Here is a 56,216-nt window from a genome sequence, read left to right on the forward strand (position 1 = left end):
CGCGCCGGTGGTGCGCGAGGTCGCCATCGGCGACTCGATCACCGTGGCCGACCTGGCGCAGAAGCTGGCCATGAAGGGCGGCGACGTGGTCAAGGCGCTGTTCAAGATGGGCGTGATGGCCACCATCAACCAGTCCATCGACCACGACACCGCGGTGCTGGTCACCGAAGAGCTGGGCCACAAGGCCGTGCGCGCCGAGACCGACGACGCCGAGAGCGAGCTGCTGGCGCAGGTCGAGCGCGCCCAGGGCGAGCCGGCGCCGCGTCCGCCGGTGGTCACCATCATGGGCCACGTCGACCACGGCAAGACCTCGCTGCTGGACTACATCCGCCGCACCAAGGTCGCCTCGGGCGAGGCCGGCGGCATCACCCAGCACATCGGCGCCTACCACGTCGAAACGCCCAAGGGCGTGATCAGCTTCCTGGATACCCCGGGCCACGCCGCGTTCACCTCGATGCGCGCGCGCGGCGCCAAGATCACCGACATCGTGGTCCTGGTGGTCGCGGCCGACGACGGCGTCATGCCGCAGACCAAGGAGGCGATCCAGCACGCGAAGGCGGCCGGCGTGCCGCTGATCGTGGCGATCAACAAGATCGACAAGTCCACGGCCGACCCGATGCGGGTCAAGAACGAACTGCTCAACGAGCAGGTCGTGGCCGAGGACTTCGGTGGCGACACCCAGATGGTGGAGCTGTCGGCCAAGACCGGCATGGGCGTGGACGACCTGCTCGACGCCATCTCGCTGCAGGCCGAACTGCTGGAGCTGAAGGCGGTGCCGGACGGCAACGCCAGCGGCGTGGTCATCGAGTCGGCGCTGGACAAGGGCCGCGGCCCGGTCGCCACCGTGCTGGTCCAGCAGGGCCAGCTGAAGAAGGGCGACTACCTGGTGTGCGGCGTGCACTACGGCCGCGTCCGCGCCCTGTTCGACGAGACCGGCGGCCAGCCGAACTCGGCCGGCCCGTCGATCCCGGTGCAGGTCCTGGGCCTGTCCGGCGTGCCGGACGCCGGCGACGACTTCGTGGTGGTCAAGGACGAGCGCCTGGCCAAGGACGTGGCGCAGCAGCGCGACGCCAAGCGCCGCGAATCGCGCCTGGTCCAGGCCGCGGGCAACCGCATGGAAGACATCATGGCGCAGATGGGCAAGGGCGAGGGCCAGCAGGTCCTCAACCTGCTGGTCAAGGCCGATGTCCAGGGCTCGGTGGAGGCGCTCAAGCAGTCGCTCACCGCGCTGTCCAACGACGAGATCCGGATCAACGTGATCAGCTCTGGCGTGGGCGGCATCACCGAGTCCGACGCCAACATCGCCGTGACCACCAAGGCCACCGTGATCGGCTTCAACGTCCGCGCCGACGCCTCGGCCCGCAAGATCATCGAGGCCAACGGCGTGGACCTGCGCTACTTCTCGATCATCTACGACGTGATCGACCAGGTGAAGCAGGTGGCTTCGGGCCTGCTGGGCGTGGAGATCCGCGAGGAGATCATCGGCATCGCCGAGGTGCGCGAGGTCTTCCGCAGCTCCAAGTTCGGCGCGGTCGCCGGCTGCATGGTCGTGGAGGGCGTGGTCAAGCGGAACAAGCCGATCCGCGTGCTGCGCGACAACACGGTCATCTTCGAGGGCGAGCTGGAATCGCTGCGCCGCTTCAAGGAGAACGTGGACGAGGTGCGCAGCGGCACCGAGTGCGGCATCGGCGTGAAGGAGTACAACGACGTCAAGCCGGGCGACCAGATCGAGTGCTTCGAGCGCATCGAGGTCCAGCGCACGCTGTGACCTGCGCGGCGCCGGCGGCCATGGAGGCCGTGCCGGCGCCCGCGACGACGGGACGGCCCTCGCGGCCGTCCCGCCGTTTCCGGGCCGCCACCTGGCGGCCTGCAGTGGCGGGCCGCCGGCCCGCAGGCAAGACCGGGCGCCGCGCCCGGCAAGGAGTCCGCAGATGCCGACCAAATCCTTCCATCGAACCGACCGCGTCTCGGCGCAGCTGCGCCGCGAACTGGGCACCCTGGTGCACGAGGCCGTGCGCGAGCACGGGCTGCCGTCGGTGAGCGTGTCCGACGTGGAAGTCACCCGCGACCTGGCCCATGCCAAGGTGTTCGTCACCGCGCTGCTGCCGGACCGTTCGGCCGAGGCGGTCAAGGCGCTCAAGGAGATGGCGCGCGAGCTGCGCATGGAGCTGGCCCGCCGGGTCAAGCTGCGCCACGTGCCGGAGCTGCACTTCCATTACGACGATTCGGTCGACCGCGGCGAGCGCATCGAGATCCTGCTGAAGGAAAATCCGCCGGCCCCGGCCGACGAGTAAGCATCCACGCCGTCCCGGCCGGCGCCGGCCTCCCGGGCCGGCCACCCGGCCGCCAGGACGTTCCCCGATGACCCGCACCAAGACCAAGTTCCGTCCGCTCGACGGCATCCTGCTGCTGGACAAGCCCGCGGGGATGAGTTCCAACGCCGCCCTGCAGGCGGCCCGCCGCCTGTTCCGTGCCGAGAAGGGCGGCCATACCGGCAGCCTCGACCCGCTGGCCACCGGCCTGCTGCCGCTGTGCTTCGGCGAGGCCACCAAGCTGGCCGGCCTGCTGCTGGGCTCGGACAAGGCCTACGAGGCCGGGATCGTGCTCGGCACCACCACCGACACCGACGATGCCGACGGCCAGGTGCTGCGCCAGCGGCCGGTCCCCGGGCTGGACCATGCCGCGGTCGTGGGCGCGCTGGCCGGCTTCGTCGGCACCCTGCAGCAGCGCGCCCCGGTGTACTCGGCGCTCAAGCAGGGCGGCGAGCCGCTGTACGCCCGCGCCCGCCGCGGCGAGGTGATCGAGGCCCCGGTGCGCCAGGTGCAGGTCCACGCCATCGAGCTGCTGGAGATGCAGCCGGCCTTCCTGCGCCTGCGCGTGACCTGCGGCACGGGCACCTACATCCGCAGCCTGGCCCGCGACCTGGGCGAGGTCCTGGGCTGCGGCGCGCACATCGCCAGCCTGCGCCGGCTGTGGGTGGAGCCCTTCACCGCGCCGGCCATGTTCACCCTGGAGCAGCTGCAGCAGCTCGCGGAGGAGGGCGGCGAAGCCGCGCTCGAGGCCTGCCTGCTGCCGCTGGAGGCGGGCCTGGCGGGCTTCCCGCGGGTCGACCTGGATGCCGCCCAGGCCGCGCGCCTGGGCCAGGGCCAGCGCCTGCGCGGGCCCTGGGCCGCGGCCGACCCGGTGGCGGTCCACGGCCCCGACGGCAAGGCGCTGGGGCTGGGACGGGTGGAGCCGGGCGGGCTGCTGGCGCCGCAACGGCTGTTCAGGAACACCGCCGGGGCCTGAGGCGGCCGCCCGACGGCACCGGTTTTGCCTTGTTCGGCCCCCGGCGGGGGGTTACAATTCGCGCGCCTTTTTTCCCGGGCAATCATTCCCGCCGGTTCCAAGGGCGGCCTTCAAGCAAGCGGCGGGCCAGGCGGTGCGCACCAGCGCGTTCCTGCCAGCCTCGCATCCAAGAGAGAAACCATGTCCATCGACACCCAGAAGATCATCGCCGACAACGCGCGCGGCGCCAACGACACCGGCTCCCCGGAAGTCCAGGTCGCCCTGCTGACCGCCCGCATCGAGCAGCTGACCGAGCACTTCAAGATCCACAAGAAGGACCACCACAGCCGCCGTGGCCTGCTGCAGCTGGTCAACCGCCGCCGCAGCCTGCTCGACTACCTCAAGCGCAAGGACAACGAGCGCTACAAGGCCCTGATCGAGAAGCTCGGCCTGCGTCGCTGACGTACCTTCCCGCCGCGGCGCAGAGATGCGCCGCGGTTTGCATTTGGGCGCCGGCAAAGCACCGCGGGCGCCCGTCCCCGGGACCACCGGGGCGCAACACCCGCAAGCGGCCGGGCTTCTCCGGCCACCCGTTGCCGGCAAGGGCCGTCACCGGTCAATCGCAAGCAGATTCCCCAAGGAACCGACGTGGCAAAAATCACCAAAACCTTCCAGTACGGCAAACACACCGTGACCCTGGAAACGGGCGAGGTCGCCCGCCAGGCCAGTGGCGCCGTCATCGTCAAGATGGACGACACCGTACTGCTGGTCACCGCCGTCGCCGCCAAGAGCGCGCGTGAAGGCCAGGACTTCTTCCCGCTCACCGTTGACTACCAGGAGAAGTTCTACGCCGGCGGCCGCATCCCCGGCGGCTTCTTCAAGCGCGAAGGCCGTCCGACCGAGAAGGAAACGCTGGTTTCGCGCCTGATCGACCGCCCGATCCGCCCGCTGTTCCCCGAGGAATACAAGAACGAGGTCCAGATCATCGCCACGGTGATGTCGCTGAACCCGGAGATCGACGGCGACATCCCGGCCCTGATCGGCGCCTCCGCGGCGCTGTCGCTGGCCGGCACCCCGTTCAAGGGCCCGATCGGCGCCGCCAAGGTCGGCTACAAGGACGGCCAGTACATCCTCAACCCGACCACCTCCGAGCTGGCCGAGTCCAAGCTGGAGCTGGTCGTCGCCGGCACCGCCAACGCCGTGCTGATGGTCGAGTCCGAGGCCCAGCTGCTGAGCGAGGAAGTGATGCTCGGCGCGGTCACCTTCGGCCACCGCGAGATGCAGAAGGTCATCAACGCGATCAACGAGCTGGTCGCCGAGGCCGGCGTCAAGCCCAGCGACTGGGTGCCGCCGGCGAAGAACGAGGCGCTGGTCGCCGCGCTGAAGCAGGCCGTCGGCAACCGCCTGGCCGAGGCCTTCAAGATCCGCGACAAGCTGGAGCGCCGCGACGCCATCGCCGCGATCAAGAAGGATGTCAGCGAGCAGCTGGCCGAGCGCGTGGCGGCCGAGGGCTGGGACCCGGCCGAGGTGGCCAAGGAGTTCGGCGAGCTGGAGTACCGCACCATGCGCGACGCGGTCCTGGAGACCAAGGTCCGCATCGACGGCCGCGCCCTGGACACCGTGCGCCCGATCACCGTGAAGACCGGCGTGCTGCCGCGTACCCACGGCTCGGCCATGTTCACCCGCGGCGAGACCCAGGCCATCGTGGTCACCACCCTGGGCACCGCCCGCGACGGCCAGATCATCGACGCCGTCAGCGGCGAGTACCGCGAGAACTTCCTGTTCCACTACAACTTCCCGCCGTACTCGGTGGGCGAGTGCGGCCGCTTCGGCGCGCCCAAGCGCCGCGAGATCGGCCACGGCCGCCTGGCCAAGCGCGGCGTGCTGGCGGTGATGCCGACCCTTGAGGAGTTCCCGTACACCGTGCGCGTGGTCTCGGAGATCACCGAGTCCAACGGTTCCTCGTCCATGGCCTCGGTCTGCGGCAGCTCGCTGGCGCTGATGGACGCCGGCGTGCCGGTGAAGGCCCCGGTGGCGGGCATCGCCATGGGCCTGGTGAAGGAAGGCGACCGCTTCGTGGTGCTGTCGGACATCCTCGGCGACGAGGACCACCTGGGCGACATGGACTTCAAGGTCGCCGGCACCGCCGACGGCGTGTCCGCCCTGCAGATGGACATCAAGATCGAGGGCATCACCGAGGAGATCATGAAGCAGGCCCTGGAGCAGGCCAAGGCCGGCCGCCTGCACATCCTCGGCGAGATGGCCAAGGCCATCACCGCGCCGCGCGCCGAGCTGTCGGAGTTCGCGCCGCGCCTGCTGACCATCAAGATCCACCCGGACAAGATCCGCGAGGTGATCGGCAAGGGTGGCGCCACCATCCAGGGCATCACCAAGGAGACCGGCACCCAGATCGACATCCAGGACGACGGCACCATCGTCATCGCCTCGGTCAACGCCGCCGCCGCCCAGGCCGCCAAGGCCCGCATCGAGCAGATCACCTCGGACGTGGAGCCGGGCCGGATCTACGAGGGCAAGGTCGCCAAGATCATGGACTTCGGCGCGTTCGTGACCATCCTGCCGGGCAAGGACGGCCTGGTGCACGTCTCGCAGATCTCCAGCGAGCGCGTGGAGAAGGTCTCCGACAAGCTCAAGGAAGGCGACGTGGTCAAGGTCAAGGTGCTGGAAGTCGACAAGCAGGGCCGCATCCGCCTGTCGATCAAGGCCGTCGAGGAAGGCGAGGGCGTGGCGCAGTAAGCGCCGCCACATCGCCGGATACGCGCAAGGAGCGGGCTACCGCCCGCTCTTTGCGTTTGCGGTCACGCCATCGGCCCTAGACTGCCGGAATTCCGGGAGCGAGGGACCGCCGTTGGCCGTGACCGCCGATCCAGCCGCAACCGACGACCAGGACGCCCGCGTCCGGCGCGAGCGCTGGCTGGACGGACTGGGCGACGCCGCTCGCGGCGCGCGGCGGCTGGCGGTGGCCTGCACCGTGGCCGGCGGCTGGCTGCTGTTGCCGCAGGCCTGGGCGATCGCCGTGCTGCTGGATGCGGTGCTGGCGCGGGGCCGGGGCCTGGACGGGACGCTGCCGCTGTTCCTGCTGCTGGGGGGCTGCCTGGCTACGCGCGCGGTGCTGGCCTGGCGCGCCGGCATTGCCGCCGGCGACCTGGCCGAAGGCGTGCGCCAGGAACTGCGCCGGTGCGCATGGGCGGCGCTGCATGCGCGCGGCCCGCGCTGGTTGCGCCGCCAGCGCAGCGGGGCGCTGGCCGAACTGGTGCTGTCGCATGCCGAGGCGGCCGGCGACTACCACGCCGGGTACCGCCTGGCACGCGCCGAGGTCGCGTGGGTGCCGCCGGTCCTGCTGCTGGCGGTGGCCGCCGCCGACCTCGTGCCGGGCCTGCTGCTGCTGTTCGCCGCGCCGCTGCTGCCGGTCTCGATGGCGCTGGTCGGGTGGGGCGCCGAATCCGCCAGCCGCGCGCAGCTGGCCGAGCTGGCACGGATGGGCGGGCATTTCGCCGACCGCCTGCGCGGGCTGGGCCTGATCCGGCTGTACGGCCGCGGCGAGGCGGAACTGGCCGGAATCGCCGCCGCGGCGGAGGGCCTGCGCGAGCGCAGCATGCGCGTGCTGCGCATCGTCTTCCTGTCCTCGGCGGTGCTGGAATTCTTCGCCTCGCTGAGCGTGGCGATCGTGGCGCTGTATTTCGGCCTCGGCTACCTGGGCATGTTGCCGCTGGAGCTGGCCCCGGACCTGCGCACCGGCCTGTTCTGCCTGCTGCTGGCGCCGGATTTCTTCGCCCCGATGCGCCGGCTGGGCACGCATTACCACGATCGCGCCGCCGCCCTGGCCGCGGCGGCGGAAGTGGAGGACGTGCTTGGCCGGTTGCCGGGCGTGGCCGCCCCTGCGCACGCGCCGGAACCGGCGCCGGAGCCTCCAGCGACCGGCCCCCGGCCAGCGCCGCTGTTGCGGGTGCATGCGTTGGCCCTGGCACCCGAGCCCGGGGCCGCGCCGCTGTTCGAGGGTCTGGAATTCGAGCTGCGGCCCGGCGAACGGCTGGCCCTCGCCGGGCCCAGCGGCTGCGGCAAGAGCCTGCTGCTGGAGGCCATCGTCGGCTGGGTCGCGCCGCTGGAGGGCCGCATCGCGATCGCCGGGGGCGTGCGTTGCGGCCATGCCGGGCAGCGACCCTGGCTGTTCCAGGACAGCCTGGCCGGCAACCTGCGCCTGGCCGCTGCGCAGGATGCGGGCGACCTGCACGCCGCGGCCAAGGCTGCCCAGGTGCTGCGCTTTGCCCGGCAGTTGCCGCGCGGGCTGGACACGCCGGTCGGCGAGCGCGGCTACGGCCTGTCCGGCGGCGAGGCGCGGCGCGTGGCCCTGGCGCGGGCGCTGCTGCGGCGGCCGCAACTGCTGTTGCTGGACGAGCCGACCGCGTTCCTCGACCCGGGCACCGAAGCGGCCCTGCTGGAAGCGCTGGCGCGCCATGCGCCCGGCTGCGCGGTGCTGGTGGCCACCCATAGCCCGCGGGTGATGCGCTGGGCCGGGCGCGTGCTGGATCTGCCGTCCGGGCGCATCCGCCCGGCGCTGGGGGTGGCGCCATGAGCCGGCACGAGGACCCGCTGCAGCCGTTCCCACCGGGGCGGCGGGCGCGCATGGCCGCGGTGGTCGCCGTGCTGCTGGCGACCATGCTGGCCGGCACCGCGCTGCTGGGCCTGGCCGGCGGCTTCATCACCGCCTGCGCGCTGGCCGCGGGGGCCGCCAGCGGCTTCAACTTCTTCTCGCCCTCGGCCGGGATCCGCGCGCTGACCTTCGCCCGCATCGCCTCGCGCTACTTCGAGAAGCTGCTCGGCCACGACGCCATGCTGCGCCTGGCGCGCGACCTGCGCGGCTGGTTCTTCCGCCGCGCCCTGCCGCTGGCCCCTGCGCGGCTGGGACGGATGCGTACCGGCGCGCTGATGGCGCGGTTGCTGGACGACATCGCGCAGGTGGAAGGGCGGCTGGTACGCGCGCTGGGGCCGCTGCTGGCAATGCTCGGCCTCGGCCTGGCGGCGGTCGCCTGGGCGGCCTGGATCCTGCCGGAAGCCGGCCTGGTGCTGGCCGCGGCGATGCTGCTGCTGGGGCCGGCTTCGGCCCTGCCGGTGGCCTGGGACGGGTTGCGCCGCGAGGCGCGCGACGTGCGCCTGCAGGAGCGCCTGCGGGTGCGGGTGCACGAGGGCATCGAGGGGGCCGCGGACCTGGCTGCGATGGGCGCCACCCGGGCCTGGGCGGCGCGGGTGGACGCGGCGGCCGCGCGCCTGGCACGGGCCGGACGCCAGCGCCAGCGTCGCGTTTCCGCCGCCGCAATGGGCATGTCGCTGGTTGGCGCGGCCACCTTGCTGGCGATGCTCGCGCTGTCGCTGCAGGCCGCGCACGCGGGGCGGATCGGGGCGGTCGAGGCGGCCGCCCTGGGCTTCGCCACCCTGGCCCTGCTGGAAACCTGGGCCGGTGCCGGCCTGGCCTGGCAGGCGTTGCTGGCCGGGCAGGCCTCGGCGCGCCGCCTGCACGCGCTGGTCGCGCAGCCGCCGGCGGTGGGCGATCCGCCGCGGCCGGTGCCAGTGCCGGAGCGCGGCGCGCTGCACCTGGAAGAGGTGTGTTTCGCCCATCCGGACGGGCGCGCCCTGCTGGACGGGCTGGACCTGCGCCTGCGCCCCGGGGAGCGGGTGGTGGTGGCCGGCGACAGCGGCAGCGGCAAGAGCACCCTGCTGGCCCTGGTATTGCGCGTACTCGAGCCGCAGGCCGGGCGTATCGCCTGGGCCGGGATCGACCTGCGCCGGTTCCACCAGGCCGACTGGCATGCGCGCCTGGCCTGGGCGCCGCAGGACGCGCCGGTGTTCGCCGGCAGCGTGCGCGCCAACCTGCGGATGGGCGATCCGCAGGCCGGCGAGGCGGCGATGTGGCGCGCGCTCGAAGCCCTGCGCCTGGACGCACGGGTGCGCGCCGCCGGCGGGCTGGACTGCGAGGCCGGCGAGGGTGGGGCGCTGTTGTCCGGCGGCGAGGCGCGGCGGCTGGCGCTGGCCCGCGCCCTGCTCAGGCCCGGGCCGCTGCTGCTGCTGGACGAACCGCTGGAAGGCCTGGACGTGGACGCCGCCGAAGCCCTGCTGCTGGACCTGGAGCGGGCGCTGGGGCGGCGCAGCCTGCTGCTGGTCTCGCACGCGCCGGTGCCGGCCGCGCTGCCGTGGCGGCGGCTGCGGCTGGAGCAGGGGCGCTTGCAGGAGGTGTAGCGCGGGTTGCGCGGCGCCGGATCAGGCCGCGCGCAGGGACTCGAGCCCGGCGAAATCCAGGATCTCGATGCGGTAGGTCTCCGGCACCGCGATCAGGCCCTTGCCGCGCAGGGTGGTAAGGCAGCGGCTGACCGTTTCCACGGTCAGGCCCAGGTGGTCGGCGATGTCGGCGCGCGGCATCGGCAGCGCCACCATCGGGCCGGGGTTGCCGGCGCGCGCCTCGCGCGCGGCCAGCTTGAGCAGGAAGTCGGCCATGCGCTCGATCGGGTTCATGCGCGCCAGGGCCATCATCTGGTCGCGGGCCGAGTCCAGCTCCACGCAGGCGCGCTCGAACAGCTTCTCGCGCAGCTGCGGATAGCGCTCGCCCAGGCGCCGCATCGCGTCGATGCCGAAGCGGCACAGCTCGGTCTCGCCCAGCGCCTCCACGTCGTGGCGGTAGGTCGGCGAACCGCTGAGGCCGACGAAATCGCCCGGCAGGGCGAAGCCGGCCACCTGGCGGCGGCCGTCGGCGGCCAGCCGCACCATGCGCAGCGCGCCGCGGACCACGGTGAACACGTGCCGGCGCGGATCGCCCTGCCGGGCCAGCACCGCGCCAGGGCCCAGCAGCTGGCTGCTGGCCTCCGCGTCCAGCGCGTGCATCTCCTCGTGGGTGAGGACCGAGCACACGGCGAGGTGGCGCACCTGGCAGTGCGCGCAGGGGCCCAGCGGTCCTGCCTCGTCGGGAGGCGGGGTGAGGCAGGGACTATCAAACGGAGGCCAGGCCATTACGGGCACGCAGGACAGGGTGCGCGCCATTGTACCCCGCCGGGGCGATCCACGCGCCGCCAGCAGGCACCGCCGACACGGTAGAATCGCAAATCCCGTCCGTGCCCTGGCACAGGAGTTTTTCCGCTTGATCAGGCCCCGTACCCCGGCCGGCGTCATGGAGCTGCTGCCGCGCGAGCAGATCGCCTTCCAGCGCATGCTCGACGTCATCCGCCGCAACTATGAACGCTTCGGCTTCCTGCCGGTGGAGACGCCGGTGTTCGAACTGTCCGACGTGCTGCTCACCAAGTCCGGTGGCGAGACCGAGCGGCAGGTGTATTTCGTCCAGTCCACCGGCGCGCTGGCCAACGCCGCGGCCGAGGGCGCGGCGGCCGGGCTGCCGGAGATGGCGCTGCGCTTCGACCTGACCGTGCCGCTGGCGCGCTACGTGGCCGAGCACGAGCACGAGCTGAGCTTCCCGTTCCGCCGCTACCAGATGCAGCGCGTGTACCGCGGCGAACGCGCCCAGCGCGGGCGCTTCCGCGAGTTCTACCAGTGCGACATCGACGTCATCGGCAAGGACACGCTGAGCATCCGCTACGACGCCGAGGTGCTGGCGGTGATCCACGCCGTGTTTTCCGAGCTGGGGATCGGCGCGTTCCGCGTGCAGCTCAACAACCGCAAGCTGATGCGCGGCTTCTTCGAGGCCCAGGGCGTGGCCGACCCGCAGCAGCAGGCGCTGGTCCTGCGCGAGGTCGACAAGCTGGACAAGCGCGGCCCCGAGTACGTGCGCCAGACCCTGACCGGCCCGGACTTCGGCCTGCCGGCCGCGGCCGTGGACCGGATCCTGGCGTTCGTCGAGGTGCGTTCGGACTCGCACGCCGACGCACTGGCGAAGATCGAAGCGGTGCTGGCCGAGGCCGGCGAGGGCGCCAGCGAGGTGCTGCGCGCCGGCGCCGCCGAACTGCGCGAGGTGCTGGAGCTGGTGCGCGCGATGGGCGTGCCGGAGTCGGCGTACTGCCTGAATTTCTCCATCGCCCGGGGCCTGGACTACTACACCGGTACCGTCTACGAGACCCAGCTGGTCGAGCACCCGGGCATCGGCTCGATCTGCCCCGGCGGCCGCTACGAGGACCTGGCCAGCCACTACACCAAGTCGAAGCTGCCGGGCGTGGGCATCTCCATCGGCCTGACCCGCCTGTTCTGGCAGCTGCGCGAGGCCGGGCTGATCGAGGGCATCGCCGAGAGCAGCGTGCAGGCCATGGTCGCGCTGATGGACGAGAACCAGCTGGCCGACGCCCTGGACATCGCCCGCCACCTGCGCCTGGGCGGCATCAACACCGAGGTGCAGATGGAGCCGCGCAAGATCGGCAAGCAGTTCCAGTACGCCTCGCGCGCCGGCATCCGCTTCGTGGTGCTGGCCGGCCCGGACGAACTGGCGCGCGGCGTGGTCGCGGTCAAGGACCTGGTGCGCGAGCAGCAGTTCGACGTGCCGCGCGCCGAGCTGGCCGAGACCCTCAAGGTCGAACTGGAGCAGGCCCGCGCCCTGGCCGGGCGCTGAGCCATCCGCCCGGCCCGCCATGCCGCGGGCCGGTGCCTCCCGGCGCCGGGCACGCCGGCGCCTTCCTCATCGCACAACGCAACAGGCAGGCGCATGACGACGATCCGTCTCGACGGGCAATCCCTGACCCGCGGCCAGCTGGTGGCCGTGGCCCAAGGCGCGAAGGTCGCGCTGGATCCGGAGGCCTTGCAGGCGGTGGCGCGCGCGGCGGACTTCCTCGCCGAGCAGGTGCGCCGCGAGGAACCGATCTACGGCGTGTCCACCGGCTTCGGCAGCAACGCCGACAAGCTGCTGGGCGCGCATCCGCTGCGCGACGAACTGCCCGGCGCGGCGCCTTCGGGGCGCTCCCTGCACGAGGAGCTGCAGCGCAACCTGATCGTCACCCACGCCGTGTGCGTCGGCGAGCCGATGGCCGCGGACGTGGTGCGGGCGATGCTGTGCATCCGCCTCAACACCCTGCTCAAGGGCCATTCCGGCATCCGGGTGCAGACCCTGGAGGCGATGGCGGCCATGCTCAACGCCGGCATCGTGCCGGTGGTGCCGCAGCTGGGATCGGTCGGCGCCTCCGGCGACCTGGCGCCGCTGTCGCACCTGGCCATCGTCCTGCTGGGCGGCGGCGAGGCGTTCTTCGAGGGGCGGCGCATGCCGGGCGCCGAGGCGCTGCGCCGCGCCGGGCTGGAGCCGGTGTCGCTGTCGTACAAGGAAGGCTTGGCGCTGAACAACGGCACCGCGCAGATGCTGGCCATGGGCGTGCTGGCGCTGCACCGGCTGGAGCTGATGCTGGACACGGCCGACCTGGCCGCGGCCATGACCATCGACGCCTTCGCCGGGCGCCTGGGCGCGTTCGCCGAGGAGGTGCACGCGCTGCGCCCGCACCCGGGCCAGGTGCAGGTGGCGGCCAACCTGCGGCGCCTGCTTTCCGGCTCGACCCTGGCCGACATCCCGTACCACCTGGTGCCGAAGTTCCGGCCGTGGCTGCCATCGAGCTGGGACACGGAGGAGTCGCGCGGGCTGCGTTTCGATATCGGCTGGGACTGGGTGCCGGCCGACCAGCGCCACGGGCGCGAGAAGTTCTACCAGCGCTTCCTGCCGTTCCGCGGCGGCAAGAAGCACCAGCCGCAGGACAGCTATTCGCTGCGCTGCATCCCCCAGGTGCACGGCGCGGTGCGCGATGCCGCCGCGCAGGCGGCGCGGGTGCTCGACATCGAGCTCAACGCGGTCACCGACAACCCGCTGGTGTTCCCGGACAAGGCCGACGCGGCGCACGTGGAGGAGCAGGTGATCTCCGCCGGCCACTTCCACGGCATGCCGCTGGCGCTGGCGCTCAGCTACCTCAAGGCGGCGATCCCGACCCTGGCTTCGATCTCCGAGCGCCGGCTGAACAAGCTGGTCGATCCGGCCACCAACGACGGCCTGCCGGCGTTCCTGATCGGCAACGAGGACGGCACCGAATCCGGCCACATGATCGTGCAGTACACCGCCGCGGCGATCGTCAACGACCTGGCCAGCCGCGCCCACCCGGCCTCGGTGTACTCGGTGCCGACCAGCGCCAATGCCGAGGACCATGTGTCGATGGGTGCCAACGAGGCGCGCCACGTGCTGGCCATGGTCGAGGACCTGGGCAAGGTGCTGGCGCTGGAGCTGTACACCGCGGCCCAGGCGCTGGACCTGCGCCGGGACATGATCAACGCCGCCCGCGCGCTGGCCCGGCGCGCCGATGCCCAGGCACTGGCGGCCAAGGTGCAGGGTGGCCCGGAGCCGGATGCGCCGCTGCGCGCGCGCTTCCTGGCCGAGGTCGAGGAACTGCGCGCGCAGCTGGCCGCGGCCGACGCCTTCCACCCCGGCACGGCGGTGGCCCGGGCCCATGCCCGCATCCGCGAGGCGGTGCCGTTCCTGGACCGCGATCGCGCGCTGGACGGCGAGGTCGCCACCATGGTCCAGCTGGTGGCTTCCGGCGCGCTGCTGGAGGCGCTGGCCGGCTGAGCCGCACCGGCGGCGACCCTTGCACGCCCCGCCGCCCGGGTCTTCCTGCTCTTCCGGGAGCGGGCAGGGGCGACTTGCCGGAATCCTCGCATTCCCAGGCCTTCCCGGCGGGGCGAGGCCTGCCCCGGATCGCGCGCGGCGCCTCCCCGCATTCCCGGTCAACTTGCAGCCAGCCAGGCGGTTTGACCTGGGTCCGGCCTGCGTGTTCTAATGTGCTAACGCGTTAATACATTGGTTCGGAATGAAACGGCGGGTCAAGGGCGGGGGAGAAGGGTTCGAGGAGCGTCTGGCGCAGTTGTCGGCGATCCTTGCCCGGCTGGACGAGCCGGAGGCCGTCCGTGCCTTCCTGCTGGACCTGTGCACTCCGGCGGAGCTGGAGGCCATGACCGACCGCTGGCACGTGGTGCCGCTGCTGCAGCAAGGCGTGCCTTATCGCGAGATCTACGAGCTGACCGGGGTCAGCGTCACCACCATCGGCCGGGTCGCACGCACGCTGGAGCGCGGTGCCGGCGGTTATGCGCGGGCCGTCGCCCTGCGCGCTTCCACCAGCGAGAGAGCATCCCCATGAGTCCCCCCCTGGGTGCGGCCACCCGCGACCGCCTCCGCATCGCCATCCAGAAGAGCGGCCGCCTGGCCGAGCCGGCCCGCAAGCTGCTGGCTGCCTGCGGCCTGAGCTGGCGCGAGAGCCGCGACAAGCTGTTCTGCTACGGCGAATCCCTCCCGGTCGACCTGCTGCTGGTCCGCGACGACGACATCCCCGGCCTGATCGCCGACGGCGTCTGCGACCTGGGCGTGGTCGGCCGCAACGAGCTGGACGAGCAGGCCGGCGCGCGCGCGCAGGTTGGCCTGCCGCAGGCCTACCGCGAACTGCGCGGCCTGGGCTTTGGCCAGTGCCGGCTGATGCTGGCGGTGCCGGAGGACTGGGACTGGACCGGCCCCGCGCAGCTGCGCGGCCGCGGCCTGCGCATCGCCACCAGCTATCCGTCCATCCTCTCGCGCTGGCTGCAGGAACAGCAGATCGACGCCCAGGTGGTGGAGCTGTCCGGCTCGGTCGAGATCGCCCCGCGCCTGGGCACGGCCGAGCTGATCTGCGACCTGGTCTCCAGCGGCGCCACCCTCAAGGCCAACCAGCTCAAGCCGGTGGAAACCCTGCTGGAAAGCGAGGCGGTGCTGGCCGGCCCGGTCGGTGGCTTCGACGACGCCCGCGCCGCGCTGGCGCAGATGTTGCTGCGGCGCATGGACGGCGTGCTCCAGGTGCGCGAGCGCAAGCTGCTGATGTTCAACGCCGACCGCGAGGCGCTGCCGGCGCTGGAACGGCTGCTGGCCGACGCCGGCCCGCTGGTGCAGCTGCCCTCGGCCAATGGCGCCCTGACCCTGCAGGCCATGTGCGAAGGTACGATCAGCTGGCAGCAGCTGGAGGAGCTCGAGCGCGCCGGTGCGCGCCAGCTGATGGTCCTGGGCGTGGAGAGGTCGCTGGCATGAGCGCCGTGCAGAACACCCCCGCGCAGCCGGCCTGGAACCGGCTGCAGTGGTCCGCGCTGGACGAGGCCGGGCGCGCCCGCGCGCTGACCCGTCCGGTGCAGGTCGTGGCCGACGCCACCCGCCAGGCCGTGGCCGCCGTGCTGGAGTCAGTGCGCAGCCGCGGCGACGAGGCACTGCGCGAGCTGACCGCGCGCTTCGACAAGGTCGAGCTGGAGCGTTTCGAGGTCAGCGCCGAGGAATTCGCCGCGGCCGAAGCCGCCGTGTCGCCGGAACTGCGCCGGGTCATGGCCGATGCCGCCTCGCGCATCGAGGCCTTCCACCGTGCCGGCATGGGCAAGGGCTACAGCGTCGAGACCGCGCCGGGCGTGGTCTGCGAACGCATCATCCGCCCGGTGCCGCGCGTCGGCCTGTACGTTCCCGCCGGCAGCGCGCCGCTGCCTTCGACCGCGCTGATGCTTTGCGTGCCGGCCGCGCTGGCGCGTTGCCGCCAGGTGGTGCTGTGCACGCCGCCGCGCGCCGATGGCACGGCCGACCCGGCGGTGCTGGTGGCCGCGCGGCTGGCCGGCGTGGACCGCGTGTTCAAGCTCGGCGGCGCCCAGGCGATTGCCGCGCTGGCCTTCGGCACCGCCAGCGTGCCCAAGGTCGACAAGATCTTCGGCCCGGGCAACAGCTACGTGGACGAGGCCAAGCGCCAGGTCGCCCAGTGCGGCGCGGCGGCGATCGACATGCCGGCCGGTCCCTCCGAGGTGCTGGTGATCGCCGACGACGGCGCCAACCCGGCCTATGTGGCCTCGGACCTGCTGTCGCAGGCCGAGCACGGGCCGGACTCGCAGGTGCTGCTGCTGTCCGACAGCGCCGGCCTGATCGACCGCGTCGAGGCCGAGCTTGCGAGCCAGCTGGAGGCGCTGCCGCGGGCGGAGATCGCGCGCAAGGCGCTGGCCTCCTCGCGCCTGGTCCTGGTCGATTCGCTTGACCAGGCCTTCGCCATCAGCAACACCTATGCGCCCGAGCACCTGATCCTTGCACTGCGCCAGCCCCGCGAGTGGCTGGACCGGGTCGAGGCCGCCGGTTCGGTGTTCCTCGGCGACTGGACGCCGGAGGCACTGGGCGACTACTGCAGCGGCACCAACCATGTCCTGCCGACCAATGGCGCCGCGCGTGCCTGGAGCGGGGTGAGCGTGGCCAGCTTCCAGAACTTCGTCAGCGTGCAGGCGGCCAGCCGCGAGGGCATCCTCGCCATCGGCGACTGCGCGGTGACCATGGCCCGCGCCGAGCGGCTCGATGCGCACGCCAATGCCGTGGCCCTGCGCCTGGAGGGGGCGGCGGCATGAGCGACGACCTGCTTTCCCTGGTCCGCGAAGACCTGCGCGGCTTCGGCGGCTACAGTTCCGCGCGCAGCCACGCGCTGGATGGCGAGATCTGGCTCAACGCCAACGAAAGCCCCTGGGCCAACCCGGCCGATCCGGGCAGCAGCTGCCGCCGCTATCCCGACCCGCAGCCGGCCGCGCTGGTGCAGGCGCTGGCGCGACTTTACGGCTGCGAGGCGTCGCAGGTTCTGGTGGGCCGCGGCAGCGACGAGGCCATCGACCTGCTGGTGCGCGCGCTGTGCGTGCCGCAGCGCGACGCGGTGGTGGCCACGCCGCCGGTGTTCGGCATGTACGCGGTCAGCGCCCGGCTTCAGAACGCACCTCTGCGCGAGGTGCCGCTGGTCGATGGCCCCGATGGCTTCATCGTCGACCTCGAGGCAGTGGCCGCGGCGGCGGAGCAGGGCAATGCCAAGCTGGTCTTCCTGTGCAGTCCGTCCAATCCCACCGGCGGCGACGTGCCGCTTGAAGGCATCGCCGCGCTGGCCGGGCGCCTGGCCGGGCGCGCACTGGTGGTGGTGGACGAGGCCTACGGCGAGTTCTCCGACCAGCCTTCCGCGACCACGCTGATGGGCGGCCACCGCAACATCGCCGTGCTGCGCACGCTGTCCAAGGCGCATGCGCTGGCGGCCGCGCGGATCGGCACGCTGATCGCCGATCCCTCGCTCATCCGCGTGCTGCGTGCCTGCCAGGCGCCATATCCGATCCCGACGCCGTGCGCCGAGCTGGCCGTCGCCGGCCTGTCGCCGGAGGCGCTGGCGCGTACCGCCGAGCGCGTGGCGGTGGTGCGCAGCGAGCGTACGCGGCTGGCCGCGGCGCTGGCCTCCGCGCCGGGCGTGCGCCGGGTCTATCCGTCCTCCGGCAACTACCTGCTGGTGCGCTTCGACGACGCCCAGGCCGCGTTCGACGGCCTGCTGGCCGCCGGCGTGGTGGGGCGCGACCAGCGTGCCGCGCCGCAGCTGGGCGACGCCCTGCGCATCACCGTCGGCACCCCCGAACAGAACCAACGCGTGCTGGCCATCCTGGCCGCACTGGAAGCCGCTGCATGACCCCGATCCTCTTCATCGACCGCGACGGCACCCTGATCGAGGAGCCGGAAGATTTCCAGATCGACGCCTACGAGAAGCTGCGCTTCGTCGAAGGCGTGATCCCGGCCCTGCTGAAGCTGCGCGACGCCGGCTACCAGTTCGTGATGGTCTCCAACCAGGATGGCCTGGGCACGGACAAGTATCCGCGGGAGAGCTTCGAGGGCCCGCACAACCTGATGATGCAGGTGTTCGAGAGCCAGGGCATCCGCTTCCGCGACGTGCTTATCGACACCAGCTGGCCGCACGAGAACAAGCCCACGCGCAAGCCGGGCATCGGCCTGGTGCTGCCCTACATCCAGGACCGCTCGATCGACTGGAAGCGCTCGGCGATGGTCGGCGACCGCCCGACCGACAACGAGTTCGCCGCCAACCTCGGCATCCGTGCGTTCCAGTTGAAGACCCCGCAGTTCGGCGGCGAGTGGGACTGGGCCGGCATCGCCCACGAGCTGGCCGACGCGCCGCGGCGCGCCGTGGTCCAGCGCGACACCAGGGAAACGAAGATCCGCGTCGCGGTCGACCTGGACCGCGCGGCCGATCCGAAGATCCACACCGGCCTGCCGTTCTACGACCACATGCTGGAGCAGATCGGCAAGCACGGCGGCTTCGCCCTGGAGATCGAGGCCGAGGGCGACCTGCACATCGACGAGCACCACACCATCGAGGACACCGCGCTGGCCCTGGGCCAGGCGCTGCGCGAGGCGCTGGGCGACAAGCGCGGCATCGGCCGCTATGGCTTCACCCTGCCGATGGACGAAACCCACGCCAGCGCGGCGCTGGACTTCAGCGGGCGCCCGTACCTGGTCTACCAGGGCAGCTTCGCCCGCGAGCGGGTGGGCGACATGCCGACCGAGCTGGTGCCGCACTTCTTCCGCTCGCTGTGCGACGCGGCGGGCCTGAACCTGCACATCAGCGTGAGCGGCGACAACGACCACCACAAGATCGAGGCGAGCTTCAAGGCGCTGGCGCGCGCGCTGCGCCAGGCCATCCGCCGCGAGGGCGACGCCCTGCCGTCGACCAAGGGGGTGCTGTGAGCGCGGCCGGCAAACGCGTCGTCGTCATCGATGCCGGCGGCGCCAACCTCGGCTCGGTCTGCTACGCGCTGGAACGCCTGGGCATGCAGCCGCAGGTGGTCGACGGCGCCGCCGGCCTGGAACGCGCCGACCGGGTGATCCTGCCGGGCGTCGGCGCCGCCCCTGAAGGCATGCGCCGCCTGCATGCGCAGGGCCTGGTCGAGCCGCTGCGGCGGCTGCAGGTACCGCTGATGGGCATCTGCCTGGGCATGCAGCTGCTGTACGAACGCTCGGACGAGGGCGACGTGGAATGCCTGGGCCTGCTGCCTGGCGTGGTCCACCACCTGCCGCAGGTCTCCTGCATCCGGGTGCCGCACATGGGCTGGAACGGGCTGCGCAAGCTGCGCGAATCGCCGCTGCTGGACGGGGTGGCGGAGGGGGCGAAGGCCTACTTCGTGCACAGCTACGCCGCGCCGATCACCGCCGCCACGGTGGCCGCCACCGACCACGGCAGCCTGTTCACCGCGGTCGTGCACGAGGGCCTGCGCTGCGGCGCCCAGTTCCACCCTGAGCGCTCGGCCGGCACCGGCGCGCGCATCCTCCGCAATTTCCTGGAGATGGACTTCTGATGGGCTTCACCGTCTATCCGGCGCTGGACATCCGCGGCGGGCGCGTCGTGCGCCTGGCCCAGGGCGACTACGCGCGCGAGACCCGGTACGGCGACGATCCGCTGCCGCGCGCGTCGGCCTTCGCCCAGGCCGGTGCGCGCTGGATGCACCTGGTCGACCTGGACGCGGCCAAGGCCGGCGGTTACACCCTGGCGCCGCTGCTGGGGCGGATCGCGCGCGAGACCGGCCTGCAGGTGCAGACCGGCGGCGGCGTGCGCGGCCGCGACGACGTGGCCCGGATCCTCGATGCCGGCGCCGCGCGGGTAGTGGTCGGCTCGCTTTCGGTGCGCCAGCCGGAGACGGTGATCGGCTGGCTTGCCGAGTTTGGCGGCGAGCGCATCACCGTGGCCCTGGACACCCGCCAGGACGAAGCCGGCACCTGGCAGCTGCCGGTGCACGGCTGGACCGAGGACGCCGGCGTCACCCTGGACCAGCTGCTGCCGCGCTTCGTCGAGGCCGGGCTGCGCCACCTGCTGTGCACCGACATCGCCCGCGACGGCATGCTGTCCGGCCCGAACCTGGAGCTGTACGCGCACCTGGCACGGCTGGCCCCGGGCGTGGCGGTGCAGGCTTCCGGCGGCGTGCGCGACGCGGCCGACGTGGCCGGCGCGCGCCAGGCAGGTTGCGCCGGCGCGGTGCTGGGCCGGGCGCTGCTGGAAGGCCGCCTGCAGCTGGCCGATGCGCTGGCGGTGGAGGAGGCCGTGCCATGCTGAGCCGCCGCATCATTCCCTGCCTGGACGTGCGCGAGGGCCGCGTGGTCAAGGGCGTGCGCTTCCGCGACCACGTCGACATGGGCGACATCGTCGAGCTGGCCCTGCGCTACCGCGACCAGGGCGCCGACGAACTGGTGTTCTACGACATCAGCGCCAGCCCCGAAGGGCGTTCGGTCGACTACGCCTGGGTCGAGCGGGTGGCGCGGCTGATCGACATCCCGTTCTGCGTGGCCGGCGGCATCCGCGACGTGGAGACCGCGCGCCGGGTGCTGCATGCCGGCGCCGACAAGATCTCGGTCAATTCGCCGGCGCTGGAGCGCCCGCAGCTGGTCTCCGAGCTGGCCGACGCCTTCGGCGTGCAGTGCGTGGTGGTCGGCATCGACTCCATCCGCGAGGCCGACGGCCAGTGGCGGGTGCGCACCAACACCGGCGACCCCGGCAAGACCCGGGCGCTGGGCGTGCGCACGCTGGACTGGATCGTCGAGGCCCAGCGCCTGGGTGCCGGCGAGATCGTGCTCAACTGCATGGACAGCGACGGCGTGCGCCGCGGCTACGACATCGTCCAGCTGCGCCAGGCGCGCGCGCTGTGCCGGGTGCCGCTGGTGGCCTCCGGCGGCGCCGGTGCGCCGGAGCACTTCGCCGAGGCCTTCGAGCGTGCCGACGTGGACGGCGCGCTGGCGGCCAGCGTGTTCCACAGCGGCGCGATCGCCATTCCCGAACTGAAGAAATACCTGCGGCAAAGGCAGGTCGAGGTGCGTGATGTCTGAAGATCCCGGCGCCGCGGCGGTAGGCCGCATCGGCGTGTTCCCCGAGGCCCTGGACTGGGACAAGTCCGGCGGCCTGCTGCCGGTCGTCGTCCAGGACGCCGACAACCTGCGTGTGCTGATGCTCGGCTACATGGACCGCGACGCGCTGCAGGCCACCCTGTCGCGCCGCCTGGTCACGTTCTACAGCCGCCGCAAGCAGCGCCTGTGGACCAAGGGCGAGACCTCCGGCCACGTGCTGGAGCTGGTCGACATCCAGGCCGATTGCGACGCCGACGCGCTGCTGGTGCTGGCGCGGCCGCACGGGCCGACCTGCCACCTGCAGCGTCCCAGCTGCTTCGAGGCGGCCCCGCATGCCGCCGCGGTGCCGCCGCCGCGCACGCTGGAACCGGACATCGGCTTCCTGGCCCAGCTCGACGAGCTGGTGGCCCGGCGCGAACGCGAGCGGCCGCAAGGCAGCTACACCACGAAGCTGTTCGAGGCCGGCGTGCGCCGGATCGCGCAGAAGGTGGGCGAGGAAGGCGTGGAGACGGCACTGGCGGGTGTCGCCCAGAACGACGAGCAGCTGCTCGGCGAAGTGGCCGACCTGGTCTACCACACCACCGTGCTGCTGCATGCCCGGCGCCTCTCGCTGGCCGACGCGGTGGCGGTGCTGGAGGAGCGCCACGCCCAGCGCGCCGGCGGCTGAGCCGGGCCTTGCCCTAGAATCCCCGGTTTTCCCCGGAAGAGGCAGGGCGATGTCCAAGCATTGCGCCGCATGGCTGCTGGCCTGCGTATCCGCGCTGGGCTGCACGGCGGTCCAGGCGCGGGCCGCGGTCGAGGTAACCGGCGTGGTCTACCAGGAGCAGGACGGGCGTCCCGGCCGCGGCGGCGGCGAGCCCGGCCTGGCAGGCGTGCTGGTATCCGACGGCGAGCAGCTCGTGCGCACCGACGCGCAGGGCCGCTACCGCCTGCAGGCGCGGCCGGGCAGGGCGGTGTTCGTGGTCAAGCCTGCCGGGCACCGCTTCCTGGCCGGCGACGACGGCCTGCCGGCGTTCTGGGCGCGGGTGCCGGCCCGGGGCGCGCGCTTCCGCGCCGACTTCGCGCTGGCGCCGGCGGCACCGCGCGAGGGGGCGTTCCAGGCCCTGGTGTTCACCGACACCCAGGTCAAGAACGAGCGCGACATCGACTACTACCGGCGTGCCGTGGTCCAACCGCTGGGCCGGCCGGACGCGGCGCTGGGCGTGACCCTGGGTGACCTGGTCGACGACCGCACCGACCTCTACCCGGCGCTCAACGCGGTGACCACGCAGCTCGGCGTGCCGTGGTTCCATGTCCCCGGCAACCACGACCTCGACCACGCCCCGGCCTCGGACGAGGCCTCGCTCGGTGCCTGGGAACGCATCTACGGACCGGACACCTATGCGGTGGAGGAGGGCGCGGCCGCGTTCGTGCTGCTGGACGACGTGGTGGCCACGCCCGGCCAGGGCGCCGGCTACGCCGGCGGCCTGCGCGAGGACCAGTTCCGCTTCATCGAGGCCTACCTGGCGCAGCTGCCGCGCGAGCGCCTGCTGGTGCTGGGCATGCACATCCCGCTGTTCGACCGCGGCCGCGGCGCCTTCCGCGCCGCCGACCGCGAGCGCCTGTTCGCGCTGCTGCGCCGGCACCCGCGGGTGCTGGTGCTGAGCGGGCACAGCCATAACCAGCAGCACTACTGGCATGGCCCGGCCGATGGCTGGCATGGTCCGGCGCCGCTGCACGAGTACAACGTCGGCGCAGTCTGCGGCGCCTTCTGGTCAGGGGTGCCGGATGCGCGCGGCATCCCGGATGCGACCATGAGCGACGGCACCCCGATCGGCCACGCGCTGCTGACCGTGGAGCCCGATGGCAACTACGCGCTGGACTACCGCCCGGCGCGCGCCAATGGCGCCGATCCGGCATTCACGCGGGCCATGGCGCTGCACGCGCCGAAGGTGCTGCGCCGGGGCGCCTACCCGGCCTGGGGCGTGTTCGCCAACGTGTTCATGGGCGACGCGGAAACCCGGGTGGAATACCGCATCGACGGCGGTCCGTGGAAGCCGATGCGGCGCGTCGAGCGCGCCGATCCGCGGCTGCTGGTGGAGAACGCGGCCGACGACCTGGCCGGGTCGCTGCGCGGCTACGACCGCTCGCCCGAGGCGACCGCGTCCACCCACCTGTGGCGCGGCGCGCTGGACACGGGCCTGGCGCCGGGCGAGCACACCGTGGAGGTGCGTGCGTTCGACCGCTGGCAGGGCGAGGTGCTGGCTTCCACGCGCTACCGGCTGGAGGAAGCACGGCCCTGAGCCGGGACTACGGCGCTGCTGCCTTTGCCCCTTGCCTGCTTCGTGCAAGGGAAGACTGGCCCCGCGGTGCCCGATTCGCGCCAACGGCAGGGGAAAGCAACGGCAAAACCGCCTTGGCCCGGGCCTGCCCGGCTTCAGCGCGGTAGCGCGATTTCCTGGAAGCCGGTGACCCGGGTGTGCCCGTGCGCGGCATCCTCCAGCCGCGGCTCCGGGTAATCCTCCGGGCGATCCACCAGCACCGTGTGCAGGCCGGCGGCACGGGCCGCGTCCAGCTCCTCGACCACGTCGGACAGGAACAGGATCTCGCGCGGCGCCAGGCCGATCGCCTCGGCGATCCTGGCGTAGCTGGTGGCTTCGCGCTTGCCGCCGATCTCGGTGTCGAACCAGCCGGAGAACAGGCCGGTGAGGTCGCCGGCGTCGCTGTGGCCGAAGAACAGCTTCTGCGCCGGCACCGAGCCGGACGAGTACACGTACAGCGGCAGCTCCAGGTCGTGCCAGCGCTGCAGCGCCTGGGCCGCGTCGGGATAGATCGGCGCGGTGAAGTCGGCGTTGCGGTAGCCGGCCTCCCAGACCATGCCCTGCAGCGCCTTGAGCGCGGTGTGCTTGCGGTCCTGGTCGATCCAGCCCTGCAGCGTTTCCACGATCATCGCGTCCTGGCACAGGCCTCCGGCTTCAACCGCCACCGCGTCCAGCCAGCGCCGCACCTCCGGCTCGTGGCCATGCGTGGCGACGAAGCCGGGCAGGGCGCGGCGGGCGTACGGGAACAGCACGTCGCGCACGAACGAGATGCTGCTGGTGGTGCCTTCGATGTCGGTGACGATGGCGCGGGTCATTCGGGATCCTTGAAACGGAGCGCCCCTCGCGCGGGCGAGGGGCGGTGGGACGTGCCGGCGGACTTTCAGTGCACCTGCGGTTCGTAGCGCGGGAACCGCTGGGCGATGTCGGTGCCGGTGAAGTGGCCGACCCAGCCGTCCGGCTCGGTGAAGAAGCGGATGGCGACGAAGTTCGGCTGCGGGCCCATGTCGAACCAGTGGCGGGTGCCGTCCGGCACGGCGATCAGGTCGTCCTTCACGCACTCCACCTCGTAGACCTTGTCGTCCACGTGCAGGGTGAACAGGCCCGAGCCGGCGACGAAGAAGCGCACCTCGTCCTCCTTGTGGAAGTGCTCGTCGAGGAACTTCCTGCGCATCTCCTCGCGGTTGGGGTTGTCCGGGGCGATGCTGACCACGTCCACGGTCCTGAAGCCGCGCTCGGCCACCAGGCGGTCGATGTCGGCGCGGTAGGCCTCCATCACCTCCTCGGGGCTGGCGCCGGGTTCGATCGGCTTGGTCGCGTGCCAGCGCTCGAAGGTCACGCCGATGCGCGCCAGCTCGGCGGCGATGGCATTGCCGTCGGTGCTCTCGAACAGCGGCTGTTCGGGGCGGTTCTCTTCGAAGATGCGCAGTCGGCTCATGGGGGTCACCTTTTGCTCAAGCCGCGGGAAACCGCGTGGACCGGAAAGATTACCAGCTGTGCGCCGCGGCGCTCATGACACCCGGTTTCCAGGCGCGACGGGGACGGAATGAGGCTCAGGCGCCGAGCCGGCGCAGCTCCAGTTCGCAGCCGAGCAGGAACTCGAACGCTTCCAGGTGGCGGCGGGCGTCGGCCATGGTCCGGCCCCAGGCGTACAGGCCATGGCCGTCGATCAGGTAGCCCCACAGCGGCTGCCGGTCCAGGACCTCGTCCACCTGCGCCGCCAGGACGGTCATGTCCTGGGTATTGGCGAACACCGGGACCTCGATCGCGGTCTCGTGGGTGCTGTTGCCCTCGAACGCCTTGAGCAGCTCGTAGCCCTCCAGGCGGATCCGCCCCTGGCGCGCGTAAAGGCGCGAGGCCACGGTCTGGGTCAGGGAGTGGGTGTGCAGCACGCAGCCGACTTCCGGGAAGCGCCGGTACAGCCGGGTGTGCAGCAGGGTCTCGGCCGAGGGCCGCAGCTGGCGCCCGACCGCGCGGCCCTCCAGGTCCACGACCATGATGTCGTCCTCGGCCAGGCGGCCCTTGTCGCGGCCGGACACGGTGATGGCCGCATGCGCCTGGTCCAGGCGCTCGGAGAAGTTGCTGCTGGTGGCCGGGGTCCAGCCGCGCTGCGCCAGCTCGCGGATGTTGGCGATCAGGGATTGCGCCCGCTCGCGCAGCCGCGCCGGGTCGTAGGGGAGCTCGGTGGTGTTCATGCGCGAAGTCTAACGCGCGACCGCGCGCTACCGGCGGCCGAAGCCGCGATACGCGGCCCAGGCCAGGCCGGCGAACACCAAGCCGCCGACCAGGGTCTGCACCGGGGTGGAGTAGACCAGCAGGCCGCAGGCGAGCAGGGCGCCCATGCCCAGCATCCGTTCGCGCCGGGTGGGCGTGCGCCCGGGCGTGCCCAGCAGCAGGCTCAGGCCGGCGGCGGCGTAGGCCACCACCACCAGCACCACGACCATTTCGATCAGGATCTCGAACTGCCCGGAAACGGTCGGCGACAGGGTCAGGAAGGCCAGCAGGGTCATCGACAGGGCGATGATGCACAGCCCGTTGCGGGCCGAGCCGTTGGGCCGCAGGTGGCCGAACACCGCCGGCAGGAAACCGCGCTGCGCCGCGCGCGCGCCGGATTCGCCGCTCACCAGCATCCAGCCGCCGAGGGTGCCGGTGGCCTTCAGCGCGGCGGCCGCGGCGATCACCGGCACCGCCCACGGGCCGAACATCTCGCCGGCGACCATAGCGAACGGGGCGCTGGACTGGGCCAGCTGCGAGGCCGGCACGATGCCCATCATCAGCACCGAGGAGGTCAGGTACACCACGCCGGCGATGGCGATGCCGCCGAGCGTCGCGCGCGGCACGTTGCGGTCCGGGTCGTCGACCACGCCGGCGACCATCGCGCCGGTCTCCAGGCCGACGAAAGCCCAGAAGATCGGGGCCAGCGACTGCAGCACCACCGCGGTGTCCGAGGTGCCCGACACGTTCCAGGCGGTGCGGTACACCTCCGGGTCGAAGTACGCCCAGCCGGCGGTGAGGATCGCCGCCACCGGCAGCAGGCCCAGCACCACGCACATCGACTGGAAGCGCGCGATCGGCCGCGGGCCCATCAGGTTCAGGGCGAACATCAGCCAGATCAGCGCGACCTGCCCGGCCAGGCGCACCCCGGTGCTGTCCTCGATCGGCAACAGGATCACCAGGTAGCCGAACGCGGCCACGGCGATGGCGTTGTTGCCGATCCAGGAGGACACCCAGTACATGGTGGTCGCGAGGAACGAGGCGTCGCGGCCCAGCGAGGGGCGCACGTAGTCGTCCTGCGACTCCAGGTCCGGATGGTGGCGCGCCAGCCGGGCGAAGGCGCCGCCGAGCATCATCGCCAGCACCGTGCCCAGCAGCCAGCTCAACGCGGTCACGCCGCCGGACTTGGCCAGGGTGGCGGGCAACAGGAAGAAACCCGAGCCGATCATGTTGTTGGCAACCACGAAGGTCGCCAGCACCGGCCCGATCTTGCGGGGAACGCTTGCGCTCATGCGCCGATCCTGGAAAAGGAAACTGGAGCGGCCGGCACATGGCCGGCCGCGATCGGGAGGGGGATCAGCCGCGCTGGCGCAGCTTGCTGTGGCGGTAGCCGTAGCCGAAGTAGATCAGCTGCCCCAGCACCGTCCAGCCCACGAATACCTTCCAGTGCTCGGCGAACGACTGCCAGAACAGACCCAGGCAGGCGATGAAGCCCAGCGGGCAGATCAGCCAGAAGAACGGCACCCGGAACGGGCGCGGCAGGTCCGGGCGCCTGAAGCGCAGCACGAACACGCCCAGGCACACGGTGGCGAAGGCCAGCAGGGTGCCCATCGAAACCAGCTCGCCGAGCACGCTCAGCGGCATGAAGCCGGCCAGCAGGCAGGCGATCACGCCGACGATGACCGTGCCCACGTGCGGGGTCTGGTAGCGCGGGTGGACCTTGCCGAACAGGCGCGGCATCAGCCCGTCGCGCGACATCGAATAGAAGATGCGCGGCTGCGCCATCAGCATCACCAGGATCACCGAGGACAGGCCGGCGATGGCGCCGATCTCCACCGCGGTCTTGAGCCAGGTTACGTTGGCGGTGGGGTCGGCCTTGAGCACTTCCTCCAGCGCGGTGGCCACCGGCTTGGCGGTGTTGAGCAGCGAGTAGTGGGTCATGCCGGTCAGCACCGCGCACACGGCGATGTAGACCAGGGTGCAGATTGCCAGCGAGCCGAGGATGCCGATCGGCATGTCGCGCTGCGGGTTCTTCGCCTCGCCGGCGGCGGTGGAGACCGCGTCGAAGCCGATGTAGGCGAAGAACACGATGGTCGCGGCGCGGAACACGCCTTCCATGCCGAACTTGCCCGGCCCGGCGTTCTCGGGGACGAACGGGGTCCAGTTGCCCGGATCGATGTACTGGATGCCGAAGCCGAGGAAGGCCGCGATCACCGCGATCTTGATCGCCACCACGATCGCGTTGGCGAAGGCCGACTGGGTGATGCCGACGTAGCAAAGGGCGCTGACCGCGGCCACGATCAGGATCGCCGGCAGGTTGACGATGCCGGAGGTGGCCACGAACTCGGTGCCGTTCCAGGCCAGTGGCGCGGCGGCCAGCTCGGCGGGGAAGGGCAGGTGCAGGGTGGTGGTCAGGAAGCTGGTGAGGTAGCCGGACCAGCCCACGGCCACGGTGGCCGAGGCGAACAGGTACTCCAGCACCAGGCACCAGCCGATGAACCAGGCCACGCCCTCGCCGAGGGTGGCGTAGGCATAGGAATAGGCGCTGCCGGAGACCGGCATCATCGAGGCGAATTCGGCGTAGCACAGGCCGGCCATGGCGCAGGCGAAGCCGGCCAGGACGAAGCTGAGCATGATCGCCGGGCCGGCGTGGTTGGCCGCGGCCTGGCCGGTCAGCACGAAGATGCCGGCGCCGATCACCGCGCCCACGCCCAGCAGGATCAGCTGGCGGGCGGTGAGGGTGCGGCGCAGGGTTGCCTCGCCCTGGAGTGAGCCTTCCACCGGCTCGCCGGCATCCACGTGCGGTGCCGGTTCCATGGGCTTGGTGCTGAATAGACGGCTGGACATATGACGTTCCCCCTGGTGGCTTCGAGCGCCGGGTATGAAGAGCGGCCACCGGAGGCCACATGAGCGCCGTACCTTGCCAAATGCCCGGGTCGCTTGGCAATGCGGTGCCGCACTGCAGCAAGGCCCGTGCATAATCCGGGTGCCAATCCATGACGACGGGAACCACCATGGTGCAAGTGCAGGCATTGGCCGCCCAGCTGGCCGAATACCGCACGCGCGAGCCGATGCAGGCGGGACTGGCCGATGCCTTCCTGGCCCTGCTGGAGGATGCGGCTGACCCGTTCATCCGCCAGCGCCTGGAGGGGCATTTCACCGGCTCGGCCTGGGTGGTCAGCGCCGATGGCCAGCGCACCCTGCTGACCCACCACCGCAAGCTCGACCGCTGGCTGCAGCCGGGCGGCCATGCCGACGGCGAGCGCGACCTGGCGCAGGTGGCCTTGAAGGAAGCGGAGGAGGAAACCGGGGTGCCGGGCCTGCGCCTGGAGGACGGCCGCATCTTCGACCTGGACCGGCACTGGATCCCGGAGCGCGGCGAGGTCCCGGGACACTGGCATTACGACGTGCGTTACGTGGTGCGCGCCGGCGCGGACGAGCGTTTCGTGGTCAGCGCCGAATCCCACGCCTTGGCCTGGCGCCGGATCGACGAACTGGTGGACGACCCGCGCTGCGACCCCTCGATGCGGCGCATGGCCGCGCGCTGGCTGGCCGCGCGGGGTTGAGCGCCGGAAACGCGACGGGCCGGCGATGCCGGCCCGTCGCATGGCCAGGCGCAGGCCTGCGCCGGCTCAGTACAGGACGCGGGTGCGCAGGGTGCCCGGGATCGCGGCCAGTTCCTCGCGCAGCTGGCTGACCTTGGCCTCGTCGGCGGCCACGTCGATCACCACGTAGCCGACCTTGGGGTCGGTGCGCAGGAACTGGCCGTCGATGTTGACCGCGTGGCGGCTGAAGATCTCGTTGACCTTCGACAGCACGCCCGGCACGTTGCGGTGGATGTGCAGCAACCGCAGGCTGCCCTCGTGCTCGGGCAGGGTGACCTCGGGGAAGTTGACCGCGGACAGGGTGCTGCCGTTGTCGCTGTAGCGCACCAGCTTGGCCGCCACCTCCACGCCGATGTTCTCCTGCGCCTCCAGCGTGCTGCCGCCGATGTGCGGGGTCAGGATCACGTTGTCGAAGCGGGTCAGCGGCGAGACGAATGGTTCGCTGTTGCCCTTGGGCTCGACCGGGAACACGTCCACCGCCGCGCCGCCGACATGGCCCGATTCCAGCGCCGCGGCCAGCGCGTCGATGTCGACCACGGTGCCGCGCGAGGCGTTGATCAGGTGCGCGCCGCGCTTCATCGCCGCGATCTGGGCAGCGCCGATCATGTTCTTCGTCGCCGGGGTCTCCGGCACGTGCAGGGTGACCACGTCCGCGTGCGCCAGCAGGTCCTCCAGGCTTTGCGCGGCGCGCGCATTGCCCAGCGACAGCTTGGTCTCGATGTCGTGGAAGACCACGTTCATGCCCAGCGCCTCGGCGAGCACGCCGACCTGGGTGCCGATGTGGCCGTAGCCGACGATGCCCAGGGTCTTGCCGCGCACCTCGCGGCTGCCGGCGGCGGACTTGGACCAGCCGCCGCGGTGGCACTGCGCATTCTTCTGCGGGATGCCGCGCATCAGCATCACCGCCTCGGCCACCACCAGTTCGGCCACCGAGCGGGTGTTGGAGTAGGGCGCGTTGAACACCGGGATGCCGGCCAGCTCGGCGGTGTCCAGGTCGACCTGGTTGGTGCCGATGCAGAAACAGCCCACCGCGATCAGGCGCTTGGCATGGGCCAGCACGTCGGCGGTGAGCTGGGTGCGCGAGCGGATGCCGATGATGTGGGCCTCGGCGATGCGCGCCTTCAGCTCGTCCTCCGGCAGCGACTTGTCGTGGAACTCGATCTGGGTGTAGCCGGCGGCGCGGAAGGTCTCCACCGCGGTCTGGCTGACGCCCTCCAGCAGCAGCACGCGGATGTCCGATTTCGGGAAGGAGGTCTTCTTGGGCGACATGCGCGCGGCTTCCGGTTCGGGTGTGGCGGGAGCCGCCAACTATGCCAGAAGCGCCCCCTGTTTTCCGCGCCGCGTCATTGGCATTTGCCCGGTTTGCGCGCAACACCGCGTGCCCGTGGTGGTGGCAGTTGCACGCGTGCAAAGTTGCCGATGAAACAAGGGCTTGTCCGCGGCGGCGGGCCGCCGGGGCAGGGCGCGTCCCGCGCTGGACGCGACCGCCCCGGGGCTGGCACGCTTGCCGGCTCCCGCTCCGCCTTGCCCGCACCGTTCCCATGACCGATCCCCGCCTTGCCGACCTGCTCGCGTCGGTGCCCGACCTGCGCCTGAAGACCGACGCCGCCGACCTGGAGCACTACGGCCGCGACTGGACCCGTCGCTGGACCCCGGCGCCGCTGGCCATTGCCCTGCCGGGCACGGTGGAGGAAGTCCAGGCCATCGTGCGCTGGGCCAACCGCCACAGGGTGGCGATCGTGCCCTCCGGCGGCCGCACCGGCCTGTCCGGCGGCGCGGTGGCCGCCAACGGCGAGCTGGTGCTGAGCCTGGAGCGGATGAACAAGGTGCTGGAGTTCAACCGCGTCGACCGCACCCTGGCCGTGCAGGCCGGCATGCCGCTGGAGGCGGTGCACAACGCGGCGGCCGAGCACGGCCTCATCTATCCGGTGGACTTCGCCGCGCGCGGCTCGTGCTCGATCGGCGGCAACATCGCCACCAACGCCGGCGGCATCCGCGTGATCCGCTACGGCAATACCCGCGAATGGATCGCCGGCCTGACCGTGGTCACCGGTGCGGGCGAGGTGCTGCACCTCAACCGCGGCCTGGTGAAGAACTCCAGCGGCTACGACCTGCGCCAGCTGATGATCGGCTCGGAGGGCACCCTGGGCATCGTGGTGGAGGCCATCCTGCGCCTGACCGACCCGCCGCCGCCGACCAACGTGATGCTGCTGGCGCTGCCCTCGTTCGAGGTGCTGATGGACGTGTTCGCCGAGTTCCGCGGCCGCCTGCGCCTGGAGGCGTTCGAGTTCTTCACCGACCGCGCCCTGCGCCACGTGGTGGCCCACGGCGCGCAGAAGCCGCTGGAGGACGAGTACCCGTTCTACGTGGTCACCGAGTTCGCCAGCGACGACGAGGCCACCGAGGCCGCGGCCATGGCCGCGTTCGAGCACTGCATGGAGCAGGGCTGGGTGGCCGACGGCGTGATCAGCCAGTCCGAGGCCCAGGCCCAGCAGATCTGGCGCCTGCGCGAGGGCATCACCGAATCGGTGGCCAGGTACAAGCCGTACAAGAACGACGTTTCGGTGCGCATCTCCGCCATGCCGGCGTTCCTGGCGAAGACCCAGGCGCTGCTGGGGCAGGCCTATCCGCACTTCGACGTGGTCTGGTTCGGCCATATCGGCGACGGCAACCTGCACATCAACGTGCTCAAGCCGGACGATACCTCCGACGCCGACTTCGTCGGCCAGTGCGAGCACGTGACCAAGCTGCTGGCCCAGGCGCTGCAGGAATGCGGCGGCAGCATCTCCGCCGAGCACGGCATCGGCCTGGTCAAGAAGCCCTACCTGTCCAGCACCCGCAGCGAGGCCGAGATCGCGCTGATGCGCGGGATCAAGCAGGCGTTCGACCCCAACGGCATCCTCAACCCGGGCAAGCTGTTCGACGCCTGACCGGTTGCCGGCGGCAGGTGCAGGCGGGGCGGGCGGCAGGGTAGGCTTCACGTATTCCTGACCACGCCCGCCACCTGCCCATGAAGCATTCCTCCCTGACCCTCGCCGCCCTGCTGTTCGCCTGCGCCCTGCCGGCCCAGGCCTCGAGCTTCGCCGGCACCTCGGCCGGCGCCTCCTCCGCCGGTAGCTCGGCGTCCTCCGGCAGCACCTCCGGCGACGACAAGCTGGTCCAGGCCGCGCGCGAGGATGCCGCTGGCTTCGTCGCCAGCGAGGGCCGGGTGCGCAGCGCCCGCCTGGAGGCGGCCCTGCGCGTGCTGCGCGAGCGCGACGCCGCCGCGCGCCAGGCCAGCGACCTGGAGCTGGCGCGGAAGATCCTCGCCGCCGGATGATCCGCCCGCTGGCGCTGGCGGCCCTGCTGCTGGCCAGCGCCGCGGCCTCCGCGGCTCCGCGCTTCGAACTTCCCCCGGGCCTGGACCACGCCGACGCAGCGGCCACGCGCGAACTGCTTGACGCGGCCACGGCGCGGCTGCCACGGCCCTGGGCGTCCGCGCTGGAACGGCCGATCACGCTGGAATGGCGCGACGACCTGCCGCAGCAGGTGCACGGCCGTGCCCGCCACTGGCGCATCCTGCTGCAGCGGCGCCTGCTGGAGGACTGGAAGCGGCGCGCACAGGAACCCGCCGCCGCCAGGGCGGCGCTGGCCGCGCTGCTGCACGAACTGGCGCACCTGTACGACCGCACCGCCGCCGGCGGCCTGTCGCGCGATCCGCGCCTGCTCGACCTCGCCGGCTGGCAGCGCTCGGCGTTGCACCCGGGCCGGCGCGGCCGCAACGATTTCCGCGACCGCAGCCCCGACCCCTACGAACTGGCCTCCCCGCGCGAGTACGTGGCGGTCAACCTCGAGCATTACCTGCTGGACCCGGACTACGCCTGCCGGCGCCCGGCGCTGGCGGAGTATTTCGACCACCGGTTCGGCGAGGAACGCGGCGGCGGGAGCGACTGCGCCCATGGCCTGGCCTTCGTCCAGGACCCGGCCGCCGGCGCCGAGCCGCTGCGCCTGCTCGCGCCGGAACGCGTGTACGCGGTGGACTACCTGCTGGCCGGGGACGGCGATGGCCTCGCCAGCCGCTGGGGCCACGCCATGCTGCGCCTGGTGGTCTGCGCGCCCGGGCGCGAACCCGGGCCGGATTGCCGCCTGGACCTGCAGCACCACCTGGTGCTGTCCTTCCGCGCCTTCGTCGACGACCTGCAGATCTCCAGCTGGCGCGGCCTCACGGGTGGCTATCCCTCGCGCCTGTTCGCCCTGCCGCTGGAGCAGGTGGTGGACGAATACACCCGGGTGGAGCTGCGCGACCTGCATGCGATCCCGCTGGCGCTGTCGCCGCAGGAGGTGCAGGCGGTGGCCACGCGCGCGGCGCAGCTGCACTGGAGTTACGACGGCCGCTACCTGTTCCTCGGCAACAACTGCGCGGTGGAGACCTGGAAGCTGCTGCACGACGCGGTGCCACGGCTGGCGGCACTGCCGCTGCGCACCGTGTTCCCGAACGGGCTGGCGCGGCGCCTGCGCCGGCACGGCGTGGTCGACGTGCCGGCGGTGCCGGCCGATCCGGTGGAGCAGGTGCGCCTGGGCTTCCGCTTCGAGGCCGCCAGCACCCATTACCAGGCCATGTACGCGGTCGCCCGCGACGAACTGGGCCTGCAGGCGCGCGATGCCCGCGAATGGATCGCGCTGCCGCCGGCGCGGCGCCGGCCGGCGCTGGAACAGGCCGGGCTGAAGGGCGCGGCGGCGTTGCTGGTGCTGGAATCGGCCGCGCTGCGGCGCGAGGAGGCGCTGGCCCGTGACCAGCTCAAGCGCCGCTGGCTGGGCCGCATCGCTGCTGCCGATGCCGGCGTCGCCGGCGATGTGCGCCTGTTCCTGGAAGTGGGCGACGCCTTCAGCCGCCCGGCGGCATGGCTGCAGGGCGTGGACGGCTATGGCCTGCCGCAGCGGGAAGAGCGCGGGAGGCTGGAGGCCACCGCGGTCGCGTCGGCCGAAGGCCGCAGGACCGACGCACGGGCACTGGAAGCGAAGATCAGGGCGCTGCTGCCCGCCGCGCGGCGCGAGGCTCTGGAGGGCGCCGAGGCGAATGTCGCGCGGCTAGGTGAGCGGCTGCGGGAGCTGGCGGGCGCAGGCTCGTAGCCCGCATGAGGCCGCATCCGGGGTTGGCTGCGTCCCGGGGCAACCCGGATCCGTGGGGCGCGGCATCCCGAAAGCGCTCGGCTGCGGGCTACGCGAAGGCCGCCCGGTGAACACGGGACCCGTGTCCGCTCTTGCGAATCACCAATCCCGAATCCCGAATCCCGCCTTCCCGGCCGCGCCTGCGCGCGGCCGGGAAGGGCCCCTCAATCGGCCCGCCCGCCGAACTCGCCGGTGGTGGTGTTGACCAGGATCTTCTCGCCGTTGGCGATGTACTCCGGGACCATGATCTCGATCCCGGTGCTGAGCTTGGCCGGCTTCGGGCGCTTGGTCGCGGTGCCGCCCTTCAGTTCCGGCGGGGTCTCCACCACTTCCAGGACCACGTGCTGCGGCAGCTGCACGGCCACCGGCTGCTCGTCGATCACCTGCACGTAGCAGCCGGTCAGGCCCTCGGTGATGTAGCCGACCGCGTCGCCCAGCGCGTCCGGGTCGAGGGTGTAGGGGGTGTAGTCCTCGTCGTCGAGGAACACGAAGGCGTCGCCGTCCTTGTACGAGAAGCTGGCCTGGCGGCGCAGCAGCTCGACCTCGACCAGGTTGTCCTCGGCGTCGAAGCTGGCGTCCAGCTTGGTGCCGCCGGGCACCGAGTACATGATGAAGCGGTAGCGCACGTTGCCGCCGCGGCCCTGCGGCGAGCTGCGTTCGATGTCGCGGACCTGGTAGACCCCGTTGTTGTACTCGACGACGTTGCCCTTCTTGATTTCGCTGGCTTTCATTTGAAGTCCGGGATTCGGGATTCGGGATTGGGGATTCGATTGCAGTTCGGAACTCGGGACTGGACGATCGGTGCGGGGGCTGTCGTTTCTGCTCTGGCCAATCCCGCGTCTCGAATCCCCCAATCCCGGCTCTTACTTCGGCGCCAACCGTGTCGCGCCGTCGAGGCGGATGGTCTCGCCGTTGAGGTAGCGGGTGCGCAGGATGAAGGCCACGGTGTCGGCGAATTCGGCCGGCTGGCCCAGGCGCGCCGGGAACGGGATGGTCGCGGCCAGGGACTGCTGCACGCTTTCCGGCATGCCGTCGACCATCGGGGTCCAGAACACGCCCGGGGCGATGGTCATGACCCGGATGCCGAAGCGCGCCAGTTCGCGGGCCATCGGCAGGGTCATGCCGACCACGCCGCCCTTGGAGGCCGAGTACGCGGCCTGGCCGATCTGGCCCTCGTAGGCGGCGACCGAGGCGGTGTTGACGATCACGCCGCGCTCGCCGTCCTCGCCCGGTTCGTTGTGCTGCATCAGCGCCGCCGCGGCCTTGGCCACGTTGAAGCTGCCGACCAGGTTGACCATCACCGTGCGGGTGAAGCCGTCCAGCGGCATCGGGCCTTCCTTGCCCAGCACGCGGCCGGCGCCGAGGATGCCGGCGCAGTTGACCGCCACGTTGAGCCCGCCGAGGAACTCGCGCGCGGCTTCCAGGGTGGCGGCCACGCCGGCCTCGTCGCTGACGTCGGCGCGGAAGTAGCGCGCGTTGCCGGCACCCAGCGCCGCAACCGCGGCCGCGCCCTTGTCGTCGTTGACGTCGAGCAGGGCGACCTTGCCGCCATCGGCGACGATGCGCTGGGCCACGGCCAGGCCGAGGCCGGAGACGCCGCCGGTGACGACGGCGCGGACGTGATCGGCTTGCATGCGGGACTCCGAAGCAGGGCAGGGGCGGCATTGTAGGGGCTGGCTGGCCCCCGGTGCAGCCGGGGGCGCACGTGCCGCACCGCGACGCGGCCGCGTCCGGGCACGGGCACGGCGCCGCTTGCGCGCCTGCGTGGGCCGGGCGCAGCCGCGGCCCGCTGCGGTTACTCCGGGTCGTAGTCCAGGTTGGAGGCCAGCCAGCGCTCCACCTGGGCCTTGTCCACGCCCTTGCGCCGGGCGTAGTCGGCCACCTGGTCCTTGCCGACCCGGCCGACCACGAAGTACTGGCTGCCCGGGTGGCTGAAGTAGTAACCGGACACCGCCGCGGTGGGCAGCATGGCGAAGCTCTCGGTCAGCGCCATGCCGGCATTGCCCGGCGCGTCCAGCAGGCGGAACAGGGTGGCCTTCTCGCTGTGGTCCGGGCAGGCCGGATAGCCCGGGGCCGGGCGGATGCCGCGGTAGCGTTCGGCGATCAGCGCTTCGTTGTCCAGCGCCTCGTCCGCCGCGTAGCCCCAGAATTCGGTGCGCACGCGCTGGTGCAGGCGCTCGGCCAGGGCCTCGGCCAGGCGGTCGGCCAGCGACTTGAGCAGGATTGCGTTGTAGTCGTCGTGCGCGGCCTCGAAGCGGGCCACGTGCGCGTCGATGCCGATGCCGGCGGTCACCGCGAAGGCGCCGATCCAGTCCTGCACGCCGCTGCCGGCCGGGGCGATGAAGTCGGCCAGGCAGAAGTCCGGGCGGTCGGCCGGCTTGTCCACCTGCTGCCGCAGGAAATGCAGGGTGGCCGGGCCATCGGCGTGCTGCAGCACCACGTCGTCGCCATGGCTGGCGGCCGGCCACAGCCCGTAGACCGCGCGCGCGGCCAGCCACTTCTCCGCCACGATGCGCGCAAGCATCGCCTGGGCGTCGCGGAACAACTCGCTCGCCTGGGGGCCGACCACCGGGTCCTGCAGGATTGCCGGGTACTTGCCGGCAAGCTCCCAGGCCTGGAAGAACGGGGTCCAGTCGAGGCAGGGCAGCAGGTCTTCCAGCGGCCAGTCGAAGGCGTGCACGCCGGGGCGGTTCGGCGCCGGCGGCGCGTAGCTGCCCCAGCCGCCGTCGAAACGCTGGCCGCGCGCCTTCTCCAGGGATACCAGGCGCTTGGCGTCGCCGCGGTTGGCATGGCGGGCGCGGATCTCGGCGTAGTCGGCCTCGTTGGCGGCCACGAACGGGCCGCGCAGTTCCGGCGAGATCAGCGACTGGGCCACGCCCACCGCGCGCGATGCATCCTTCACCCAGACCACCGGGGCCTGGTAGTGCGGGTCGATCTTCAGCGCGGTGTGCGCGCGCGAGGTGGTGGCGCCGCCGATCATCAGCGGGGTGGCGAAGCCCTGGCGCTGCAGCTCGCGCGCCACGTGGCCCATCTCCTCCAGCGAGGGCGTGATCAGGCCGGACAGGCCGATCAGGTCGGCGTTGGCCTCGCGCGCCGCGTCGAGGATCTTCTGCGCCGGCACCATCACCCCCAGGTCGATCACCTCGAAGTTGTTGCAGGCCAGGACCACGCCGACGATGTTCTTGCCGATGTCGTGCACGTCGCCCTTGACCGTGGCCATGACGATGCGGCCGTTGGGCTTGCCGGCGTCGCCGGTGCGCGCCTTCTCCGCCTCGATGAAGGGCAGCAGGCAGGCCACCGCCTTCTTCATGACCCGCGCGGACTTGACCACCTGCGGCAGGAACATCTTGCCGGCGCCGAACAGGTCGCCGACCACGTTCATGCCGTCCATCAGCGGGCCTTCGATCACGTCCAGCGGGCGCGCGGCCTGCTGGCGGGCCTCCTCGGTGTCCTCGTCGACGAAGGCATCGATGCCGTGGACCAGGGCATGGGCCAGGCGTTCGTTGACCGGCTTCTGCCGCCAGGCCAGGTCCTCGACCTTCTTCTCGCCCTTCCTGCCCTTGTAGCGCTCGGCGATCTCCAGCAGGCGCTCGGTGGCGTCGCGGCGGCGGTTGAGGACCACGTCCTCGACCCGCTCGCGCAGCTCCGGGTCCAGGTCGTCGTACACCGGCAGCGCGCCGGCGTTGACGATGCCCATGTCCATGCCGGCCCTGATCGCGTGGTACAGGAACACCGAGTGGATCGCGCCGCGCACGGTCTCGTTGCCGCGGAAGGAGAACGACACGTTGGACACGCCGCCTGACACGTGGCAGTGCGGCAGGGTCTGGCGGATGATGCGGGTGGCCTCGATGAAGTCCACCGCGTAGTTGTCGTGCTCCTCGATGCCGGTGGCGATCGCGAAGATGTTGGGGTCGAAGATGATGTCCTCGGGCGGGAACCCGACCTCGTCCACCAGGATGCGGTAGGCGCGGGTGCAGATCTCCACCTTGCGCGCGCAGGTGTCGGCCTGGCCCTGTTCGTCGAAGGCCATCACCACCACCGCTGCGCCGTAGCGCAGCACCTTGCGGGCGTGCTCGACGAACACGTCCTTGCCTTCCTTGAGCGAGATCGAATTGACCACGCCCTTGCCCTGCAGGCACTTCAGGCCGGCCTCGATCACGCTCCACTTCGAGCTGTCGACCATCACCGGGATGCGGGCGATGTCCGGCTCGGCGGCGATCAGGTTGAGGAACCTGGTCATCGCCTTCTCCGAATCGATCAGGCCCTCGTCCATGTTCACGTCGAGGATCTGCGCGCCGTTCTCCACCTGCTGGCGCGCGACTTCCACCGCCTCGGCGTAGCGCTCCTCCTTGATCAGCTTGCGGAACTGCGCGCTGCCGGTGACGTTGGTGCGCTCGCCGATGTTGACGAACAGCAGCTCCGGGGTGATGACCAGCGGTTCCAGGCCGGACAGGCGGGGATGGCGGGGGGCGGTGCTCATGCGGCCTGCTCCAGGGCGGCGGCGGGAACACGCGGCGCCACCCCACGCACGGCCTCGGCGATCGCACGGATATGGTCCGGGGTGGTGCCGCAACAGCCGCCGACCAGGTTGAGCAGCCCGGCCTCGGCGAATTCGCGCAGGGTCGCGGCCATCTCTTCCGGTGTCTCGTCGTAGCCGCCGAAGGCGTTGGGCAGGCCGGCATTGGGATGGGCGCTGACGTAGTACGGCGAGACCTGGGCCAGGGCCTCGATGTGCGGGCGCAGGTCCCGCGCGCCCAGTGCGCAGTTCAGGCCGATCGACAGCGGCCGCGCATGGGCCAGCGAGGTGTGGAAGGCCTCCGCGGTCTGCCCGGACAGGGTGCGCCCGGAAGCGTCGGTGATGGTGCCGGAGATCATCACCGGCAGGCGCGCGCCGCGGGCCTCGAACACCTCCTCGATCGCGAACAGCGCGGCCTTGGCGTTGAGCGTGTCGAAGATGGTCTCGACCATCAGCGTGTCGGCGCCGCCGTCGACCAGGCCCTCGACCGCCTCGCGGTAGGTCGCGCGCAGCTCGTCGAAGCTGGTGTTGCGGAAGCCGGGGTCGTTGACGTCCGGGCTGATCGAGGCGGTGCGGCTGGTCGGGCCGAGCACGCCGATCACGAAGCGCGGCTTGCCCGGGGTGGCGGCCTCCACCGCGTCGCAGGCCTTGCGCGCCAGCGCGGCGCCGGCGCGGTTGAGCTCGTACACCAGGTGCTCGAGGTGGTAGTCGGCCTGGCTGATCGCGGTGGCGTTGAAGGTGTTGGTCTCCACCAGGTCGGCGCCTGCCTCCAGGTAGGCGCGGTGGATGCCCTCGATCACCTCCGGCCGGGTCAGCAGCAGCAGGTCGTTGTTGCCCTTCAGGTCGTGGCCGCAATGCGGGCCGTGGCCCTCGTGCTGGGGGTGGTGCTGGCGGTCGTAGCCCTCGGCGAAGCGCTCGCCGCGGTAGTCGGCCTCGTCCAGGCCGTGGCGCTGGATCATGGTGCCCATGGCGCCGTCGATCACCAGGATGCGTTCGCGCAGGGCCTGTTCGAGCAGGGCGACGCGTTCGGGATGGAGCCAGGGGAGGGAGCGGGACATGGTCGGCCTCAGGGCTTGTGCGCGATCAGCGAGATCACCTCGAAATGCGGGGGGCGACGTTCGCGGGTCACCGTCTCCAGGCTGGTGACCACCAGCCCGGATTTCTCGGCGAACCGGCGCAGTTCCTTGGCGGTGAAACCGAGGTTGACGTGGCCGTAGGTCTCGACCACCGCCTTGTGTTCGTGGCGCGCCAGGCTGGTCAGCAGCAGGCGGCCACCCTTGCGCAGCACGCGCGCGGCTTCGGCCACCGCCACCGCAGGGCGGTCGGCATAGGTGAGGGCGTGCATCAGCACCACCAGGTCGAAGCTGGCCGGATCGAAGGGCAGGGCGTGCATGTCACCCTCGCGCACCTCGACGTTCTCCAGCCGGCGCAGGCGTTCGCTGGCGGCGGCCACCACCCGCGCGCTGGTGTCCACGCACACGTAGCGGCGCGAGTGCGGCGCCAGCAGCTCCGCCAGCACGCCGTCGCCGGAGGCGATGTCCAGCACGTCGCCGGTGTGCAGCAGCGGCAGCGCGCTGCGCGCCAGGGCCTCCCAGGTGCGGCCGGGGGAGTAGTGGCGCTCCATGTCGCCGGCCACGCTGTCGGCCCAGTTCTGGTCGGCCGCGCGCGCCGCCAGCACCGCCGGCAGGCGTTCGGCGTCCTGGCGCAGCAGCGGATCGTCGCTGCCGGTGCTCAGGGCCTGCCACAATGCGCGCTGCGCCGGGTCCAGCGAGGCATGGTCGAAACGGTAGTAGGCCGACACGCCGGCGCGGCGGTCGCGCACCAGGCCGGCTTCCTTGAGCCTGGCCAGGTGGGTGGACACGCGCGGCTGCGCCAGGCGGGTAATGGCGGAAAGCTCGGCCACCGTGAGTTCTTCCAGTTCCAGCAAGGCCAGCAGGCGTACCCGGGTGGCGTCGGCGAAGACCTTCAGCCGGGTCGACCAGTCCTCCAGATCCATTGAATATCTTCCTATCGCGATATAGCGATATTGTCGGCTCCGGGCCGACGCCGGTCAACCGCATACGCCAGCGAATGGCGCAGTGGTTACAATCGCGACAGACATAGACCGGAGGGGTCCCCGTGGATTTCAGCTTCACCGAAGAACAACTGATGCTGCAGGACGTGGCGCGCCGCATTGCCCAGGAAGTGATCGCGCCGAGCGCCGAGCATTTCGACCGCACCGGCGAGTTCCCGCTGGAGAACATCCGCCTGCTCGGCGAGAACGGCCTGATGGGCATCGAGGTGCCGGCCGAGTACGGCGGCGCCGGCATGGACCCGGTGGCCTACGCGCTGGCCATGATCGAGATCGCCGCCGGTGACGCCGCGCATTCGACGATCATGTCGGTGAACAACTCGCTGTTCTGCACCGGCATCCTCAAGAACGGCAACGAGGAGCAGAAGCAGAAGTACGTGCGCGCCATCGCCGAGGGCCGCGAGATCGGCGCCTTCGCCCTGACCGAGCCGCAGTCCGGCTCCGATGCCTCGAACATGCGCTGCCGCGCCGTGCGCCAGGCCGATGGCACCTACGTCATCAACGGCAAGAAGAGCTGGATCACCTCCGGCCCGGTCGCCCGCTACATCATCCTGTTCGCGGTCACCGATCCGGAAAAGGGCGCGCGCGGCATCACCGCGTTCATGGTCGACACCAGCCGCGAGGGCTTCCACCGCGGCAAGACCGAGCCGAAGCTGGGCATCCGCGCCTCGGCCACCTGCGAGATCGAGTTCGCCGACTACGTGGCGCGCCCGGAGGAAGTGGTGGGCGAGGAAGGCCAGGGCTTCAAGATCGCCATGAGCGTGCTGGATGCCGGCCGCATCGGCATCGCCTCGCAGGCCATCGGCATCGCCCGCGCCGCGTACGAGAAGACCATCGAGTACGTGAAGGAGCGCAAGGCCTTCGGCTCGCCGATCGGCGCCTTCCAGATGACCCAGGCCAAGATCGCCGACATGAAGTGCAAGCTGGACTCGGCGTTGCTGCTGACCCTGCGCGCGGCGTGGCTGAAGAGCCAGGGCAAGCCGTTCTCGGCCGAGGCCTCGATGGCCAAGCTGGTCGCCTCCGAGGCGGCGATGTGGATCACCCACCAGGCGGTGCAGATCCACGGTGGCATGGGCTACTCCAAGGAGATGCCGCTGGAGCGGTACTTCCGCGACGCCAAGATCACCGAGATCTACGAGGGCACCTCGGAGATCCAGCGCCTGGTCATCGCGCGCAGCGAGACCGGCCTGCGCTGATCCACGGCCAGCGAGGCGACACCCCAGGGGGGCCGGGCAACCGGCCCCTTTTGCTTTGCATGGATGGCCGGCGTGCTTCCGCGCGGCGTCCGGATCGCTTCAAATGGCAGGCCGAGGGGCAGGAAGGACGATGGGGCAGCCCGACGCAAACGCAGCAGCACCGCGCCGTACCGGGCGCGTACTGGCGTGCCTGCGCTGGGGCCTGGCCGCCGTGCTCGTCGCCCTGCTGCTGCTGGACCTGCTCTTCCCGCCGCCGCTGCCCGGCGCGGCCGGCGTCGCCACCGTGGTCACCGCCGCCGACGGCACGCCGCTGCGCGCCTTCGCCGACCGCGACGGCATCTGGCGCCATCCGGCCACGCCGGAGTCGGTCTCGCCGCTGTACCTGGAGGCGCTGCTGACCTACGAGGACCGCTGGTTCCGCTACCACCCCGGGATCAATCCGGTGGCGCTGGCGCGCGCCGCCTGGCAGTGGCTGCGCAGCGGCCGCATCGTCTCCGGCGGCTCGACCTTGAGCATGCAGGTGGCGCGCATCCTCGACGGCCACGACACCCGTAGCGGCCTGGGCAAGCTGCGGCAGATGGCGCGCGCGCTGCAGCTGGAGGCGCGCCTGTCCAAGGACCAGATCCTGCGGATCTACCTGGAGCGGGCGCCGTTCGGCGGCACCATCGAGGGCGTGGAGGCGGCCAGCTGGGCCTACCTGGGCAAGCCGGCCGCGGCGCTGTCGCCGGCCGAGGCGGCGCTGCTGGCGGTGTTGCCGCAGGCACCCAGCCGGCTGCGCCCGGACCGCCACCCGGAAGCCGCGCGCGCGGCGCGCGACAAGGTCCTGGAGCGGATGCAGGCGCTGGGGCGCTGGACCCCGCAGCAGGTGGAGGACGCCAGGATCGAGCCGGTGGTGGCGCGCTCGCTGCGGGTGCCGCAGCACGCGGCCCTGCTGGCGCAGCGCCTGCGCCAGCAGCATCCGCGTGCGCACCGCCTGGCCACCACGGTGGACGCCAACCTGCAGCGTGCCCTGGAGGAGCGCGTCGTCGCCTGGCTGGCGGCGCTGCCGCCGCGCACCTCCGCCGCCGTGCTGGTGGTGGACAACGCCAGCCTCAGGGCCCTGGCCTACGTCGGCTCGGCCGGGCTGGGCGATGCCGAGCGCCTGGGCCACGTCGACATGGTCCGCGCCTGGCGCTCGCCCGGTTCCACGCTCAAGCCGTTCCTGTACGGCATGGCCCTGGACGATGGCCTGATCCATTCGGAGAGCCTGCTGGTGGACGCGCCGCAGGACTTCGCCGGCTACCGCCCGGGCAACTTCGGCGAGGCCTTCAATGGCCCGGTCGGCGCGGCCGCGGCGCTGCGCCTGTCGCTCAACGTGCCGGCGGTGGACCTGCTGGACCGGGTCGGTCCGGCGCGCTTTGCCGCGCGCCTGGAGCACGCCGGGCTGCCGCTGCGCTTCCCGCGCGGCAGCCGGCCCGGGTTGCCGCTGATCCTCGGCGGCACCTCGGCGCGGCTGGAGGACCTGGTCGGCGCCTACGCCGCCCTGCAGCGCGGCGGCGTGGCCGGGCAGGTGCGCTACCGCGAGGAGGATCCATTGCTGCAGCGCCGCCTGCTCTCGCCCGGCGCGGCCTGGATCGTGCGCGAGGTGCTGCAGGCGGCGCCGCGCCCGGGCCATGCCAGCGGCGCGTTCGGCTCGCGCACCCCGCCGGTGGCGTGGAAGACCGGCACCAGCTACGGCTTCCGCGACGCCTGGGCGATCGGTGGCACCCGCCGCTATACCGTGGGGGTGTGGGTGGGGCGGCCGGACGGAACGCCGCTGCCGGGCCAGTACGGGGCGGTGACCGCGCTGCCGTTGCTGCTGGACACCCTCGACGGCTTGCCGCACCAGCCCGGCGACGCCGACCCGCTGCCACGCCCGGACACGGTGGCCGCGGTGGAGGTGTGCTGGCCGCTGGGCCTGGCCGCGGCCGAGACCCCCGGGCCGCTGTGCCAGCGCCGGCTGCGCGCCTGGACCCTGGACGGAGCGGTGCCGCCGACCTTCCCCGAGCGCGGGGCACGGCTGTGGAGCCCGGGCCGCGAGCGCTTCCTGGTCGACGCACGCAGCGGCCAGCGCCTGTCGGCCAGTTGCCGGCTGCCGCACGTGGCCCGCGAGGCCGAGATCGCACGCTGGCCGGCGCTGCTCTCGCCCTGGCTCAGCGCGGCCCAGCGCCGGGCCTCGGCGCTGCCGCCGCTGGCGCCGGACTGCGCCGACGACGGCCGCGAGGCGGTCGCGGGCCTGCACGTGGAAGGCATCGCCGACCGCGCCACCCTGGCCCCCGCGCCGGGCGGCGGCGGCCGCCTGGAGCTGCAGCTGCGCGCGCTCGGCACCGAGGCGCCGGTGCAGTGGCTGCTGGACGGACGCTGGATCGGGCGCAGCGGGGGCGGGCGCCCGTTCGCCTACGACTTCGCCCGCGCCGGCGCGGGCACGCACGTGCTTTCGGCCCTGGCCGACAACGGCGCCTGGGCGCAGGTGCGGTTCCGCATCGCGGGGCTGGAGGACGGGCGCGCGCCCGCCGCGGCGCAGTAGCGGCCGCGCTCAGCCGGGCAGGTGCTCGAGCACGTAGTCGGCCGAGGACACCTTGAACTCGCCCGGCGCCTCCACGAACAGCGCCCGGACCACGCCGTCCTCCGCGTACAGCGCGAAGCGGCGTGCGCGCAGGCCCATGCCGTAGCCGCTGGCGTCCATCTCCAGGCCCAGGGCGCGGGTCAGGTCGGCGTTGCCGTCGGACACCAGCTGCAGCCCTTCCGGCGCGTCCAGGGTGCGGCCCCAGGCCTGCATCACGAACGGGTCGTTGACCGCCATGCACACCACCTCGATGCCGCGGCTGCGGAAGTCGTCGAAGCGCTTGATGAAGCCGGGCAGGTGCTTTTCCGAGCAGGTCGGGGTGAACGCCCCCGGCACCGCGAACAGCACCACCTTGCGGCCCTCGAACAGGGAGGGCGTGTCGATGTTCTCCACGCCTTCGCGGATGCGCTTGAGCACGACTTCGGGGATGGGGTCGCCGATCTGGATGGTCATCGTGGTTCCTCGCGCGGGGCGGATGCGGTGGCTGAACGCAGTCTAGCCGCACGCGGGTGGGGCGTCCGTGCACGGGTGTTGAAACCGCGGCCGCGGCTCCCATCTTGCGGGCATGGCCGCCAGGCGGCCCCGCAGACAGGAGAGTGACGACATGACCATCGTTCGCTACAACACCCTCAACGCCCTGCCGGCGCGCAACCTGCAGGAGGAGTTCAAGCAGGTCTTCGAGCGCTTCTTCGGCGACGTGGCCGGCGACCAGTCCGACGTGGTGACCAGCCAGTGGGCGCCGCGCGTGGACATCAAGGAAGAACACGACCGCTTCGTGATCTTCGCCGACATCCCCGGCGTGGACCCGAAGGACATCGAGGTGCAGATGGACCGCGGCATGCTCACCCTCAAGGGCGAGCGCGCCAGCGAGCAGGAGGACGGGAACGAGCGCTACACCCGCCGCGAGCGCGCGTGGGGCAGCTTCTACCGCCGCTTCGCGCTGCCGGACAGCGCCGACCCGGACGGCATCACCGCCACCGGCCGCAACGGCGTGCTGCGCATCGACATCCCCAAGCGCCCGGAGACCACGCCGCGCCGCATCGAGGTGAACTGAGGCCGCGCCCCGGCCGTCCGCCCGCGCGGGCGGACGGAACCGGGAGCGGCGTCCGGTCGCCGCGCCGCGGCGCGGCGACGGCAGGCCTTAGAATTCCGGCCCGTGGCGTCCGCGCCGCGGGCCGTCGTGTTTCCAGCCCCGGGCGACGCCGGGGCGCCAGCAGGGTAGTTGCATGGAGTTCAAGGATTACTACGCGATCCTCGGGGTCGAGCCCGGCGCGGGCGAGGCCGAGATCCGCTCGGCCTACCGCCGGCTGGCCCGCAAGTACCACCCGGACGTGAGCAAGGAGCCGGACGCGGAGGAGAAGTTCAAGGCCGTGGGCGAGGCCTACGAGGCGCTGCGCGACCCGCAGAAGCGCGCGGCCTACGACCAGCTGCGCGCGCGCGGCTACCGCCCCGGCCAGGAGTTCCATCCGCCGCCGGGCGGCTTCGACGGCGCCGGCTTCGACTTCGACGAGATCTTCGGCGACATCGGCGGCCGCCCCGGCGGCGGCTTCAGCGATTTCTTCGAGAGCCTGTTCGCGCGCCAGCGTGCCGGTGCGCGCGGCCCCGGCGCGGCCGGTGGCGCGCAGCCGCGCGGCGATACCCGCGCCAAGCTGGCGGTGCCGCTGGAGGCGGTCTACCGCGGCGACAGCGTGCGCATCACCCTCAACGGCCGCCAGCTGGACGTGAAGGTGCCCAGGGGCATCCGCGCCGGGCAGTCGATCCGGCTGGCCGGCCAGGGCAACGGCGGCGGCAACCTGCTGCTGGAGATCGAGTACCAGGCCCACCCGCAGTTCGAGGTGGACGGGCGCAACATCCTCTACACCCTGCCGCTGCCGCCGTGGCAGGCGGCGCTGGGCACCACGGTCACGGTGCCGACCCTGGGCGGCCCGGTGGAACTGCGCGTGCCGCCGGATTCGGACAGCGGGCGCAAGCTGCGCCTGCGCGGCCGCGGCCTGCCGGGCACCCCGCCGGGCGACCAGATCGTGGAGCTGGAAGTGCAGGCGCCGGCGCCGACCACCGAGGCCCAGCGCAAGGCCTACCGCGACCTGGGCCGCGCGTTCGGGGAGTAACGGGCGCGGCCCCGGCGCGCCGCGCATCCATGCCCGCCGTCCGCGGAAGGGGGCGCCTCCAGCTTTCCACCGCCGCCGGTGCCGAGGCCGCAGGCTCCCGGCGGCTCGTCCCGCCCCGGGAGCTCCGTGTCGTCGCGGGTGTGAACGTCACTGCTCCGCTTGCGCGGCACGACGGCGACAGGCCGGCGCGCGCAACGCCGGCGACCAGGCGGGTCAGGCCGAGCCGTCGGAAGGCTGTGCCGGCGCGGCGGCACCCTGGCCCAGCAGCCGGTTGATGACCTCGGCCAGCTCGGCCTCGGAGAACGGCTTGGTCAGGTAGGCGCGCGCGCCCTGGCGCATGCCCCACATGCGGTCGGTGTCCTGGTCCTTGGTGGTGACCAGCACCACCGGGATGTCGCGGGTCGAAGCCTCGCGCGACAGGGTGCGGGTGGCCTGGAAGCCGTTGAGGTTGGGCATGACCACGTCCATCAGGATCAGGTCCGGCAGCTCGGCCTTGGCCACTTCCACCCCGGCAGCGCCGTCCTCGGCGGTGAGCGTCTGGTGGCCTAGCTTCTCGACGATCCGCTGGATGCCCAGGAGCTGGGAGGGCGAATCGTCCACGATCAGGATGCGGGCCATGCGGAATCCCCGTTGTTTTCCCCTTTGCCGGCGAGTGTAGTCGGTGGTGGCCCCTGTCGGAAGCCGCCGCCGGACGGGCGGTAGCGCGTGCGGGCTGGGCCGGGCCTAGAATCGGCGACCGGCCGCAGCCGGCGGCCGGACCTTTCGGGGAGGGAAGGAATGGCAACGATCCGCATCACCCTGGCGCGGGCCGCCTGCGCCATGCTGTTGGTTTTCCCGCTTGCAGCCGCCGCGGCGGCCGCGCAGGAACCGGACGCCGCCGGCGCCCGGCAGTGGCGTTTCGGCAGCACGCCGGTGTGGCAGGACGAGTTCGAAGGTGAAGGCCCGCCGGACCCGGCGCGCTGGAGCTTCGACATCGGCGGCCACGGCTGGGGCAACAACGAACTGCAGTACTACACCGACCAGCTGGCCAACGCATTCGTCGCCGACGGCCTGCTCACGATCGTGGCCCGCAAGCAGCGCGCCGGGAAGCTGCGCTACACCTCCGCGCGCCTGGTCTCGCGCGGCAAGGGCGATTTCCGCTATGGCCGGATCGAGTTCCGCGCGCGGTTGCCGGTGGCGCGCGGCAGCTGGCCGGCGCTGTGGATGCTGCCGACCGACAACAAGTACGGCAACTGGCCGCGCTCGGGCGAGATCGACGTCATGGAGCACGTCGGCTTCGACCGCGGCGTGGTCCACCAGACCGTGCACACCCAGGCCTACAACCACACCAAGGGCACGCAGCGGGCGGCGCAGAAGCGGGTGGAAGAGGTGGACACCAGGTTCCACCGCTACCGGGTCGACTGGACCCCGGACTACATCCACGGCTACATCGACGACGAGAAGGTGTTCGAGTTCGCCAACGAGGGCACCGGCCCGGACGCCTGGCCGTTCGACCAGCGCTTCCACCTGGTGATGAACCTGGCCGTGGGCGGCAACTGGGGCGGCGTGCAGGGCGTGGACGATGCCGCCTTCCCGATCTGGCTGGAGGTGGACTACGTGCGGGTCTACCCGCTGGAGGATGCGCCGCAGTAGGCCCGCGGCGCGGCGCCGGGGCCTGGCGGGTCCCGGCGCCGGCCGCCGGAGGCCGTCCGGCGCGGCGGGTAGCGCACCCGGCGCCCGCGCCGCGCCCTTACCCGATCCGCACCACCGTGCGGCCCAGCGACTGCCCGGCCAGCATGCGTCCGAACACCTGCGGCAGCTCCTCCAGGGTGACCTCGGCGGTGGCGATGGCGTCCAGCCGTGCCGGCTTCCACTCGTCCGCCAGCAGCGCCCAGATGTCGTCGCGGATGTCGCGCGCCGTGCCTGCCGAACCGATGCCCAGCAGCGACACCCCGCGCAGGATGAAGGGCATCACCGTCAGCGCGTCCAGTCCCGGGCTGGCGGCCAGGCCGGCGGCGGCAACGTTGCCGTAGGGCGCGGTCTGCGCCAGCAGGCTGACCAGCATCGGCCCGCCGACGTTGTCCAGGCCGCCGCCGAAGCGCACCGACTCCAGCGGACGGCTGGCCTCCAGCGCCTCGCGGCCCAGCACCTGGCTGGCGCCCAGCGACCTCAGGTATCCGGCCTGGTCGGCCTTGCCGCTGACCGCGTGCACCTCGTAGCCGGCCTTGCTGAAGATCGCCACCGCCATCGAACCGACGCCGCCGGTGGCGCCGGTCACCGCCAGCGGGCCCAGCTCCGGGCGCTGGCGGTTCTCGCGCATGCGGTACAAGGCCAGGGCCGCGGTGAAGCCGGCCGTGCCCAGGACCATGCTCTGGCGCAGGTCCAGGCCGCGGGGCAGGGCGACCACCCATTCGGCCGGCAGCCGCACGTAGGCCGAGTAGCCGCCATCGCGGGTCTCACTGAGGCCGCAGCCGGTGACCAGCACCTCGTCGCCCTCGCGGAACTTCGGATCGGTGGAGGCAACCACGTGGCCGGCCACGTCGATCCCGCCCACCAGCGGGAAGCGGCGCAGGATCTTGCCCTTGCCGGTGCCGGCCAGCGCGTCCTTGTAGTTGACCGAGGACCAGGCGGCCTTGACCACGACCTCGCCCGGGGACAGGTCGTCGAGCGTGACCTGCTCGATGCCGCTGCGGTAGCCGGCCTCGTCGTTGTGGATGCGGAACGCGGGGAAGGGAGCGGCAAGCGACATGGTTGGTCCTCCGTCGTCCCGGTGCCGCCGGGACCAGTTCCCGGATTTTCGCGAGCGGACGCGTGAAAGCAAAGCGGCGCCGTGGCCGGGGCGTGGCATGGGAGCACAGGCCCATCCATGCACTGCAGGCAGCGTGCGCGGCGAGGCGCGACGGTTTACTTCATGAGGCTGCGGCGCTTCCCGTCGATCCGCGCCGGGAAAGCGCCAAGGCGCTGGCGACGTGTGGCGCGTCGCCACGCGCCAGCGGCCTGGCCGCCATCACGGCGGTTTACTTCATGACGCTGCGGCGCTTCTCGTCGATCCACTTGCTCGCCTGCGCCGGCTGGTAATCCCGCATCCACGCCAGCATCTGGTCGATGTCGCTGCCGTACCACAGGTCGGCGCGCTGGTCCGGGTGCAGGAAGCGCTCCTGGACCATGCGGTCGATCATGCCGATCAGCGGGGCGTAGAAGCCCTCGATGTCGAGGAAGGCGCAGGGCTTGTTGCCGATGCCCAGCTGGCGCCAGGTCAGCATCTCGAAGATCTCCTCCATGGTGCCGAAGCCGCCGGGCAGGGCGACGAAGGCGTCGGAGAGCTCGAACATGCGCATCTTGCGCTCGTGCATGGAGCCGACGATCTCCAGCTCGGTCAGGCCGCGGTGGGCCACTTCCCAGTCGGCCAGCTGCCGGGGGATCACGCCGGTGACCTCGCCGCCGGCGGCCAGCACCGCGTTGGCGACGGTGCCCATCAGGCCGACGTTGCCGCCGCCGTAGACCAGGCGCAGGCCGTCGCGGGCGATGCGCTCGCCCAGGGCGATGGCGCGCTCGGCGTAGGCGGGCTTGGAACCGGCATTGGAGCCGCAATAGACGCAGATAGAACGCATGGATCAGTTCCGTTGGGGGAGGGATGGGGGAATGCCGGGGCGCATGGGGCGCTGTTCAGCCGTTGCCGCGGTCGCGGCGCAGCCAGACCAGGACGGCCAGGGCGAGGAAGGCCACGCCGACGGCGCTGAAGCCGGGGCGTCCCCCATGGACGGCGCCGAGGATGAAGAGCACGCCGGCGGCGCCGTACAGGGCGGCGGTGGCGCGGGGTGGAAGTCCCTTGTTTTCCATCGCTCAGCTCCTGGTTTGGCCGGAACCGGAAAAACGCGAAGCCGGGCATTGGCCCGGCTTCGTGCCATGGCTCGGGAGAGCCTGGCTGGCGCCGTGGCTGCCCGAGGCAGCCCGGCGTCGTGCCGTAACCCCAGGTTGGGGGCGGCCCGCGCCAACGGCGCGGAACGGCGGGATGGCAGTACGCATGCAGGCATCCGCCGCGCGGATGCCTGCCTCCACGAGGCGAGCTCAGTTCGCCTTGTGGATGGCGCGCTTGTCCACCGCCATGGCGGCATCGTGGATCGCCTCCGACAGGGTCGGGTGGGCGTGGCAGATGCGCGCCAGGTCCTCGGCCGAGCCGCTGAACTCCATGGTCAGCACGCCCTCGTGCACCAGCTCGGAGGCGTTCGGGCCGATGATGTGCAGGCCCAGCACGCGGTCGGTCTCGGCGTGGGCCAGGACCTTCACGAAGCCCGTGGCCTCGGCCATGGCCACGGCGCGGCCGACGGCGGCGAACGGGAAGCTGCCGGCCTTGTAGGGCACGCCCTCGGCCTTGAGCTGCTGCTCGGTCTTGCCGACCCAGGCGATCTCCGGCGAGGTGTAGATCACGTAGGGGATGGTGTCGAAGTTGACGTGGCCCGGCAGGCCGGCGATCAGCTCGGCCACGGCGATGCCTTCCTCGAAGCCCTTGTGCGCCAGCATCGGGCCGCGCACGCAGTCACCGACCGCCCAGACGCCGTCCACGCCGGTGTGGCAGTGCTCGTCCACCACGATCTGGCCGCGCTCGTTGACCTGCACGCCGGTGCCCTCGGCCAGCAGGCCGCGGGTGGCGGCACGGCGGCCCACGGCCACCAGCAGCTTGTCGACCACCAGGGTCTGCTCGCCCTTGTCGTCGGCGAAGGTGATGGCGACTTCCTTCTTCTTGCCCTTGCCGGTGACCTCGGCCTTGGAGACCTTGGCGCCCAGCTTGATGTCCAGGCCCTGCTTCTTGAACTCGCGCGCGGCCAGCTTGGAGACCTCGGCGTCGGCGGCCGGCAGGAACTCCGGCATCGCCTCGAGGATGGTGACCTCGGCGCCCAGGCGCTTCCACACGCTGCCCAGTTCCAGGCCGATGACGCCGGCGCCGATCACGGCCAGCCGCTTCGGGACCTCGGTGAAGTCCAGCGCGCCGACGTTGTCGACGATGTTCTCGCCGTCGAACTTCGCGAACGGCAGCTCGATCGAATCCGAGCCGGCGGCCAGGATCACGTTGCTGCCCTTGAGTTCGACCTCGGAACCGTCGTGCTGCTTGACCTTGACCACGTTGCCCGGCTGCAGCTGGGCGAAGCCGTAGTACGGGGCGACCTTGTTGGCCTTGAACAGCATGGCGATGCCGCCGGTGAACTGCTTAACGATGCCGTCCTTGCGGGCGATCATCTTCGGCACGTCGATCGCGGCGTCCTTGAAGCTGATGCCGTGCTGGTCGAACTTGTGCAGCATGTTCTCGTACTGGTGGGTCGAGTCCAGCAGCGCCTTGGACGGGACGCAACCCACGCGCAGGCAGGTGCCGCCCAGGGCCGGCTTGCCGTCCTTGCCCAGCGCGGCGTCGATGCAGGCGGTCTTCAGGCCCAGCTGCGCGGCGCGGATCGCGGCGTGGTAGCCGGCGGGGCCGGCACCGATGACGACGACGTCGAACTGTTCGCTCATTTGATTCGCTCTGTGATTCGGGATTGGTGATTAGTGATTCGAAAAGCGGGAAGCGGCGCGCAGCGGCGCCGCCGGTCCCGAATCCCGAATCCCGACTCTCGGCTCTTACAGACCGAACAGGATGCGGTTCGGATTCTCGAGCTGGTTCTTGATGTCCACCAGGAACTGCACCGCGTCCTTGCCGTCGATGATGCGGTGGTCGTAGGACAGGGCGATGTACATCATCGGCGCGATCACGACCTGGCCGTTCTCGGCGATCGGGCGCTCCTTGATGGCGTGCATGCCCAGGATGGCGCTCTGCGGCGGGGTGACGATCGGGGTCGACATCAGCGAGCCGAAGGTGCCGCCGTTGGTGATGGTGAAGGTGCCGCCCTGGAGATCCTCCAGGCCCAGCTTGCCGTCGCGCGCCTTCTTGGCGTACTCGGCGATGCCCTTCTCGATGTCGGCGAAGGACATGCGCTCGACGTTGCGCAGCACCGGGGTGACCAGGCCCTTGTCGGTGGACACGGCGATCGAGATGTCCGAGTAGCCGTGGTAGATGATGTCGTCGCCGTCGACCGAGGCGTTGATGATCGGGAAGCGCTGCAGGGCGTTGGCGGCGGCCTTCACGAAGAAGCTCATGAAGCCCAGCTTGATGCCGTGGGTCTTCTGGAAGTCCTCCTGCAGTTCCTTGCGCGCGGCCGAGACCTTGGCCAGGTTGACCTCGTTGAACGAGGTCAGCATGGCGATGGAGTCCTTGGACTGCATCAGGCGCTCGGCGATGCGCTTGCGGATGCGGGTCATCGGCACGCGCTCCTCGGGGCGCGCGCCGCCGGCCTTGCCGGCGCCGCCGGTGCGGGCGTAGTTGAGGATGTCCTCCTTGGTCACCGCGCCGCGGCGACCGGTGCCCTCGACCTGCGACGGGTCCACGCCCTCGCGGATGGCGGTGGCGCGGGCGCCCGGGGGCAGTTCGCCGCCGGCGGCCTTGGCGGCCGGGGCCGGGGCCGCCGCCTTGGCCGGGGCTTCGGCCTTCGGGGCCTCGGCCTTGGGCTCTTCCGCCTTCTTCTCTTCCGCCGGGGCCGCGGCGGCCACCGCGCCTTCCTCGATGATCGCCAGCACCTGCTGGCTGGTCACCGTGTCGCCCTCGGAGAACTTGATCTCCTTCAGCACGCCGTCGACCGGCGAGGGGACCTCGAGCACGACCTTGTCGGTCTCCAGGTCCACGAGGTTCTCGTCGCGCTTGACCGAGTCACCGGCCTTCTTGTGCCAGCTGGCGATGGTGGCGTCGGAGACGGATTCGGGGAGGACCGGAACTTTGACTTCGGTGGCCATGGGGCGTCCTTGGGGCGTATGTCGGTAGGGCGGAAAGGCGGTGTTTTGTGGTGCCGTCGATTATTCGGCGACGATCTGGCTGCCGGGCGGGTTGACCAGCGCGTCGGCGACCAGCTGCTGCTGCTCGGCCACGTGGTCGGCGAAATGGCCGACGGCGGGCGAGGGCGAGCGGCTGCGGCCGGCGTAGCTGAGCGCCTGGCCCTTGGCCAGGCAGGCCTGCAGGTGGTGCTTGATCTGGTACCAGGCGCCCTGGTTCTGCGGTTCTTCCTGGCACCAGATGACATCGGCGGCCTTGCCGTACTTCTGCAGTTCGGCCGACAGCAGGGCGCGCGGGAACGGGTACAGCTGCTCGACGCGGATGATGGCCACGTCGTCCTGGCCGCGCTTCTGCGCGTCCTCCAGCAGGTCGTAGTAGACCTTGCCCGAGCACAGCACCACGCGCTTGACCTTCTTGGGGTCGGCGGAGGCGTCCGGGATCAGGTGCTGGAACTCGCCGTTGGCCAGCTCGTCCAGGGTGGACACGGCCAGCTTGTGGCGCAGCAGCGACTTCGGCGACATGACCACCAGCGGCTTGCGGGTGCTCATCTTCATCTGCCGGCGCAGCATGTGGAAGCACTGGGCCGGGGTGGTGGGCACGCAGACCAGCATGTTCTCCAGCGCGCACAGCTGCAGGAAGCGCTCCAGGCGCGCGGAGCTGTGCTCCGGGCCCTGGCCTTCGTAGCCGTGCGGCAGCAGCAGGGTCAGGCCGGAGATGCGGCCCCACTTGGCCTCGCCGGCGGCGATGAACTGGTCGATCACCACCTGGGCGCCGTTGGCGAAGTCGCCGAACTGGGCTTCCCAGATGTCCAGGGTGTTCGGGTCGGTGGTGGAGAAACCGTACTCGAACGCCATCACCGCCTCCTCGCTCAGCAGCGAGTCGATCACGGTGCAGCGCTCGGGGCTTTCGACCAGCTGCCGCAGCGGCATGTAGTACGCGTCGGTCTTCTGGTCGTGCAGGATCGCGTGGCGGTGGAAGAAGGTGCCGCGGCCGGCGTCCTGGCCGACCAGGCGCAGGCCATGGCCCTCGGCCAGCAGGGTGGCGTAAGCCAGGTTCTCGGCGAAGCCCCAGTCGCCCGGCAGCTCGCCGGCGCTCATCTTGAGGCGGTCGTCGTAGATCTTGGCCACGCGCGGGTGCAGCACCACGCCCTGCGGGATGGTGTTGATCAGCTTGGCCAGCTGCTGCAGCGTGCCCTTCTTGACCCGGGTATCGACCGGATCGGAAACCTTGCCCGACAGGTACTTGGACCAGTCGATGGTCAGCTCGTAGTCCTCGGGCTTGGAGGGCGCCAGCTCGGTGGTGACCTCGCCGGCGTCGAGCTTGTTGCGGTAGCCGTCGACCAGCACCTTGCCCTCGTCGGGGGCGATCACGCCTTCCTTCTCCAGCTTGCTGGCGTACAGCTCGCGGGTGGTCGGGTGCTTGCGGATGGTCTGGTACATCACCGGCTGGGTCGCCGCCGGCTCGTCGGCCTCGTTGTGGCCGTGGCGGCGGTAGCAGACCAGGTCGATGACCACGTCCTTCTTGAACTTCTGGCGGAACTCGTAGGCCAGCTTGGCCACGAACACCACCGCCTCCGGGTCGTCGCCGTTCACGTGGAACACCGGGGCGCCGACCATCTTGGCCACGTCGGTGCAGTACAGCGTGGAGCGGGCGTCTTCCTTGTTGCTGGTGGTGAAGCCGACCTGGTTGTTGACCACGATGTGCACGGTGCCGCCGACGGCGAAGCCGCGCGCCTGCGACATCTGGAACAGCTCCATCACCACGCCCTGGCCGGCGAACGCGGCGTCGCCATGGATCAGGACCGGCAGGACCTTGCTGCGCTCGGTGTCGCCGCGGCGCTCCTGGCGCGAGCGGGCGGAGCCGGCGACCACCGGGTCGACGATCTCCAGGTGCGAGGGGTTGAAGGCCAGGGCCAGGTGGACCGGGTCGCCCGGGGTGGCGATGTCGGCCGAGAAGCCCATGTGGTACTTCACGTCGCCGGCGTGGGCCACGGCGTCGTGCTCGAACTTGCCCTCGAACTCGTCGAACAGCTTGCGCGGGTTCTTGCCGAGGGTGTTGACCAGGACGTTCAGGCGGCCGCGGTGGGCCATGCCGATGACGATGTCCTTGACCTTGTCGACGCCGGCCTGGCGGACCACGGTGTCCAGCAGCGGGATCAGCGATTCGCCGCCTTCCAGCGAGAAGCGCTTCTGGCCGACGTACTTGGTGTGCAGGTAGCGCTCCAGGCCCTCGGCGGCGGTCAGCCGCTCCAGCACGCGCTTGCGGGTCTCGGCGCTGAGGTTGTAGTCGCCGCCGGCCAGCTCCAGGCGCTGGTACAGCCACTGGCGCTGCTCGACCTCGGCCATGTGCATGAACTCGGCGCCGATCGAGCCGGTGTAGGTCGCCTTCAGGCGCGCCAGCAGGTCGCGCAGCTTCATCCGCGGCTGGCCGGCCAGGCCACCGGTGCTGAACTCGGCGTCCAGGTCGCGCTCGGACAGGTTGTGGAACTCCAGGCCCAGGTCCGGCGGGTTCATCGGCGGGGTCAGGCCCAGCGGATCGAGCCTGGCGCCGAGGTGGCCGCGGGAACGGTAGGCGGTGATCAGGCGGCCGACGTTGCGCTCGCGCTCGTCGCCGGCACCCTGCGCCACCGGCGCGGCATTGGCGGCGTTGCGGGCGGCCTCGGCCACGTGGGCGATGACCGCCGAGTGCGGCACGTCTCCGGCTTCGCGTCCCTTGAACCCGTCGAAGTAGG

48 protein-coding genes (1 of these 48 running past the window's edge) are annotated in these 56,216 nt (G+C 71.6%); 28 read left to right on the forward strand and 20 right to left on the reverse strand.

Going from position 1 to position 56,216, the window contains the following annotated elements; translation table 11 throughout:
- The 7 genes from infB to cydC all read left to right on the forward strand — a co-directional run.
- Positions 1-1,768 (forward strand): translation initiation factor IF-2 (gene infB, locus B351_RS0114195; protein WP_019399698.1); only part of this gene is annotated, 1,768 nt, incomplete at its 5' end.
- Positions 1,769-1,931: 163 nt separating this feature from the next.
- The gene (gene rbfA, locus B351_RS0114200; protein WP_019399699.1) at positions 1,932-2,294 is read left to right on the forward strand and encodes a 30S ribosome-binding factor RbfA; all 363 of its coding nucleotides are present in this window, start codon (positions 1,932-1,934) and stop codon (positions 2,292-2,294) included.
- 67 nt (positions 2,295-2,361) lie between these two features.
- On the forward strand, positions 2,362-3,288 hold the full coding sequence (gene truB, locus B351_RS0114205; RefSeq protein WP_019399700.1) for a tRNA pseudouridine(55) synthase TruB: 927 nt from the start codon (positions 2,362-2,364) through the stop codon (positions 3,286-3,288).
- Positions 3,289-3,468: 180 nt separating this feature from the next.
- Positions 3,469-3,729 carry a 30S ribosomal protein S15 gene (gene rpsO, locus B351_RS0114210; RefSeq protein WP_019399701.1) on the forward strand — a complete coding sequence of 87 codons (261 nt, stop codon included), beginning with the start codon at positions 3,469-3,471 and terminating at the stop codon, positions 3,727-3,729.
- 186 nt (positions 3,730-3,915) lie between these two features.
- The gene (gene pnp, locus B351_RS0114215; protein ID WP_019399702.1) at positions 3,916-6,021 is read left to right on the forward strand and encodes a polyribonucleotide nucleotidyltransferase; all 2,106 of its coding nucleotides are present in this window, start codon (positions 3,916-3,918) and stop codon (positions 6,019-6,021) included.
- 112 nt (positions 6,022-6,133) lie between these two features.
- A complete protein-coding gene (cydD, locus tag B351_RS0114220) occupies positions 6,134-7,858 on the forward strand; it encodes a thiol reductant ABC exporter subunit CydD (protein WP_019399703.1) in 1,725 nt (574 codons plus the stop codon).
- Positions 7,855-9,516 (forward strand): thiol reductant ABC exporter subunit CydC, encoded by a 1,662-nt coding sequence (gene cydC, locus B351_RS0114225; protein ID WP_019399704.1) that lies wholly within the window; start codon positions 7,855-7,857, stop codon positions 9,514-9,516. Before cydD ends, cydC begins: the two co-directional genes overlap by 4 nt.
- A gap of 21 nt (positions 9,517-9,537) precedes the next feature.
- Here cydC and B351_RS0114230 read toward each other — a convergent pair whose 3' ends face one another.
- A complete protein-coding gene (locus B351_RS0114230; RefSeq protein WP_083852462.1) occupies positions 9,538-10,281 on the reverse strand; it encodes a Crp/Fnr family transcriptional regulator in 744 nt (247 codons plus the stop codon).
- 127 nt (positions 10,282-10,408) lie between these two features.
- Here B351_RS0114230 and hisS point away from each other — a divergent pair, with 127 nt between their 5' ends.
- The 12 genes from hisS (at position 10,409) to B351_RS0114290 (ending at position 23,196) form a co-directional block, all read left to right on the forward strand.
- Positions 10,409-11,821 carry a histidine--tRNA ligase gene (hisS, locus tag B351_RS0114235; RefSeq protein ID WP_026010745.1) on the forward strand — a complete coding sequence of 471 codons (1,413 nt, stop codon included), beginning with the start codon at positions 10,409-10,411 and terminating at the stop codon, positions 11,819-11,821.
- 93 nt (positions 11,822-11,914) lie between these two features.
- Positions 11,915-13,804: a histidine ammonia-lyase gene (gene hutH, locus B351_RS0114240; protein WP_019399707.1), complete on the forward strand. Its 1,890-nt coding sequence runs from the start codon at positions 11,915-11,917 to the stop codon at positions 13,802-13,804.
- 241 nt (positions 13,805-14,045) lie between these two features.
- Positions 14,046-14,372 (forward strand): YerC/YecD family TrpR-related protein, encoded by a 327-nt coding sequence (locus tag B351_RS0114245; RefSeq protein ID WP_050992239.1) that lies wholly within the window; start codon positions 14,046-14,048, stop codon positions 14,370-14,372.
- Positions 14,369-15,286, forward strand: a complete 918-nt coding sequence (gene hisG / locus B351_RS0114250) for an ATP phosphoribosyltransferase (protein WP_019399709.1) — start codon at positions 14,369-14,371, stop codon at positions 15,284-15,286. The genes B351_RS0114245 and hisG overlap by 4 nt, the downstream gene beginning before the upstream one ends.
- The gene (gene hisD, locus B351_RS0114255) at positions 15,283-16,617 is read left to right on the forward strand and encodes a histidinol dehydrogenase (protein ID WP_019399710.1); all 1,335 of its coding nucleotides are present in this window, start codon (positions 15,283-15,285) and stop codon (positions 16,615-16,617) included. Before hisG ends, hisD begins: the two co-directional genes overlap by 4 nt.
- Positions 16,614-17,699, forward strand: coding sequence for a histidinol-phosphate transaminase (hisC, locus tag B351_RS0114260; RefSeq protein ID WP_019399711.1), 1,086 nt, complete (start codon positions 16,614-16,616; stop codon positions 17,697-17,699). The genes hisD and hisC overlap by 4 nt, the downstream gene beginning before the upstream one ends.
- On the forward strand, positions 17,696-18,769 hold the full coding sequence (hisB, locus tag B351_RS0114265; RefSeq protein WP_019399712.1) for a bifunctional histidinol-phosphatase/imidazoleglycerol-phosphate dehydratase HisB: 1,074 nt from the start codon (positions 17,696-17,698) through the stop codon (positions 18,767-18,769). The genes hisC and hisB overlap by 4 nt, the downstream gene beginning before the upstream one ends.
- Complete coding sequence (hisH, locus tag B351_RS0114270) at positions 18,766-19,377, forward strand: imidazole glycerol phosphate synthase subunit HisH (RefSeq protein ID WP_019399713.1); 612 nt, start codon at positions 18,766-18,768, stop codon at positions 19,375-19,377. Before hisB ends, hisH begins: the two co-directional genes overlap by 4 nt.
- Positions 19,377-20,129 carry a 1-(5-phosphoribosyl)-5-[(5-phosphoribosylamino)methylideneamino]imidazole-4-carboxamide isomerase gene (gene hisA / locus B351_RS0114275; protein ID WP_019399714.1) on the forward strand — a complete coding sequence of 251 codons (753 nt, stop codon included), beginning with the start codon at positions 19,377-19,379 and terminating at the stop codon, positions 20,127-20,129. The genes hisH and hisA overlap by 1 nt, the downstream gene beginning before the upstream one ends.
- Positions 20,123-20,896, forward strand: coding sequence for an imidazole glycerol phosphate synthase subunit HisF (gene hisF, locus B351_RS0114280; RefSeq protein ID WP_019399715.1), 774 nt, complete (start codon positions 20,123-20,125; stop codon positions 20,894-20,896). The genes hisA and hisF overlap by 7 nt, the downstream gene beginning before the upstream one ends.
- Positions 20,889-21,581 (forward strand): bifunctional phosphoribosyl-AMP cyclohydrolase/phosphoribosyl-ATP diphosphatase HisIE, encoded by a 693-nt coding sequence (hisIE, locus tag B351_RS0114285; protein ID WP_050992241.1) that lies wholly within the window; start codon positions 20,889-20,891, stop codon positions 21,579-21,581. The genes hisF and hisIE overlap by 8 nt, the downstream gene beginning before the upstream one ends.
- Positions 21,582-21,630: 49 nt before the next feature.
- Complete coding sequence (locus B351_RS0114290) at positions 21,631-23,196, forward strand: calcineurin-like phosphoesterase family protein (RefSeq protein ID WP_019399717.1); 1,566 nt, start codon at positions 21,631-21,633, stop codon at positions 23,194-23,196.
- A gap of 134 nt (positions 23,197-23,330) precedes the next feature.
- On the opposite strand, the gene mtnC is transcribed toward B351_RS0114290, so the two are convergent.
- The 5 genes from mtnC to B351_RS0114315 form a co-directional block, all read right to left on the reverse strand.
- The gene (gene mtnC / locus B351_RS0114295; protein ID WP_019399718.1) at positions 23,331-24,029 is read right to left on the reverse strand and encodes an acireductone synthase; all 699 of its coding nucleotides are present in this window, start codon (positions 24,027-24,029) and stop codon (positions 23,331-23,333) included.
- Positions 24,030-24,094: 65 nt separating this feature from the next.
- Positions 24,095-24,649 carry an acireductone dioxygenase gene (locus B351_RS0114300; RefSeq protein WP_019399719.1) on the reverse strand — a complete coding sequence of 185 codons (555 nt, stop codon included), beginning with the start codon at positions 24,647-24,649 and terminating at the stop codon, positions 24,095-24,097.
- Between the two features lie 115 nt (positions 24,650-24,764).
- Positions 24,765-25,406 carry a methylthioribulose 1-phosphate dehydratase gene (locus tag B351_RS0114305; protein WP_019399720.1) on the reverse strand — a complete coding sequence of 214 codons (642 nt, stop codon included), beginning with the start codon at positions 25,404-25,406 and terminating at the stop codon, positions 24,765-24,767.
- 27 nt (positions 25,407-25,433) lie between these two features.
- Positions 25,434-26,717 (reverse strand): amino acid permease, encoded by a 1,284-nt coding sequence (locus tag B351_RS16920; RefSeq protein WP_019399721.1) that lies wholly within the window; start codon positions 26,715-26,717, stop codon positions 25,434-25,436.
- A 64-nt stretch (positions 26,718-26,781) separates the two neighbouring features.
- A complete protein-coding gene (locus tag B351_RS0114315; RefSeq protein WP_026010748.1) occupies positions 26,782-28,272 on the reverse strand; it encodes an amino acid permease in 1,491 nt (496 codons plus the stop codon).
- Between the two features lie 167 nt (positions 28,273-28,439).
- Here B351_RS0114315 and B351_RS0114320 point away from each other — a divergent pair, with 167 nt between their 5' ends.
- Entirely contained in the window at positions 28,440-28,991 is a 552-nt protein-coding gene (locus tag B351_RS0114320; protein ID WP_019399723.1) for an NUDIX hydrolase, read from the forward strand.
- 66 nt (positions 28,992-29,057) lie between these two features.
- Here the strand turns inward: B351_RS0114320 and serA are convergent, their stop codons facing one another.
- The gene (gene serA, locus B351_RS0114325; protein WP_019399724.1) at positions 29,058-30,299 is read right to left on the reverse strand and encodes a phosphoglycerate dehydrogenase; all 1,242 of its coding nucleotides are present in this window, start codon (positions 30,297-30,299) and stop codon (positions 29,058-29,060) included.
- Between the two features lie 272 nt (positions 30,300-30,571).
- On the opposite strand from serA, the gene B351_RS0114330 reads away from it, so the two are divergent.
- The 3 genes from B351_RS0114330 to B351_RS0114340 all read left to right on the forward strand — a co-directional run bounded on the left by B351_RS0114330 (position 30,572) and on the right by B351_RS0114340 (position 34,139).
- Positions 30,572-31,960 carry an FAD-binding oxidoreductase gene (locus B351_RS0114330; protein WP_019399725.1) on the forward strand — a complete coding sequence of 463 codons (1,389 nt, stop codon included), beginning with the start codon at positions 30,572-30,574 and terminating at the stop codon, positions 31,958-31,960.
- 80 nt (positions 31,961-32,040) lie between these two features.
- Complete coding sequence (locus tag B351_RS0114335; protein ID WP_019399726.1) at positions 32,041-32,349, forward strand: DUF2388 domain-containing protein; 309 nt, start codon at positions 32,041-32,043, stop codon at positions 32,347-32,349.
- The gene (locus tag B351_RS0114340; protein WP_019399727.1) at positions 32,346-34,139 is read left to right on the forward strand and encodes a DUF4105 domain-containing protein; all 1,794 of its coding nucleotides are present in this window, start codon (positions 32,346-32,348) and stop codon (positions 34,137-34,139) included. Before B351_RS0114335 ends, B351_RS0114340 begins: the two co-directional genes overlap by 4 nt.
- A gap of 203 nt (positions 34,140-34,342) precedes the next feature.
- Here B351_RS0114340 and yeiP read toward each other — a convergent pair whose 3' ends face one another.
- The 5 genes from yeiP to B351_RS0114365 form a co-directional block, all read right to left on the reverse strand.
- On the reverse strand, positions 34,343-34,909 hold the full coding sequence (yeiP, locus tag B351_RS0114345) for an elongation factor P-like protein YeiP (RefSeq protein ID WP_019399728.1): 567 nt from the start codon (positions 34,907-34,909) through the stop codon (positions 34,343-34,345).
- Between the two features lie 132 nt (positions 34,910-35,041).
- Complete coding sequence (locus tag B351_RS0114350) at positions 35,042-35,812, reverse strand: SDR family NAD(P)-dependent oxidoreductase (protein WP_019399729.1); 771 nt, start codon at positions 35,810-35,812, stop codon at positions 35,042-35,044.
- 161 nt (positions 35,813-35,973) lie between these two features.
- The gene (gene metH, locus B351_RS0114355; protein WP_019399730.1) at positions 35,974-38,658 is read right to left on the reverse strand and encodes a methionine synthase; all 2,685 of its coding nucleotides are present in this window, start codon (positions 38,656-38,658) and stop codon (positions 35,974-35,976) included.
- Positions 38,655-39,752 (reverse strand): homocysteine S-methyltransferase family protein, encoded by a 1,098-nt coding sequence (locus B351_RS0114360; RefSeq protein ID WP_019399731.1) that lies wholly within the window; start codon positions 39,750-39,752, stop codon positions 38,655-38,657. Before B351_RS0114360 ends, metH begins: the two co-directional genes overlap by 4 nt.
- 8 nt (positions 39,753-39,760) lie before the next feature.
- Positions 39,761-40,690: a metalloregulator ArsR/SmtB family transcription factor gene (locus B351_RS0114365; protein WP_019399732.1), complete on the reverse strand. Its 930-nt coding sequence runs from the start codon at positions 40,688-40,690 to the stop codon at positions 39,761-39,763.
- A 122-nt stretch (positions 40,691-40,812) separates the two neighbouring features.
- On the opposite strand from B351_RS0114365, the gene B351_RS0114370 reads away from it, so the two are divergent.
- A complete protein-coding gene (locus B351_RS0114370; RefSeq protein WP_019399733.1) occupies positions 40,813-41,961 on the forward strand; it encodes an acyl-CoA dehydrogenase family protein in 1,149 nt (382 codons plus the stop codon).
- 130 nt (positions 41,962-42,091) lie between these two features.
- A complete protein-coding gene (gene pbpC / locus B351_RS0114375; RefSeq protein WP_019399734.1) occupies positions 42,092-44,506 on the forward strand; it encodes a penicillin-binding protein 1C in 2,415 nt (804 codons plus the stop codon).
- Between the two features lie 9 nt (positions 44,507-44,515).
- Here pbpC and B351_RS0114380 read toward each other — a convergent pair whose 3' ends face one another.
- Complete coding sequence (locus B351_RS0114380; protein WP_019399735.1) at positions 44,516-44,998, reverse strand: peroxiredoxin; 483 nt, start codon at positions 44,996-44,998, stop codon at positions 44,516-44,518.
- Positions 44,999-45,149: 151 nt separating this feature from the next.
- On the opposite strand from B351_RS0114380, the gene B351_RS0114385 reads away from it, so the two are divergent.
- Both B351_RS0114385 and B351_RS0114390 read left to right on the forward strand, forming a co-directional pair.
- A complete protein-coding gene (locus B351_RS0114385; protein ID WP_019399736.1) occupies positions 45,150-45,599 on the forward strand; it encodes an Hsp20/alpha crystallin family protein in 450 nt (149 codons plus the stop codon).
- Between the two features lie 172 nt (positions 45,600-45,771).
- Complete coding sequence (locus B351_RS0114390; RefSeq protein ID WP_019399737.1) at positions 45,772-46,653, forward strand: DnaJ C-terminal domain-containing protein; 882 nt, start codon at positions 45,772-45,774, stop codon at positions 46,651-46,653.
- 213 nt (positions 46,654-46,866) lie between these two features.
- Here the strand turns inward: B351_RS0114390 and pilH are convergent, their stop codons facing one another.
- On the reverse strand, positions 46,867-47,271 hold the full coding sequence (gene pilH, locus B351_RS0114395; RefSeq protein WP_019399738.1) for a twitching motility response regulator PilH: 405 nt from the start codon (positions 47,269-47,271) through the stop codon (positions 46,867-46,869).
- Between the two features lie 159 nt (positions 47,272-47,430).
- Between pilH and B351_RS0114400 the strand changes: the two genes are divergently transcribed.
- Positions 47,431-48,285 carry a family 16 glycosylhydrolase gene (locus B351_RS0114400; RefSeq protein ID WP_019399739.1) on the forward strand — a complete coding sequence of 285 codons (855 nt, stop codon included), beginning with the start codon at positions 47,431-47,433 and terminating at the stop codon, positions 48,283-48,285.
- A 97-nt stretch (positions 48,286-48,382) separates the two neighbouring features.
- Here B351_RS0114400 and B351_RS0114405 read toward each other — a convergent pair whose 3' ends face one another.
- The 6 genes from B351_RS0114405 to B351_RS0114430 form a co-directional block, all read right to left on the reverse strand.
- Positions 48,383-49,381, reverse strand: coding sequence for a YhdH/YhfP family quinone oxidoreductase (locus B351_RS0114405; RefSeq protein ID WP_019399740.1), 999 nt, complete (start codon positions 49,379-49,381; stop codon positions 48,383-48,385).
- 268 nt (positions 49,382-49,649) lie between these two features.
- Positions 49,650-50,243 (reverse strand): TIGR00730 family Rossman fold protein, encoded by a 594-nt coding sequence (locus B351_RS0114410; protein ID WP_019399741.1) that lies wholly within the window; start codon positions 50,241-50,243, stop codon positions 49,650-49,652.
- A gap of 55 nt (positions 50,244-50,298) precedes the next feature.
- Complete coding sequence (locus B351_RS0114415) at positions 50,299-50,472, reverse strand: hypothetical protein (protein WP_019399742.1); 174 nt, start codon at positions 50,470-50,472, stop codon at positions 50,299-50,301.
- Between the two features lie 228 nt (positions 50,473-50,700).
- Positions 50,701-52,137, reverse strand: coding sequence for a dihydrolipoyl dehydrogenase (lpdA, locus tag B351_RS0114420; protein WP_019399743.1), 1,437 nt, complete (start codon positions 52,135-52,137; stop codon positions 50,701-50,703).
- A gap of 105 nt (positions 52,138-52,242) precedes the next feature.
- Positions 52,243-53,448, reverse strand: coding sequence for a dihydrolipoyllysine-residue succinyltransferase (sucB, locus tag B351_RS0114425; RefSeq protein ID WP_019399744.1), 1,206 nt, complete (start codon positions 53,446-53,448; stop codon positions 52,243-52,245).
- A 60-nt stretch (positions 53,449-53,508) separates the two neighbouring features.
- Positions 53,509-56,216: the 3' portion of a 2-oxoglutarate dehydrogenase E1 component gene (locus B351_RS0114430; protein ID WP_019399745.1), read on the reverse strand. The gene runs 121 nt beyond the window's last position; 2,708 of the gene's 2,829 nt are visible here — the last part of the coding sequence; its start codon lies off the right edge, out of view — the gene reads right to left on this strand; its stop codon occupies positions 53,509-53,511.

Origin of the sequence: Pseudoxanthomonas sp. GW2, from assembly GCF_000283075.1 — a bacterium.
Lineage (GTDB): Bacteria > Pseudomonadota > Gammaproteobacteria > Xanthomonadales > Xanthomonadaceae > Pseudoxanthomonas.

What these genes read in the sequence shown, in the direction of transcription:
- rbfA (WP_019399699.1), top strand. Translation starts at nt 1,932, where the DNA reads ATGCCGACCAAATCCTTCCATCGAACCGACCGCGTCTCGGCGCAGCTG.
- truB (WP_019399700.1), top strand. Translation starts at nt 2,362, where the DNA reads ATGACCCGCACCAAGACCAAGTTCCGTCCGCTCGACGGCATCCTGCTG.
- rpsO (WP_019399701.1), top strand. Translation starts at nt 3,469, where the DNA reads ATGTCCATCGACACCCAGAAGATCATCGCCGACAACGCGCGCGGCGCC.
- cydC (WP_019399704.1), top strand. Translation starts at nt 7,855, where the DNA reads ATGAGCCGGCACGAGGACCCGCTGCAGCCGTTCCCACCGGGGCGGCGG.
- B351_RS0114230 (WP_083852462.1), bottom strand. Translation starts at nt 10,281, where the DNA reads ATGGCCTGGCCTCCGTTTGATAGTCCCTGCCTCACCCCGCCTCCCGAC.
- hutH (WP_019399707.1), top strand. Translation starts at nt 11,915, where the DNA reads ATGACGACGATCCGTCTCGACGGGCAATCCCTGACCCGCGGCCAGCTG.
- B351_RS0114245 (WP_050992239.1), top strand. Translation starts at nt 14,046, where the DNA reads ATGAAACGGCGGGTCAAGGGCGGGGGAGAAGGGTTCGAGGAGCGTCTG.
- hisG (WP_019399709.1), top strand. Translation starts at nt 14,369, where the DNA reads ATGAGTCCCCCCCTGGGTGCGGCCACCCGCGACCGCCTCCGCATCGCC.
- hisD (WP_019399710.1), top strand. Translation starts at nt 15,283, where the DNA reads ATGAGCGCCGTGCAGAACACCCCCGCGCAGCCGGCCTGGAACCGGCTG.
- hisC (WP_019399711.1), top strand. Translation starts at nt 16,614, where the DNA reads ATGAGCGACGACCTGCTTTCCCTGGTCCGCGAAGACCTGCGCGGCTTC.
- hisB (WP_019399712.1), top strand. Translation starts at nt 17,696, where the DNA reads ATGACCCCGATCCTCTTCATCGACCGCGACGGCACCCTGATCGAGGAG.
- hisA (WP_019399714.1), top strand. Translation starts at nt 19,377, where the DNA reads ATGGGCTTCACCGTCTATCCGGCGCTGGACATCCGCGGCGGGCGCGTC.
- hisF (WP_019399715.1), top strand. Translation starts at nt 20,123, where the DNA reads ATGCTGAGCCGCCGCATCATTCCCTGCCTGGACGTGCGCGAGGGCCGC.
- hisIE (WP_050992241.1), top strand. Translation starts at nt 20,889, where the DNA reads ATGTCTGAAGATCCCGGCGCCGCGGCGGTAGGCCGCATCGGCGTGTTC.
- B351_RS0114290 (WP_019399717.1), top strand. Translation starts at nt 21,631, where the DNA reads ATGTCCAAGCATTGCGCCGCATGGCTGCTGGCCTGCGTATCCGCGCTG.
- mtnC (WP_019399718.1), bottom strand. Translation starts at nt 24,029, where the DNA reads ATGACCCGCGCCATCGTCACCGACATCGAAGGCACCACCAGCAGCATC.
- B351_RS0114300 (WP_019399719.1), bottom strand. Translation starts at nt 24,649, where the DNA reads ATGAGCCGACTGCGCATCTTCGAAGAGAACCGCCCCGAACAGCCGCTG.
- B351_RS0114305 (WP_019399720.1), bottom strand. Translation starts at nt 25,406, where the DNA reads ATGAACACCACCGAGCTCCCCTACGACCCGGCGCGGCTGCGCGAGCGG.
- B351_RS16920 (WP_019399721.1), bottom strand. Translation starts at nt 26,717, where the DNA reads ATGAGCGCAAGCGTTCCCCGCAAGATCGGGCCGGTGCTGGCGACCTTC.
- B351_RS0114315 (WP_026010748.1), bottom strand. Translation starts at nt 28,272, where the DNA reads ATGTCCAGCCGTCTATTCAGCACCAAGCCCATGGAACCGGCACCGCAC.
- B351_RS0114320 (WP_019399723.1), top strand. Translation starts at nt 28,440, where the DNA reads ATGGTGCAAGTGCAGGCATTGGCCGCCCAGCTGGCCGAATACCGCACG.
- serA (WP_019399724.1), bottom strand. Translation starts at nt 30,299, where the DNA reads ATGTCGCCCAAGAAGACCTCCTTCCCGAAATCGGACATCCGCGTGCTG.
- B351_RS0114330 (WP_019399725.1), top strand. Translation starts at nt 30,572, where the DNA reads ATGACCGATCCCCGCCTTGCCGACCTGCTCGCGTCGGTGCCCGACCTG.
- B351_RS0114335 (WP_019399726.1), top strand. Translation starts at nt 32,041, where the DNA reads ATGAAGCATTCCTCCCTGACCCTCGCCGCCCTGCTGTTCGCCTGCGCC.
- B351_RS0114340 (WP_019399727.1), top strand. Translation starts at nt 32,346, where the DNA reads ATGATCCGCCCGCTGGCGCTGGCGGCCCTGCTGCTGGCCAGCGCCGCG.
- yeiP (WP_019399728.1), bottom strand. Translation starts at nt 34,909, where the DNA reads ATGAAAGCCAGCGAAATCAAGAAGGGCAACGTCGTCGAGTACAACAAC.
- B351_RS0114350 (WP_019399729.1), bottom strand. Translation starts at nt 35,812, where the DNA reads ATGCAAGCCGATCACGTCCGCGCCGTCGTCACCGGCGGCGTCTCCGGC.
- metH (WP_019399730.1), bottom strand. Translation starts at nt 38,658, where the DNA reads ATGAGCACCGCCCCCCGCCATCCCCGCCTGTCCGGCCTGGAACCGCTG.
- B351_RS0114360 (WP_019399731.1), bottom strand. Translation starts at nt 39,752, where the DNA reads ATGTCCCGCTCCCTCCCCTGGCTCCATCCCGAACGCGTCGCCCTGCTC.
- B351_RS0114365 (WP_019399732.1), bottom strand. Translation starts at nt 40,690, where the DNA reads ATGGATCTGGAGGACTGGTCGACCCGGCTGAAGGTCTTCGCCGACGCC.
- pbpC (WP_019399734.1), top strand. Translation starts at nt 42,092, where the DNA reads ATGGGGCAGCCCGACGCAAACGCAGCAGCACCGCGCCGTACCGGGCGC.
- B351_RS0114380 (WP_019399735.1), bottom strand. Translation starts at nt 44,998, where the DNA reads ATGACCATCCAGATCGGCGACCCCATCCCCGAAGTCGTGCTCAAGCGC.
- B351_RS0114385 (WP_019399736.1), top strand. Translation starts at nt 45,150, where the DNA reads ATGACCATCGTTCGCTACAACACCCTCAACGCCCTGCCGGCGCGCAAC.
- B351_RS0114390 (WP_019399737.1), top strand. Translation starts at nt 45,772, where the DNA reads ATGGAGTTCAAGGATTACTACGCGATCCTCGGGGTCGAGCCCGGCGCG.
- pilH (WP_019399738.1), bottom strand. Translation starts at nt 47,271, where the DNA reads ATGGCCCGCATCCTGATCGTGGACGATTCGCCCTCCCAGCTCCTGGGC.
- B351_RS0114400 (WP_019399739.1), top strand. Translation starts at nt 47,431, where the DNA reads ATGGCAACGATCCGCATCACCCTGGCGCGGGCCGCCTGCGCCATGCTG.
- B351_RS0114405 (WP_019399740.1), bottom strand. Translation starts at nt 49,381, where the DNA reads ATGTCGCTTGCCGCTCCCTTCCCCGCGTTCCGCATCCACAACGACGAG.
- B351_RS0114410 (WP_019399741.1), bottom strand. Translation starts at nt 50,243, where the DNA reads ATGCGTTCTATCTGCGTCTATTGCGGCTCCAATGCCGGTTCCAAGCCC.
- B351_RS0114415 (WP_019399742.1), bottom strand. Translation starts at nt 50,472, where the DNA reads ATGGAAAACAAGGGACTTCCACCCCGCGCCACCGCCGCCCTGTACGGC.
- lpdA (WP_019399743.1), bottom strand. Translation starts at nt 52,137, where the DNA reads ATGAGCGAACAGTTCGACGTCGTCGTCATCGGTGCCGGCCCCGCCGGC.
- sucB (WP_019399744.1), bottom strand. Translation starts at nt 53,448, where the DNA reads ATGGCCACCGAAGTCAAAGTTCCGGTCCTCCCCGAATCCGTCTCCGAC.